Consider the following 57,671-nt stretch of genomic DNA (forward strand, 5'->3'; position numbering starts at 1 on the left):
TTGCTCAAGGTGAAACTTGGTATCCAAATGCTTCTCTAGCGCTGGGATATTAAAAGCATCGTCTTCGCTGACAAAGCTGATACTGATACCGGTTTGTCCGGCGCGTCCCGTACGCCCAATACGGTGCACGTAATCATCTGGCTGATCTGGTAAGGTATAATTAATCACATGGCTGACATCATCCACATGGATGCCGCGTCCTGCCACATCAGTTGCGACCAACACAAAAGCATGACCATCTTTAAAGCGTTGCAGATATTTTTCACGCTTTTGCTGAATCACATCGCCTGATAACATGACGATTTTATGCGCTTGACGCAGCTTATGATACAAACGCTTCACTTGGTCTTTACGGTTGGCAAAAATTATCACCTTCTCTGCTGTCTCATCAGTGATGAAACGCTCGACCGCGGCGAGCTTTTGATCTTCGGTTAATAAGTAAAAATGTTGATCGACCAACTCACTGGTTTTATGCTCAGGCTCAATCTCTACAAATTCTGGCTCATGTAACCAGCGATAGGCAAGATTCATCACATCTTGGTTAAAGGTGGCAGAAAACAGCAAACTTTGACGATCGGTATTGGGCGGCATACGACCAACCAAGCGTTTGATATCTGGGATAAAACCCATATCGAGCATACGATCTGCTTCATCTAATACCAACACTTCAACGCGATCGAGATAAACCATGCCCTTGTGCATCAAGTCAATCAAACGCCCTGGAGTGGCAATTAAGATATCGACATATTGGCGCTCAAGCTCATGCTGCTGAGTTTCATAATTGGTACCACCCATGATACAAACGCTGTGAAGCGAGGTATATTTGGTCAGAGCAATACAGTCATCAAATATCTGCTGGGCAAGCTCACGCGTTGGCGCCATAACCACGGCTCTTGGCTCGCCCAAATAGCGTTTTTCATCGGCAGCAAAGGGACGCTTAAGCAGTGCTTCCATAATAGTCAATAAAAACGTTGCCGTCTTGCCAGTACCGGTTTGCGCCTGTCCGATAGCGTCTTGATTTGCCAATGTATGCGGTAATATCTGTGCTTGAATGGGCGTCAATTCAGTGAAGCCTAAATCATTTACAGCTCGCAAAGTGGCATTTGATAACGGCAAATCGGTAAACGTCTTAAAAGTACTCAAAAAAAATATCCTTTTGTATAATTTGCTTGCCATTAATAGCATATCCGCGCTAAGCAGACAAACAATAAAACAAGCATGCATAAAAAAGCCAAGCCTAACATCTAAACTTACCAAATATGCTGCGTTTTATTCAACATAGGCAAGACAGACGGGCTTGACTTAGTAGTATATCAGTAGTTTGTAACGACATTATAGCCAAACGGCATTAATGTCGGTAGCGATTACTCTTCTACTTTTCTGACTTCTTCAGCTTGCAGGCCTTTTTCGCCTTCAACCACACTGAACTCAACTTTTTCGCCATCTTTTAAAGAGCGATAACCATCACCTTGGATCGCGCGGAAATGGACAAAAATATCTTCGCCGCTATCGCGTTGAATGAAACCAAAGCCTTTTGAGTCATTAAACCACTTAACGATACCTTGCTCACGAGCTGACATAATATTACTTCCTAAAAAGTCACTTAACCCCAAATTCCTTTGCGACATTGCATATAAACGGGGTTGAAGATTATGAAATCAAAATGTAAGAGTACTACTCTACATACCATCATCGCCTCATAAAGCCTGTTATTACTCTCTTTATGAATCAGCGTATAGTAAATTCGTCCTCACCAACATAAGCAGCTATCAAAATACTCTAAGCATTATATTAATTGCTTATATCAGCGCTAGCAACAAACAAGTAATATTTGTTGCGTAAAAAATATCATAGCATGGGTTTTTGGCAACATAAAGACTTTTCACATGATTTTTAGCCCTTATAGCAGTTTTTGCGGTTATTTTTATAACCATGCTGACAAACTGTTATGATAAAGGACTAAAACATCGTATATTTAATGTATTTTCTTTCTCAAAATTCCAAAAAAGCACCGTCATAAAAGTACGGCGCCGCTTATTTTTAATAATAGCAACCCACTTACCTTAATAATTGTAGAGCCAACTATAACTATGACAACCACTTCTCAGCCAATAAAAGCAAATAGCAATCTACAACAAAATGATAAGACGTTGACGCATAAATTATTGCTGATCAATGGCGTTAATCTTAACTTGCTCGGTAAACGTGAGCCGAAAATCTATGGCCATACGACCCTTGCTGATATTGAGAAAAATTTGATCGAGCGTGCCGCCAAATACGACATCGAGCTGATTTGTATCCAATCAAACCATGAGGGCAAGCTGGTCGATGAGATTCAATATTATGGTCTTTTAGCAGAAACCGCTGCACAAGTAGATGCGATTATTATCAATCCTGCTGCTTTTACCCATACCTCAGTGGCGATACGCGACGCGCTATTGGCAACACAAAAACCCTTTATAGAGGTGCATTTATCCAATGTTCATGCTCGTGAGCCGTTTCGGCAGCATTCGTATTTAAGCGATATAGCCGTCGGCGTGATTTGCGGACTCGGGCATTTGGGTTATCAGATGGCATTGGATTATTGGCTAACCCATACTTATGCTTTAAAATTAGACGGTTAACGTAGAGATTATGACTTTATTTATATCAATAAAACGTCAAATAAGCACAAGACTATTAGCATTGAAGTTGCGATCAAGTTGCTTTTGGCACATTAGTCAAACAGCAATGATATGATGAAAGTAATAATATTAGCGCATGAAAAACAACCCACGATATGGTGATATGAATGGCAAAATCGTCCGGAAAACGCTTTATGAAACTCGCTGGCATGACCGCAAGTATCGCCGGTAAAGCTGCTAAAAACTCATTAAAGCACCTCTCAAGTGACGAAGAAAAACGTCTAGAAGCGCGCTCAGCGCTGATGCAAGACGTCGGTGTGCAAATCGCTGAAACGCTTGGTGAAATGAAAGGCGCGGTGATGAAAGTGGGACAAATCGCCTCCCAATATAAAGACGTGTTTCCACCTGAAGTGGCGACCGCTTTAGAAAAACTCCAAAAAGACGCGCCGCCGATGCCTTATGGACAAATACGCGCGCAAGTTGAGCGTGAATTAAAAGCGCCTATTGCTGAGTTATTTACCCAATTTGAAGAAGCGCCATTTGCCGCGGCGTCAATCGGACAAGTGCACAGAGCGGTTTTGCCGTCTGGACAAAGGGTGGTGGTAAAGGTGCAGTATCCTGATGTCGATGAAAACTGCGATAGCGATCTAAAACAAGTACGCATGGCGCTAAAAATAGCTGGCGTACTCAATATGAGTAAGCAGTTACAAGAGCAGCTGTTTAATGAGATTCGCCAAAGTTTGCATGACGAGCTCGACTACGTTAAAGAGGCGCACAATCTACAGGTATTTGGCGCCTTTCATGCCGATGATGAAGGGCTAATTATCCCCAAAGTGATCAGTAGCCATTCATCCAAGCGCATTTTGACCTTGACTGAAGAGATGGGTGAGCCGCTTGCTGTTGCTGCGACATGGGATAACGACATTAAGCAAAAAATCGCTAAGCGCCTGTTTCATTTTAGCGCTGGACAGCTATTTGGTTTATACCGTATGCACTGCGACCCCCACCCTGGCAACTTTGCTTTTCGCACCGATGGTAGCGTTGTGGCTTATGATTTTGGTGGTATCCGCAGTTATAGTGACAGCGAAGTACAATTATTTCGCCGCTTTGCTAAGCATGCCTTAAAAGGTGATGTGACCGCGCTTGAGCAAGACTTGATTGCCCTTGATATCCGCCGCGATGATGATAAAGTTGTGCCGGGTGAATTTTATAAAGAGTGGTTAGAGATTGGACTTAAACCCTTATCCATAGAACCTTATCAGCAAGGCCCTTTTGATTTTGGCAGCAGCCAAACCCATCATGAAGCCATTGCCCAAATGCGCACCTCGTTAAAGTATTTTGGTCAGTTTCAGCCATCAGCAACGACGATGATGCTTGACCGTACCATTTCAGGTCAGTATTGGAATTTGGTCAATCTAGGCGTGGTTATCGATTTATCGCCGCTGGTTGCAGAATATATAGACTACTAAACATGCAGCGCATGACCGCAGCGATCGCAGAAATCCGCTCCTACGGCGTGACCGAATTTGCCGCAGTTTGGACAGGCAATCGGGTTTAGCTGCGGGCGCATGTTACGTGCCAGCTCGGCGGTAAAAATACCTGTCGGCACGGCAATAATCGCATAACCGGTGATCATCACCATCGATGCAATCGCTTGCCCGATTGGCGTTTTTGGTGACATATCACCATAGCCCGTGGTCGTAACCGTCACCACTGCCCAATAAATAGAGATAGGAATACTGGTAAAACCATTTTCTGGCCCTTCTACCACGTAAACAACCGAACCAAAAATAGTCACTAGCAAAACGAGTGATAAGAAAAATACCGTGATTTTCTGTTGGCTGGTTTTAAGTGCTGAGGCAAGAAAGCCCGCTTGCTGCATGTAGGTATTGAGCTTGAGTACCCGAAATACCCGTAAGATACGCAGGATGCGAATGACGAGCAGATACTGGACGCCGCCAAATACAAGGCTTAAATAGCTGGGTAATACCGACAATAAATCTACGATGCCAAAGAAACTAAACGCATAACGAAAGCGATTGGGCGCCGAAAACCACCTTAAAATATACTCAATGGTAAATAAAATGGTAAAAAACCATTCTGCATAACGAAATAGCGTACCATATTGCAAACGCATATATAGCACACTATCGAGCATTACCACGGCAACACTGGCCAAAATCGCAATCAATAATACAATATCAAACAGCTTACCCAAACGGGTATCCGTGCCTTCGATAATGATATGAATGCGGTTACGCAAATGGGTAATGGCTTCGGCGGTTGGTTGCTTCATAAAGTCGGTATAGTCACAAAATCAATGGTTATAAAAAACCGAACGCTTTAAGCTGATATGGGCAAGCTAAGGTTGGTCAAAATGCGCTAAAGTGGTTTATAATACTGCCAATATTTTACTAGCGGTTTTCATCGCCTTAGGCAATAGTCGCTCAAGACAAAGAAGATAGCAGTGTAGCAAAAAAGCGCGCCAAACGACATACATATCGTTAACTTGCCGATAGGTCTATTACACTGTATTAACCGCACAATCATATAATAACAATACCTTATCAAGTATGAAAAGTTGTTAACAAGGCATAGCCTACTAACTTTTTATACGCACTATAAACAACCCGTAAAACGTAAGGACGTCATATGGCAGGCCATTCAAAATGGGCAAATATCAAACACCGTAAAGCCCGTCAGGATGCGGTAAAAGGTAAAATATTTACCAAGATTATTCGTGAAATTGTTTCTGCTGCCAAGCAAGGTGACCCCGACCCTGATAAAAACCCACGCTTGCGGGCGGTTATCGAAAAGGCTTTATCAGTCAATATGACTCGAGATACCATCAACCGCGCGGTTGCTCGTGGTACAGGCGGCGATGATAATGACAATATGGATGAAGTCAGCTACGAAGGCTATGGCGTCGGCGGCGTCGCGGTACTGGTAGAAACCATGACTGACAATCTGAACCGTACGGTCAGTGAAGTGCGCCATGCCTTTACCAAAAATGAAGGCAACCTTGGCACCTCAGGCTCGGTCGCTTATTTGTTTACCAAACGCGGTGAAATCGTTTTTAACGATGTCAGCTTAGAAGAAGAAGTCATGCTCGCGGCTTTGGACGCTGGCGCGCTGGACATCGAAAACGATGGTGAAAGCTTGCTGGTTATTACTGAATGGGAAAATTTCGGTCGAGTAAAAGATGCGCTCAATGCAGCAGGGCTTGTCTCTGATAATGCCGAAGTCACTATGGCACCTGCCACCAGCGCTGAGATTGATAATATCGACGACGCGCTAAAAGTGATGAAAATGATCGATATGCTAGAAGATATTGACGATGTGCAAGAAGTCTATAGTAATGTGAGCTTTACCGATGCAGTCATGGCGCAGCTTGAACAGTAGCCTAATGTGTCTGAGCTTAGTCTAAGATTTACTAGCAAAAAACCTTGGCAAATTTAACTAGCATACGTCAAAAACCATATTATCCGTAGCAAAAAATAAAAACCAGACAGTGTCATACTCTCTGGTTTTTTTTGTTATTTGCATCATCCTTTATAGGTATTGTATCGTCAATAAGTGAGGCATATAATTCGATTTTAACAGTAATAATTATCATTAACATATAAGAATGGATAAGGATTCTTTATGCGCACCTCCCTTCTGCCCTCTTATCCAGCCGCCACTGCCGTCAATATTCATACGCTTAACTCTAAAGCTACCCATCTGTGCTCGTTACTCGATTTGGCTAAGCATCAGCCTGCTATTATTGATGATATCATCGCCAATGAGCGCTTTGGTGAAATGGATAACATTATCAGTCAACGACTCAAAGATTTAGGTTTTCTGCCTAATACCACTATTCAAATCGTTGCCAAAGGTCTGTTTGGCAAGCCGCCTTATGCGGTGCAACTGAGTACCGGTGCGCAGTTTAGCTTACGCGCCGATGAGCTCATAAAAATCAGTTGTATCGCTATAGATTCAAGGTAAGTATTCGGTCTAATTTACTAACTTGCTCCTGACTTACTGTATTAAGGCTGTTGTAGGTTGTAGCACCTTAATGACTGATAACTTAATAAATAAGCGATGTCTGACTAAATGCCAAGTACGCAAACACAAGCCAAAACCCGCCCTATCAATCTTGCTTTAGTTGGCGCCCCTAATTGTGGTAAAACCGCTACTTTTAATGTGCTGACAGGCTCTAAAGCAAAGGTGGCCAATTATTCTGGCGTCACTGTCGATAAACGCAGTGCCACACTGCTGGGCATGCTACGGTCAATATTATAGATTTGCCGGGTACTTATAGCCTAAAGACCACCAGCCTTGATGAAGAAGTTACGCGTCAAGTGCTCTTTGGCCAGATGGCGGGCGAGCCGATACCAGATGGGATAATTTTTGTGGCTGATGCGACCAACCTGCGGATGTCATTACGGATGTTGCTGGAACTCAAAAGCTTAAATTTGCCAATCATAGTCGCGCTCAATCTGAGCGATGTAGCAGAAAGCCGAGGACTGATAGTTGACCAAGCCATACTATCAAAGGAGCTGGGCGTTGCTGTCGTCAAGACGGTGGCAATCAAGCGTCAAGGCTGTGAGCAGTTGCTGGTTTTGGCAGATGAGTTTATTGAGCATATAAAGCATAAAGCTCAGCCCGTGCGTTTTTTCAAAGCTGATAGCAGTGGTAATCATATTGATAATGGCTTTAATAACATTAACCCTGATACGCAAGCGATGTATAAGAGTGCTGATGATATTTTGAGCCGAGCGGTGATAAGCGCACAACGTTTGCCAAAGTGGCATGAGCGCATAGATTATTTGGCATTGCATCCCGTCATTGGGGTCATTATTCTATTAACGATTCTTTTTGTTATCTTTCAAGCTGTCTACGCGTGGGCAGAGCCGCTGATGCAAGGCATTGAATGGCTGGTAGCAAGTCTTGGAGCGCTGTTAGTCGACTGGCTACCAGATGGGATATTACAAAGCCTGCTCGTCAATGGCGTCGTTGCTGGCGTGGGTAGCGTCGTGGTGTTCTTACCACAAATCACCCTGCTATTTTTATTCTTATTAATACTAGAGGACTCAGGTTATTTACCGCGCGCCGCTTTTTTACTGGACAACTTATTGTCTAAAGTAGGCTTATCTGGCCGCTCATTTATCCCTTTGTTGTCAGGTTTCGCTTGTACGGTGCCAGCGGTTATGTCGACCCGTACTATACCCAATCATAAAGAACGTTTTGTGGCGATTGCGGTATTGCCCATGCTGACGTGTTCGGCGCGTTTGCCGATTTATGCGCTGATTATTGCAGCGGTGATTCCCAATCAAACCGTCCTAGGTGTTTTCAACTTACAAGGTATGACCTTATTTGTATTGTATATCGCCGGTATTTTTTCAGCGGCGTTTATATCGTGGCTATTCAAACGCTTTCATAGCTCGACGACAAAAGCGGCAGCCTTTCCCTTATTGATAGAGCTCCCTACTTATCGCCTGCCAAATATCAAACATATTGCCAGTGAGCTTTGGGATAAGGTAAGTGCTTTTTTAATGCGAGCCGGTACAGTCATTTTTGCGCTGACGGTAATATTGTGGGTATTGGTGACTTTTCCCGCAGCCCCGATTGGCGCGACGAACCCAGCGATTGATTATAGTTTTGCGGGCATGCTTGGGCATATGATTGAGCCAATTTTTGCGCCCATTGGTTTTACTTGGCAGATGTGTATTGCTTTAATCCCAGGGCTTGCCGCACGAGGTCGTCATTGCCGCGCTTGGCACGGTATATGCGGTCGGTAGCATCGGCGATGAAGCGGTCAATCAGACGCTTATTCCTATTATTCATACGCAGTGGGGATTGGCTACTGCGTTTTCATTTTTGGCATTTTATGTTTACGCGCCGATGTGCTTGGCCACGCTAGCCGTTATTCGCCGCGAAACCAATTCTTTGAAACAAACCATCGCCATCGCCAGCTATTTATTTATATTGGCTTATTTAATGGCGTGGCTAACCTATCGGGTGACAGGACAAATTTTCGGATTTTAGAGAGCTAATGATGAGTACATGGGTCGAGTATTTATTGGTGTTTATGATGGTGGTTTTATCTATTTATTACGTATGGACCAAGGTGATATTTAAAAAGTCGAAGGATTGCAATGGCTGCGGCAAATGTTTTAAATAGCCAAAAAACTTATAGTCAGAATTTTTGGCTTAGTAAAGAAAAACCTTAGCGTTTAACCTCAACCCCTTCGAGCGTCAGCAAGTATGTTTTTTTATCCAAGCCGCCGGTATAACCACCCAATTTACCATCGCTCGCAATAACGCGGTGACAAGGAATGATGATACTAAAGGGGTTTTTGCCATTGGCATTGGCGACGGCGCGAAAGCCTTTGGGATTACCGACTCGCTGCGCCAGTGTGGCATAACTAATCGTTTCACCATGCGGTATCTGTTGCAGCTGTTGCCAGACGCATTGCTGAAAATCAGTGCCTAAGCTTATGTCTAATGGCAAGTCGAATGCTTGACGCTTACCTTTAAAATACGCTGCTAATTGCTCAAGCGCTTCTAGAAGTAACGCCTCAGCAGGCTCGCTTTTGCTCAGGTTATTTTGAGCGATAAAGGTGAAATCCTCATCGACAAGCCCATAATGCTTTTTAAGCTTGGGAATAGATTTTGAGCTGTGCCAAGAATCACCCACCTGCAGCCAATTGACTTCGACCAGCTTAGGGCTGCTATGCTCATGCGTACTGGCAATCAACGCCAACTGGTGCGACTCAACCGCTGCGATGGTGACTATCATTATTCCTTCCTCTAAACACTCATAATTTTGACACTTACTTATTGTAAAAAACCTATAGAGCGCTACTCTTTATCGTCAGTCTCAAATAAAGCGGCGACAAACTGTTTTGGACTAAAGGCGCGCAAATCATCAATCGACTCACCGACCCCAATATAACGAATCGGCACATCCGTGGTTTCAGCGATATTGAACACCACACCACCTTTCGCCGTACCGTCTAGTTTGGTAATGGTAATACCGGTTAATGGCACGACTTCATTAAATAACTCGACCTGATTGATGGCGTTTTGACCCGTGCCAGCGTCGAGGACAATCATGCCTTCATGCGGCGCGCTTGGATCAGCTTTACGCATCACGCGCACGACTTTTTCAAGCTCGGCCATCAAGTGGGTTTTATTTTGCAAGCGCCCTGCCGTATCAGCGATTAACACGTCGATATTTTTTGCTTTGGCAGATTGCATCGCATCAAAGATAACAGAGGCGCTATCAGAACCATGACCTTGAGCAACGACAGGAATGTGATTGCGCTCACCCCAAATTTGTAGCTGTTCAGTCGCCGCGGCACGGAACGTATCACCAGCCGCTAACATGACGGATTTTCCTTCACCTTGCAGGCGCTTAGCAAGTTTACCAATAGTCGTCGTTTTACCAACACCATTGACCCCCACTACCAAGATAACAAAGGGCTTTTTACTGGTATCGATGACTAATGGCGCAACTTTTGGCGTTAAGATATCGACCAGCTCAGTTTGCAGTGCTTTATATAATGAATGGGCATAAATCAAATCGCCACGGGCAGTTTGTTCAGTCAGGCTCTTAATAATACGATTGGTTGCATTGACACCGATATCAGCCACCAACAGCTGGTCTTCCACTTCTTCTAAGAGCTCATCGTCAATCTCTTTACCACCGATAAGGATACTAACCATCCCTTCGGCAAGATTTTTACGTGACTTACTCAGCCCCGTCTTCATGCGATTAAACCAGCTGCCTTTTTTCTTATTTTCCTCAGTCTGTTCTGACTGTTGCGACTCTTCTGGCGCTGTTGTCGGCTGCTGTAACTCAGTTTTTGCTTTATCAATAGCGCTGCTATCATTATTTTTAGAGGTGACGCTCGCACTATCGCCCAGATGATCTTGCAGAGGCATCGTAGGAATTGAAGTTGTAGACTGCGACGCAGCAGTATTTGTAGCACTTTTTGCCGTTGTTTCTACAGTACCCTCTATAATATTTGCAGCAGGGCTTTGTTTTTCTGTCTCAATAATCGGCGTCGCTAGTGGTAGGTCTGCCGCTATATCAGTAAGTGAAGTATCTTCAGACTCATCGATGATAGGCACCGATTGCGCTGGCAGACTGGGTAAGGTAATATCATCGTCATCCAAATCATCAAGACCGCCGTCGAGGTTGATGACCACACGATTGCTATTATTGGGATTATTCATAAGCTTGCCCTAAAAGTTATCATTATCAGTAGTTTTTAAAATGATGTGCCGCCCGCCTTTAGTGTTTAACGGACGATTATTTTTAGCCTATTTTAGCATAATTCAAGCGACGCTTAGCCTTTAGCATCGCAGAGCATGGTTAAATTATAAAAACTCATAAATTCATAGTAAAAACGTTTAGTAATTAAGAATAACCTTCCTAATGAGAGGTTTATAAATCCTATAACTAGCTAAGCAAGTTTCGCTTAAGGTTTGGACACAAAAATCTGACCCTTGATAGGGCAAACTTCGCCTACCCTTAGCATGATTATACCACCCTATTTCATTTGCTTTTTTTGTCCACTTATATTGGAAATGACCTATGTTATCACTATCGAACGATTATAAAACAATGACCCAAATGGGCGCCGCCTTGCTTGTTGCTACTATCGCGTTGTCTTCAACTGGCTGTAGCACTACACAAGAATTCAAACCGACTGCTACCGTCATGGTGGGAGCACACAAGTCTTTATAATAGCGTTATGTTTGCATAAATAGGCATATTCATCTAAGCATAAACATGCACCATTCTCATTTTATCACTCAGTCACTTATCAGCTACCTTTTATATAAGTAGAACCTATCATGCCCTCATCTTTACCTACTATCTCTTTACGCTTTGCCTGCGCTTTAGCGATGGCGACCACCCTTGCGGCTTGCCAAACCAGCGCAATTTCTTCGACAAATGAAGTTGCTACGACTAAAAATGCCGCAACAACACAGGTAGTGAATAAAAATCAAACGCTAGAAAATACCGAACAATCTTCAGCATTGACCATGGATATGTCTGGTCGCCATGAATACCAGCTTGAAAATGGCTTAAAGATAGTGGTCAAAGAAGACCACCGCGCGCCTGTGGTCATGACCCAAATTTGGTATCGCGTCGGCTCAGCAGATGAACCTCTCGATAAAGGCGGCATATCACATGTGCTTGAGCATATGATGTTCAAAGGTACCGCTGATGTATCAAGCGACGATTATGAGCGTTTGATTGCCAAATTTGGCGGCGTCAATAATGCCTTTACCAGTTACGATTTTACCGGTTATTACGAGCTATTCCCTGCCAATCGCTTGCCGTTAGCCTTAGAGCTAGAAGCAGATCGCATGACCAATTTGGTCTTTGATGATAAAGCGTTTGCCAAAGAGCATCAAGTGGTCATGGAAGAGCGTCGGCAGCGTACGGATGACAATCCGATTGCCAAAGCTTATGAGTCATTTCGCTTGCTGGCAATGCCAAACAGTCCAAAAGGCGAATCGGTCATTGGCCCTATGAATGAGCTAGCATCAATCACCCTTAGCGATTTAAAAGACTGGTACAAAACATGGTACGCACCTAATAATGCGACGTTGGTTATCGTCGGCGATGTCGAACCAACCGACGTATTAGCGCAGGTCAAACGCTATTTTGGTGAGCTAAAACCGACCGCGCTACCTAAGCGTCCTGTGGTCACACAAAAGGGTTTTCGCGGTTATCAGCAGGTAGAGTCTGAGCAAGCGGTACAAGTGCCGGTTTTATTGATGGGTTATAACGTACCCAGTCTGGTAACAGCGGGCGCTAACAATGAGAAGCAAGCGTATGCGCTGTCGCTTGCGCAAGATGTATTAGATGGTGGTTTATCAGCACGCCTTGAGAGCAGGCTGGTACGCGAGCAAGGACTGCTGACCACAGTTGGTACGTCTTACGATTTGCTCGATCGCGGCGATGGGCTGTTTTTGATACAAGCAACCCCGCGCGAAGGCGTCAGTTTAGCGCAGGCACAACAAGCCATTATCAATGAGATTAATAAGCTATCAACCGACCCAATTTCTGCCGATGAAATCGAGCGCGCCAAAACCAATACTGTCACCGGCTTGATATACGCACAGGATAGCATGGAAGGTCAGGCGCGTATGATTGGCTCGCTGCAATCTATCGGACTTGATGACAGGCTACTGGCCAAATTGCCAACCAAGCTTGATAGCGTAACCATTGCGGATATCCAAGCGGCAAGTAAAAAGTATTTGGTCAAAGATAATTTAACGGTCATGCATATCATTCCGCCTAAAGAGACTGCTGCTAAAGATAACTTTAGCCAAAATAAGATGAGCAAAGATACCGTTAGTAAAAATGATGCTACTGATACCGCTACTAAAGAAACGGCTAGCAAAGCTAAATAACATCAATGTGCTACCCAATTAACTTGGCAAAAACTCAATACTGATGACCTTATGAATAAGAAGAAAGACATGACGCAAATACATTTTTTCAAAAAAAATAATTTATCATCATATTTTAAGCAGCTGCCTTATGTAAGTGCTTGCGCCTTCTTTGGCATAATGAGCTTGACCACTGTAGCGCAGGCAGATATGGCAGGTGGCGAAGATGCTCGTACGCCAGCTGCTGCAGTCGATACCAGTGCGCCAATTGCCGCTCTGTCTAAGCTGAGTAGTCTTGAAAATGCCAAACCTTTAGAAGTCACGGTTCCAGACATACAGACCTTCAAGACCAAAGCCGGTATTCCTGTGCTTTTCGTGCCGACCACCACCTTACCCATTGTCGATATTGATTTGCGCTTTAATGCCGGTAGCGCGCGTGATGGCAGTATCAGTGAATCAGGCTTTGGTATCGCCAATATGACCGCGACGATGCTTGAACAAGGCTCCAAACGCTTAGATGAAAACGCGTTCACGCGGGCGGTCGAAACCTTGGGTATCAGCTTAGGTAGTAGCGCCTATAAAGACATGTTTATTGTCTCGTTGCGCAGCTTATCTGATGACAAGCATTTGCTGCCTGCGGTTGATTTAATGACGCAAATGCTTACTGAACCGAGCTTTGATGAGCAAATCTTAGCCCGTAATAAAGCACGCTTATTGGTCGGTTTACAACAGCAAAAGCAAGACCCTGGCAGTCTTGCCAGTATCGCCTTTAGTAAGGCATTGTATGACGACCACCCTTATGCGCATCCATCGGTTGGCACGCTTGAAAGCGTTCCTAATATTGATAGAAAACAGCTAATTGATTTTAAAAATCGCTATCTAGTCGCTGCCAATGCGTCGCTTGCCATGACGGGTAATTTGACTTTGGCACAAGCGAAAAATTTGGCGGAAGAAATAACGGCAGACTTGCCAGCGGGTCAAGCGGCGGCGGCCCTGCCCGAACCAAAGCCACTAACCCAGCCTCAACATATTCATATTCCGTTTCCTAGCACCCAAACTACGGTATTGATGGGACAACTGGGCGAAAAGCGTGCCACCGACCCGCAAGCGCAGCAAAAGCAAACCAACTTTGCCGTCGGTAATGAAGTGCTAGCAGGGGGCGATTTTAACGCGCGTCTGATGACCGAAGTCAGGCAAAACCTCGGCTATACTTATGGCATATCAGGTTCTATGAACCCGATGTTGGCGCGCGGTCCTTATCAAATTGGATTTTCAACCCGTAATGACAAAGCACGCGCAGCAATTGATGCTAGCTTAGCCGTGATTAATGAGACATTAGATAAAGGTATTACCAGCGATGAGATGAAATTGACCACGGATAATTTAAAAAACAGCTTTCCGATGGGATTTGCCAGTAATGCTGGAATCAACAGCTTAATTGGTATGATGAATTTTTATCAGCTACCTAACAGCTACCTGACCAATTATGTCAATCGCATCGAACAGGTTAAACTCTCAGAAGTCAACCAAACCCTGCGCGACACTCTAAAGCCTGATAACTTTTTGATTGTGACTGTTGGTGAGGTCAATCCATGGGATGAGAAGAAAGCTAAGAAAGAGTCGTAGAATCCATCGCTTATTTTTACAGACGCTTAAAAAATAGCTCAATAAAAAAGCTCAATCAGTAATCACTGGCTGAGCTTTTTTAATTGAAGAGACTGCTTTTAATAGCGGCAAGCGGAGCTGCTACTGGCATGATTAAAGCCCCATTTGCGATAACCATCGGTATCAAGATGAATAGCACCAGTAGAATAGAGCCCTAAACCAAAGTTATGCGACTGCCCTTGATATTGCCAAAACTCGCAGAGACTATCTTGCATGCGACTGAGCTGCCATAAATTGCCTTCATATTCAGGCACCCAGATATCCATCGCGCCTGCGGTCATGTGCTTACTCGCACTCGCCCCGCCCGCGCAATTATTTAACCCCGGACTGCGATATACTGAACGTATCTCGGTACTGGCAGGTAAAATACCTTGGCGTTTTAGCTGACTATAAAGCTGCAAGGTCGGCACAATATTTGCCCATAACTCCTGCGGCGGTAGCTGATAAGGCTCATAACCACATTTATCCCAACTACGAGCGGTCGTCAACAGCTGAGATAAGGGCGGTACATTTCTTGCGCCGACGCGTGAGCTTAAATAGCGTTGATAATTGGCCACTTGGCTTGCGCGGTAACTATTACTATTTAACCATACATTAAAATCCATACTGGTAAAATCGTTATAATTACTATTTCCAAAGTTATTATTACCGCTGCTATAGCGCGGCGTCCCTCTGTTGGTAATGACGCGTTTGTTTTCTTCTATCGATACTGCGCTATCGAAGTTAAACTCGCGCTGTTTTTGTTGAATCAGCCCTTGCATACTGTCGCCGCTAATACCATTTGACCGACGAGCGCCTTCACTCAAGATGGTTGCGCCGCCGCTATAGCTATTGCTTTGACTGCCATAACTGCTAGCGGGCGTGATATAAGCATTGCCACTATTATTGGTCGCACTACTGCCATGACGGATTTGGATGCGGCGCTCACTATTATCACTTATAATAGCCGCCTGCACAGAAATACTGCTGGCACAAATACCTAGGACGATAATAGGCTTATAAATGTGCCTATAAATAGATTTTTTTGTCTTTATCATTACCAGAAACTACCGCTAAAAACGTTTTATCGATACTATCAAATTTTAAGCAAGCAAGCTAAACTATCGCAGCGAATTGATGGTCACTGATTCGTTATTAACACTTATCCTTATAATGTTTATATTGTCGTTACTTTATTACGGGTAAATTATGGGTTTTGCTACCAAATTCTTAATTAAGCTGCCCGATAAACATTTTGCCCTCGCTGATTGTTTACTTATCGTTTGTCAAAGCAGACTTTTCTTTCACGCCAATTGTCAGTCACATATCACCTATGCCTTCTAACCTCCAGTACCGTTTTTCTCGTCAAAGCCATCACTTTGGTCAAGGTCGTGCGCCGACGCTTTGGCAACGTATCCATATTGATCCGTGGCTGACCTTATTGCTATTGACCGTTTGTTGCATTGGCTTGACGATTTTATATAGCGCAGCAAGCCAAGACACTGATATGGTCATCCGCCAAGTCATCAGTTATGGCGTGGCATTTACGGTGATGTTTACTATGGCGCAGATACCGCCTAACCTTTATCGTACCTTTACGCCCATATTTTATGTATTGGGGCTGATATTGTTGGTGTTGGTCGATATCATTGGCGAGGTGCGTATGGGTGCGCAGCGCTGGATTAACTTACCTGGTTTTGGTAGCGTTCAACCTTCAGAGTTTATGAAGCTTGGTATGCCAATGATGTGTGCGTGGTTTTTATCCAAACGTGACTTACCGCCTTCATTATCAAGTATTGCCATCACCTTAGCGTTAATTGTGGTGCCGGTATTATTAATCGCCAAAGAGCCTGACCTTGGTACTTCCCTGCTGGTCGCCGCCAGTGGCATTTTTGTATTGTTTTTAGCGGGTCTATCATGGCGCTTGATTGCTAGTGCAGCAGCATTAGCCGTACCATTGGTGGCATTTGCTTGGAATTTTTTATTACACGACTACCAACGTACGCGCGTCTTAACGCTATTCAACCCTGAAGCTGACGTCCAAGGGGCCGGGTGGAATATTATTCAGTCCAAAACCGCCATTGGCGCGGGCGGTCTGACCGGTAAAGGGTATTTAGAAGGCACACAGTCGCATCTACATTTTTTACCAGAAGGTCACACCGACTTTATTATTGCTGCCTTTTCCGAAGAGTTTGGTCTGCTTGGCGTGATATTGTTGATGTTTATTTATGCTTGCGTGCTTATGCGTGCTTTATATATCGCATTTTCGCACCCTGATGTTTATAGTCGACTGCTGGCAGGTGCAATTGCGATGTCTTTTTTCGTGTATGTTTTTGTCAATGTCGGCATGGTTGGCGGCATCTTACCCGTCGTTGGGGTGCCTTTACCTTTTATCAGTTATGGCGGTACTGCTATTGTGACATTAATGGCAGGTTTTGGCTTACTGATGTCAATTCATACCCACAAATCTGGCTAAGTCATAGTTTTATTTTTTACAATCTATTCACCTATAAAGTTCATTTTTAATAACCAATATTACATTCGATAATCACGATAAACTTGGGTTGAAATGTCTATATAACTCCCTTATATAGACAGGGTTAAAATGATACGTTAACAAATCAGCCTAGAAACTGAAGCAAAATGTGCTGGGCTAAGTAATCGAATGTAACAACGAAATTGCTCAAATTAAATGAATATCTACTTTTTTAAGCCTTTCTTATTTGTCATTAATTCTACATAAATTACTATTAAAACCTTAACTTTCTTGCTTCAAAAATAACCATAAGTTGTTGTTATCTATAGCTATTACCCTCTTAATTTTTCATCAAAACACTGGTAAAGCTCTATTAGTGACCGATTAGTACTGTTAGGTTTTATTCCTTGTTTTTTACAAATAATTGCGTTACCCTCGTTTTATTGTAGTTTGATACACAACGCGTACATAGCTACTAAGAAAGATATCATTTAATTATATTGCAGTTATAGCTCGTCCGTATAGTTAGCAAATTGTAGATTTTGGGCTTGCAAAGTCAGTACTTAATTAACGGTTTAATAACAAAGTAATACGCAACATACTTTAAACCCTTTATTAACTTAGCAATGCAAAAAAGTCCTTTATCGATTGGTGCAACCTTACTTTAGTTGTTTGATTACTATTGTTAACTATCATTTGAGCGTGTCATAAGTGGGTTTTGCGAGTCGTATATAACGATAATTCCCGAGCCACTTATGATGATATAAATGAAAATTACCATATGTTAGAGCTTATAAAAGCCCATCTTTACTATCATCGTGATAAAACAGATAGATGATAGAGCGGCTTTCGAGTTTGCGGCACTGTTAGAGTGGTCTAATATTGTCTCGCTCCCTCTAAGAGGTTTTAGAGTTAGGTTCTAATGTATACGCTATAGAGGTATTTATGAATAAGCGTTTATCTGGTTTACTTACAATGTCAGCCGTTTTATTTGCTGGCTCTGCAATCGCTACTAATGCAAATGCTGTAGAATCAAAAACCTCCCTTGCAACGATTTCGCAAGATAACGCCTCCCGTATTGACCGTGTGCTCGGTGAACTTAGTCGTCAACATGACGGCGCATCAAGCTTAGTTAAGTCTGCTCGTCAGCCCACTTCATTAGCGCTTAGCAGCCCATTGCTCGCCAGCGACACTGCCCAAGTATCCAATGATGAAGATGTTTTAGAGCGCTTAACGGCAGTCGCTTCTAATTCTGTAAGCAAATTTAAACAAACTGGTTTGGCTTCTTGGTACGGTCGTCAGTTTCATGGCCGCAAAACTGCCAGTGGCGAAACCTTTGACATGAATGGTTTAACCGCTGCTCACCGCTCGTTACCCTTGAACTGCTACGTTAAAGTTACCAATAAAACTAATGGCAAAAGCGTCGTCGTTAAAGTAAACGATCGTGGTCCATTCCATGGTAACCGTGTGATGGATTTATCTTACGGTGCTGCCAAGCAACTTGGTATTACCAATAAAGGTGTGGGTAACGTCTCTATTGAGCGTGTTTCAGGCCCCTCTTCTTAAACCATTAACGTTTTAGACCATTCGCGGTTTAAACCTTTAACGGTTTTTTATCGAAAAAACTGCTTAACGTTAGTTGTAAAAAAAGCGCCTAACTCATTTAAAGTTAGGCGCTTTTTCGTTTTTAACGTTTGACGCTAAATAGTTAACATGGGATAGCTTTTAAAACTATAAATCAAATGCGCTTTCAATCGCATCATCGAGACGCTCAACCGCGATGACATTGATACCCTTAAACTGCGGCGCATCTTTGGCAGGCGCATTGGCTTTAGGAATAATTGCGTGTTTAAAGCCGTGTTTCATCGCCTCCTTTAGGCGCTCTTGTCCGTTAGGAACCGGTCGAATCTCCCCTGATAAGCCAACTTCACCAAAAACGGCAAGTGATGAGGGTAAAGGCTTTTCTTTGATACTAGAAGCACAAGCCAATAGTACGGCCAAATCAGACCCGGTTTCAATCACCTTAACGCCGCCAACGACGTTTACATACACATCTTGTCCGCTGGTATGGATACCGCCGTGACGATGCATGACCGCAAGCAGCATTGATAGGCGCTGAAAATCGAGCCCTAAAGCCATACGTCTTGGTGAACCTTGTGAGTCATCAACCAAGGCTTGCACTTCAACCAGCAGGGGTCTAGTACCTTCACGGCTTACCATCACCACAGAACCCGCTACGGGCTTATCATAACGGCTTAAGAATATCGCTGAGGGATTGGCGACTTCTTTGAGTCCCATATCGGTCATGCCAAAAATGCCCAGCTCATTAACTGCACCAAAACGGTTTTTTACCGCGCGAATCATACGAAAGCGTGAATCGGACTGACCTTCAAAATATAAAACCGTATCAACCATGTGTTCGAGGACACGTGGCCCTGCCAGCGTGCCTTCTTTGGTCACATGCCCGACTAAAAATAGTGCCGTGCCAGTTTGCTTCGCATAACGGGTCAAAATAGCTGCCGACTCACGAATTTGACTGACGCCGCCTGGAGCAGAATTAATGGCATCGGTATAAATAGTCTGAATCGAGTCAATAATAGCAATCGCCGGCTGCTCTTGGGTTAAAGCCGCACAAATGGTTTCAACATTGGTCTCCGCGAGCACACGTAATCTATCCGCTGGCAAATCTAAACGCTTGGCGCGCATCGCTACTTGGGCGAGCGACTCTTCACCCGTCACATACAGCGCGCTACCTGCCAATGAATCAGCCTTTGCCATATTGGTCGCAGTTTGCAGCAAAATCGTAGATTTACCGATTCCTGGGTCACCGCCGATCAAAACGACCGAACCGGCCACCAGTCCGCCGCCCAACACTCGATCAAACTCACTAATGCCAGTGGGCAGGCGTGTATCTAGTGTCACGCTTACCGCATTGAGTGGCATGACCGCACTGTGCGTACCCGAATAATTGCCAGCAGGTGCACCCGCACTACGAGAAACCGCTCGGCTAGCATTCGCTTTTGCGCTACTCTTATTATGGTGCGGCATACTGACATTTGGTGCTTCTACCAAACTGTTCCATTCACCGCAGTCTGTACACTGCCCCGCCCATTTGCCAAAATGCGCCCCGCACTGTTGACAGACATAACTGCTTTTATTTTTTGCCATAACGTATGAACCTTATTGAACTGGTCAATCGAAAGTAATAAATCGCGAATAATAAATAGAATTCTAGAATGCTCTATACGAGCTTAAGTGTAAGACTAAGAGAAAGAATGAACGTGCCTTTTTTAATAACCAGGCATTAGATTATGAGAGATAGATAGCAATTTATAGTGGGCATGGATGTTAAGAGAAAATAGACAAATATTCGTTATACCCTACAATGATAAGATATTTGGCTAATGATTCAAACAAGGCTTTATACAGGCTCACCTCTACTAAATAGCGAAGTGCTTATACGCGAAAGTCTTTACCAAGATAGACAGATTTTACTAAATCATTCTCTAACACTTCACATGACGTCCCTTCCGCAATGATGGCGCCTTCTGAAACGATATAGGCTTTTTCGCAAATGGCGAGGGTATCGCGCACGTTATGGTCGGTGATGAGTACACCAATACCGCGATTTTTTAGGGTTAAAATAACATCTTTAATATCACTAACAGAGATAGGGTCAACACCAGCAAACGGTTCATCTAATAGGATAAATTTTGGATTGGCCGCCAAAGCACGCGCAATCTCGCAGCGGCGGCGCTCACCGCCTGAGACACTCATACCCAATGATTTGCGTACATGTTCTAAATGGAACTCGCCGATCAACTTTTCAAGCTCTTGACGCTGCTCAGCGGCACTTAACTCTTTACGAGTTTGCAGAATGGCTAAGATATTATCTTCAATGGATAATTTACGAAAAATAGAAGCTTCTTGCGGCAAATAGCCAATACCAGCACGCGCGCGCTCATGCATGGCATATTTTGATAAATCCATTTTTCCTAAGGTAACGCGGCCCTTATCCATATTGACCAGTCCGACCACCATATAAAAGCTAGTAGTTTTGCCCGCGCCATTTGGTCCTAATAATCCAACAACTTGCCCTTGCTCAACAGAAAATGATACATCCTTTACCACCCAGCGTTTGCCGTAGCGTTTGCCCAAATTTTGCATTGTTAAACGGGCGACAGGCTCGGAGCTATTGGTTGCCGCTACAGAACCATTATTAAGCTCGTTGCTATGAATTTCATTAGTCTTAACAACATTGTTTTTAATATCGCTCATCACTTACCTGTCAATTACTGTTAAAGTTGCAAAGTTTTTAGTATTACTATCGCTTACTTTTATATTAAAAATACTGTGCTTAGCGTATGCTGCTTCGGTTACTACCGCTATTAGGCGGGAAGACCAATTCTACGCGCTGACTGCCACCAGCAGTTGCTTCTACATCGCCAGCTTTTAAGCTATAACGAATGACATTACCGGCAAAACTGGCGCCATTTTGTACCAATTTTGCATTACCCGTGAGCGTCACGATACCCGTGACCGCATTATAATCAATCTTATTGGCCTGCCCTTTTGCCAAGCCCTTTTCTTGTGTCACTACCTGCTGCATAGTGGCTGGACGGCCGGTGGCGACTGCCGAGTTGATACTACGGCCTTGCGAGAGGTTGACCGTAATATCATCGGCGGTCATTTTGAACGTACCCTGCGTAATCACGACAGTGCCTGAATAGCTGGTGATACCTGTACGTTCACTATAAGTAGCCTTATCCGCCAACAGCTTAATAGGCTGATTGGCATCTGATGGCAAGGCATGGCTGTATAACGGCAATGCTAACAACATTAGCATCGGTAGCGTTCGTAAACCGTGTGTTACTTGGATAGAGCGTGTCGATAGCAAGCGTAAAGTAGGCAAAAAAGTAGATTTCATAAAAGTTACTCGTATCATTATGGGTAGTGGCGTTTGCAAACTTCCTGCTAGGTGCTGCTGTTAAAATAAAGCTTTATCTTGGCGTTTCGCGGGCGTAAATGCAACCGCGACTTGACCAAATTCATAGTCCCCAGTTTCAAGGTTGGCTTTCATGCTTGACGCCTCGAAGCGGTTCATCCCTTGTTCGACTTTTACTGGCGCATCACTATAGACTTGACCTGTTTTGGTATTGCCTTTTAAGGTAGTGCCCATGACTTTAATCGGCTCAATATCAGACTCGCCCGCTTTGCCTTCGCTAACTAAAGTAAAACCACCTGATAAGCTCATCTCACCTGTCTGTTGACTGATGGCAGCGCTGCCCGCTTCAACGCGGTAACGCTGCTCGTCTGATGGCTCCCAATTCATGGTGATGCCTTTCATCTCATCTTTATTGGTCACAGGATTATGGGTCAAGGATTCTGCACTTAGTTCGTACTCGGTCTCACCTTTTTCATTGGTCTGTACCGCCTTAATGTCAGTAGCTTCATAATCCACATCCGTCGGTTCCACACTAACGGGCGGCGTGATCTCCCCTTGCTGCTTAAAGAACCAGCCAGCAATTACAGCAATAATTAATGCTAGAACGATTAAAACACGAGTATTCACGATAAGTTATCCTCAGGTTTCGCTGCATCAAGCGTATAGTGCGCGATAAAATCTTGATAGTGACCATGACCTTTTAAAATAAGATCACATATTTCCCGTACTGCGCCGGTACCACCTGTGCGGGTGGTCACCATATCACTGCGCTTTATCACCTCTTGATGGGCATTTGGGACAGTGGCCGCAAAACCTACCGTTTGCATCGCTTTAATATCTGGTAAGTCATCGCCCATATAAGCACAATCAGCAGCGGTGATATTAAGCTCAGCATCAAGCGTCGCTAATAGCTCATTCAACGCAATCAGCTTATCATCACGACCTTGGACGATATAATTGACACCCATTTCAGCAGCACGCTTGTCCACCATAGGACTGCTACGACCAGTAATAATAGCGGTCAAAATACCATAGCGCGCCAACGATTTGACACCGACACCGTCCTGTACCGAAAAGGCTTTGGTTTCAGTACCGTTGGCATCATAAATAATTTGACCGTTTGACAAGATACCATCAACATCCATGACCAATAACTTTACTTGTCCGGCCTTTTTTATTAAGTCTTGCATCAATTTTCTCTTATTAATGATTTTATTATGAGACGTATTCTTATTAAATACTCTTTTATTAAGGCTTTTTTAATATGTTACTTCTTAATTGTGCCAATTATTAATACAGCGTTTATTAAAATAGGGCTACTTAACACCGGCTTGTAATAAATCATGTACCGTAATAATGGCCTCCAAACGCTGTTCCTCATCGATAATCAGCAGCTGGCTAATGCCATTTTCATTCATCACACTTAAAGCATCGGAAGCGCGCATATCCTTACTGACGCGGCGTGGATTGCTGACCATCAACTCACACATCGGGGTTTGCAAATCAATGCCTTTTTCTAAGCCGCGGCGCAAATCACCATCGGTAAATACGCCGACGACTTTTTGCTCGTCATCAGTTACCACTGTCATACCTAAACGCCCAGAAGACATGGTAAATAAAGCGTCTTGTAACGGTGCTTGTTGATTAATAAGCGGTAAATTTTCTGAATTGGTATGCATTAAATCTTCGACCCGCGTCAGCAGCTGGCGCCCTAAGGCGCCTGCAGGATGCGATAATGCAAAGTCTTCTGAAGTAAAATTACGCGCATGCACCAAGGCCACAGCCAATGCATCGCCCAATGCTAAGGTCGCTGTGGTACTAGAAGTCGGGGCAAGGTTGAGCGGGCAAGCTTCTTGTGATTTACCAAGCGTCAAAATGATATCCGCCGCTCGTGGTAGCATACCGCGTTTGTCTCGGCTAATACTAATCAGGGGAATATTTAGACGCTTAACCACGGGCAGTAGCATTCTAATTTCATCTGACTCGCCCGAGTTTGAGATAGCCAGTAGGACATCGCCCTGTACCAACATCCCCAGATCACCATGCCCCGCTTCCCCAGGATGCATAAAAAATGCTGGCGTGCCCGTAGAAGCAAAAGTCGCGGCTATCTTACGACCAATCAGACCCGATTTGCCCATCCCGGTCACCACCACACGTCCTTTGCAGGCTAGGATAATATCGCAGGCTTGAGCAAATCTATCATCGATTTGTTCCGTTAACAATTCTAGTGCCGCCATCTCCGTATGAATTGCTTCGATAGCAGTGCTAATAAATTGTTGATGGGTCAGGTTGCGGTGCGGATTACTCATACGTTAGCTCTATATTTTCGGTGAATCAATGAAACATTTTACTATACTATGGCTGATATTAATAATATAGGGCAAGACGTCGCTTTCATCATTGCCTACTTACTAAGCAGTGTAAATAGTCGCTTGCGCAGCCATGATTATACGTCTATTTATACAAAAAAAACCCACTATAATTAATAGTAGGTCTTAATCAGCTATACAACATTTTAATAACATACTTTCAATCAAATAGACATCAGATAGCGTTATTTATTGATTGCTATCGTCTATATCATCGTTTGATTTGTTTTCAAACATAGCATTGTCTGAAGAATTGTCGAAGCCACGATCTTGACCAAAGCCGCCGCGCTCAAAGCCGCGCTCTTGACTTTGTCCAAAGCTGCCTCGCTCAAAACCACGATCTTGGCCTTGACCAAAACCGCCACGATTAAAACCACTACGATTGGCAAAGCCGCGCTCTTCAAAACCGCCACCACCAGCAAGGTTACTACCACGCTCAAAACCACTACTCATGCCACCTTGGTAACCAGTAGGTGCACCCGTTGAGGTTTGCGCACCCGTACCAGTCGTCGTGCTGCTTCTAGGATTACGGGCGGGCACGACTGTTGAAATGGCATGCTTATAAACCATTTGACTCACTGTGTTTTTTAACAGCACCACGTATTGATCAAATGATTCAATTTGACCTTGCAGCTTAATACCATTAACTAAAAAAATAGAAACAGGAATGCGATCTTTGCGCAACGAGTTCAAAAACGGGTCTTGTAAAGTTTGTCCTTTTGACATGACATCTCTCCTAAATATTATATAATTATTTTTAGTGCCAATTATTATAAGTATTGCTTTAATTATAATGGCTAAGGGCAGATACAATAATAAGTTTTATTTATAAAACGTATCTAAATAAGCACTAATTCTTGTTAAATAATTTCACTTTACCGTGAATACGTTATTATTGTAAATAATTAAGTAACCGCTTATTTTTTAAGATTTCTTACCAACAAAAGTTAATTAACGACCGTTAAAAAAGCAATGATACCGATATAATTCACACTATTTTACTATGATTTAAATTATAGCAGTTATCCAACCTTTATTTTGAAACTAATTGTCATTATTTTTTACGGGGCTAATTAACGCGCTTTATATGATTTGGTTTTAGTATAAATACTCTCTTACTTGGGTCATAGTAGCGAACGTTTTTATTTTGATATTACCGCGCATAAGCTTGTCATCGTTTTCATTTAGCTTTATTGCAATATTTGACGCATTATCAGGCAAATTGGGCAACTGAGTAAGTTTGCGCAGCCAAGTATATTGACGCTTCGCCAGCTGTCTGGTCGCATATAATGCCTTATTTTGCATTTGCTGACAAGCAAGTGCCTCGGTTTGAGCGCTGAGCGTCAATGGCTGATCGAGCGCTTGAGTAGTGGTGTCTTGTGGTCGTTTACTTGCACTCGCCGCTTCTACTTCTAAAAAGGCGTCATAAAATTGCGCTTTATCCAAGTGCGGCTGTTTAAATATTGGATGCTTAATATGGACTAGGTATTCTAATACTTGCCGATAACCGACGCAGCGCATAGAGGGTAAGTTTGGTGTCAAAGGGTACTGCTCAAGCAATCCGATCACTTCCGCCACTAGCCCATCATGCCACATTATATCCAAACGTTGCTCGATACGCTGATGTAGCCATGAACGTTCTGGCATCACCGCCAGCGCATGCCATTGCTGATTGGGATTATGCGCCAAGGCATGTTTGGGCTTTTGCTGCCAGTCACTGATGGGTATATTGGTTTGCAGATAAACTTCAACCGCGCGCGTGATACGCTGAGTATCGGTCGCATTAAGACGCTCGTGGCTTATCGGATCTATTTTTCCTAGATAATTATATAGTGCACCAAGACCTTTGTCTTGCCGCCACTGCTCCACACGCGCGCGCACGTCATCATCACTGTCAGGCACGGGCGATAACCCATCAATAAGCGCCATGTAATACATCATAGTACCGCCAACGAGCAAAGGTATTTTACCTTTCTTATGACAGCTATCAATTAAATGAGCAACATCATTAACGAATTCAGCGACACTATAGCTTTGCATCGGGTCAATGATATCAACCAAATAATGCGGATAACGTGCCAACTCTGCAGCGGTTGGTTTGGCTGTACCGATATTCATATCACGATATATCAATGCTGAATCGACCGAAATCAGCTCATAACGCCCAGTATCGTATAGCTCATACGCTAGAGCTGTCTTGCCACTCGCTGTCGGTGCCATCAAGCACACCACGCTATTATCTGCCAAATTGGGATTGAGGCGATAAGATGAGCTAGCAGACGAGATTTGCATAGGATTACCTTTATTTTTTATAGGACTACTAAAACGTGTCCTCACTCTAATCAATGGACATCTAAATGGCTGTAGATGATAGCATCAACGCGATTAAACGCTGGTTATTTATAGACTTAAAAGCATGTTTAGCAAGTAAGTCTTCGATATCTGCGTTAAATGCCCATAAATCTTCTGTAGACATTTTTGCTGCTAAATCAGTAAGCTGCTGATTGACAGCATTCGCATCATTAAATGAAACCTGCTCTCTAAATACATCTGACTCAAACAATAAGCTTAATTGCGCCTGCCATATTTCAGCGCCAATCAGAAAAAATTGGCTGCAACTATAAAACAGCAACCATGGTAGTGTTTTCTCACTGACACTTTTAATTGCATCTAAATCATGACCCGTATTTAAAATAACCTCCAAACAATATGGTAAAGGAGCATTTTTTACCGATAGATTTTGTGACGTATTGGCCGTGCTTATTAATGTGCTGCCTGGATTTATATTTTCAGTAAAAGTTGCCTGTTCTGATTGAGCATTATCGGTATTTTCTGACAACTGATATGGCTGTTTGGGCGCTTGTACTTGCTGACTTTTCGCTGAATAAATGGCTGATGACGTCTGTTGCCTTACAGTAGCAAAGGCGTTATTGATAGATAGATGATTATCTAATACCTGACTACTTTCATCAGCGGAATTGATGGTCTGATTGATGTTCTGTTTGGTAGCAAACGTTTTAAGCTTTGCTTGAATCGCATGACTAAGATGCGCCATGATGTTATTTAGCGGGCTGATTTTGATACGCTGTTTGGACGGATGGACATTGATATTGAGCCAATCAGTTGGCAGATCAAAATACAGCGCGTAGCCAATACCTGCTAACTGCGCACTTTGGGCAAGTTGACGCAGCTGATTGCTAATCAACGCTTCTTTTACCAACCGTCCATTCACATAAATTAATTTTGGAAAAGTACTTTGAGAGTCATTGCTAAGCCATAACCAACCGTTGATGTTCGCTTGACCAGCAAAGTTATTATTCACATAGTCTTTAGGCAATTGCATCAAACTGGTAAGGTCGATGGATATTTCTAAGGCGTTGTCCGTTAATGGTAACCCAGTCGCTTGCTCAAGACGTGATAAAGGCAAACGATGAGCGTTATTGTTGCTGCTATTGGTATTATCGTTATCATTTGCAGACATTGCTCTTGAAGACAGCGATAACCGCTTTTTATTGTCATGAAACAAGGTTAGCGTCACATCTGCACGCACCAAAGCCACTTCGCGGACAATGGTTTCGATATGACCGAACTCGGTCGCAATAGATTTTAAGTTGCCGCGGCGTGCGGGCACATTAAAATATAAATCTTTAACCGTGATGGTCGTGCCGCGTTGATGCACGACTGGCACCAATTTTGGCACCTCGTCCAATACACCGGCAACTTGCAACTGGCGACCAATCCCACTGTCGTCATGACTACTGGTTAAAGTCAAACGAGAAACTGCCGCCGTCGCTGCCAACGCTTCACCGCGAAAGCCCAGTGTGGTAATACCATGCAAATTAGCCACATCGGCCACTTTACTGGTTGCATGGCGAGTAATGGCCATGACCATATCATCAGGATGAATACCCATGCCGTTATCCAGCACTTCAATCATACCCATGCCGCCTTGGGTAATACGTATCTCAATATTGTTCGCGCCAGCGTCTATCGCGTTTTCAAGCAGCTCTTTGACCACAGCGGCAGGACGCGTCACCACCTCACCTGCTGCTAATTGGTTGATGAGCAGCGGCGATAGTTTTTTGATGCGGCTATTGAAGGGATTATCTGGCATTAATGAGCGTCATACTTTTATAAAACCTCAGAGGCTGTGATGCGGTTTAACCTAAAGGTTAAGAGAGGATAAATCTAAGCCCTGCGCTTGACCCGCCTTCGATAGTCGCAGCTCGACTTGGCGTGCCTCTTTATCATTATCATTGCGATCGGCTTGCGTCATATCAATAAACAAACTCGGTGGTGGTAAATAGCTGTCCGCACGACTCGCCCATTCGATAATAACCAGCGCATTCGGCTCATCTAGATATTCATCAAAGCCAATAAAAGATAGCTCTTCTGGGTCTTGCAGACGATATAAATCTGCATGATAAACAGGTTTAATTGAACCATCATTTTGCTCAATACTATAAGGCTCGACCAAGGTATAAGTTGGGCTTTTGACCGCACCTGTATGACCGAGCGCCTGCAACCAATAACGCGTCAAGGTGGTTTTACCAGCGCCTAAATTACCCGACAGCCACACGCTACCCGATAAGGGCAACGCTGCCAATTGCACCGCCAAGCGCTGAGTATCTGCTTCAGAATGCAGCGTCAAGGTTTTCACATGTTGGTCTTGTTTTATATTATTAGGCATCAAGCTTACCTTCCCTTACTTGCGTCTGTACTTGCATAGTCACGGCTGGATTGATAAAGCTTTCACCGCGAATCAGCTTGGCATATAGCTCGGGGTCATGCCATTCTGCCTTTACTTGCTCGCTGAACTCAAAGTCTTCTAGATGAAGCTCTCCCATTTGCGCGTTTGCCACATCTTCTGCAAAGCACTGTGCGTAACCGGTTGCGGTTTCGTGGGCAATCACCGAGTAGACGCTGACATCAGATTCACCGTTTTGCATTTGGGTTTGTTTGAGAATTTCTTGTGCCCAAAAGAAGATGACGCGTGAGAATTGCTCTGCTGACGGCGATACCGGCAAACTGATCCAACGCGCGCTGAATTTTTTACAGGCGGCGATATATTCAGAGTCGTCTTTATTCCAAAAGCAAATCGCATGATCAAAGCTGTCGATAATGTCTTTAATAGACGATTTTAATAGACCAAAATCATACACCATTTGCCCATGGTCTAATCGCTTAGCTTCAAGAATCAGCTCAATCTGATAGCTATGACCATGAATAGAATGTTTGCAGCGCTCAGAGCTACAATTACGCACGATATGCGCATTTTCAAATTTGAACAGTTTACGAATACGCATAATAATTGACCAAAACAGTAAGCTTTACTGTGTTAAACATGAATATTATAAGGGTTTACCGCGACGACACATCGGCGTGCGGCTCATTATAGCAAATCGTAATGACTGCGTAAGTAGTCACTTACTAATAGCAATATTGGCAAAACCCATTCACTAATGACGTGGTGCAAACATAATAATTGCCATGCCTAAGAGCGCGACAATAGAACCCAATATGTCCCACGTGGTTGGTCTGATGCCGTTCACCGTCCACAGCCAAATAATAGCCATCGAAATATAAACACCGCCGTAAGCAGCATAAACGCGACCAGCGGCGGTGGGATGTAAGGACAGCAGCCAAACAAAAGCGACCAAACTGAGCGCACCTGGAACCAGCAGCCAAATCGACTTACCTTCTCGCAACCATAAATAAGGCAAATAACAACCGATAATTTCAGCCAGTGCGGTCAGCGCAAACAGTCCAACGGTTTTTAATTCAGTCAAACCAACCACTCCTAAACCGTGATAAATCCTGTCATATACTGCACAGCATTACCAGAAATTAGCACCCTATCGCCTGCAACGACGCAGTTTAAAATACCGCCTCGTTTTGATGCTTGATAAGCTATTAATTCATCTTTACCCAAACGCTCTGCCCACAGTGGTGCAAGCCCCGTATGAACCGAACCCGTCACTGGGTCTTCATCGCCACCATTGGCAGGCCAAAAATAACGTGAAATAAAATCGTAATCCTTATAGTCAGCGGAGGTGGCCTGACAGGTGACCACCACATTTAACGGCGCGAGTTGTTTTAATTGCTCGTTATCACGCGTTACGTTTAAGACATCGGCTTCAGCATTATAAATCACAAAATAGGCTTGAGTGTTTTTATAAACTTCGACTGGTGCAACAGACAATCCTGCCAACAAGCTATCGGGAATATCTTTAACCTTTTCCGGCTTAGTATTAGGAAAGTCCATTTGTATTTTGCCATCGTCTGTTTGCACGATGGTCAATATACCAACGGCTTTGGCGTAAAATTTAATGGTTTCTACATCAGGATTTTTGTTAAATAACACAAAGGCTGACGCCAAGGTTGCATGCCCGCAAAATGCAATCTCAGTCAAAGGAGAAAACCAGCGAATATGATAAATGCCGTCATCATCACGTACAATAAAAGCTGTCTCCGACAAATTATTTTCAAAAGCAATAGACTGCATTAACTTATCGGCAAGGCAATTATCTGTGATAATAACGGCTGCTGAATTGCCTTTAAAAACGGTATCCGTAAAAGCGTCGACGACATTGATTTCTAGTTGCATATTATGCTCTTCTTTTTTATTAACATTAATTTTGGCTATTTTTTATCCCGCTGTTTATACCCAACGTCTGACTTTTGCCTTGTAAGTCTGATAAGCTTTGCCAAATTTCTGAGCCAAAATCCGCTCTTCTGGTTGGATTTGAAAACGGGTCATATGAAGTATAAATAGAGGCAACAACACGAAGGCAAGAAAGTGCGACAGATACAATGCCCAGCTAAATAATATAAGCACCAAGCCTACATACATCGGATTTCGGCTATATTGATACACACCACTAGTCACTAATCTTGAAACTTTTTCAAGCGCTTGCGGATTGGGTGTGGTCTGCGCTTTTTTAAATTGAGTAACACCTAAAATGGCGCTACCCAGTCCTATAGCGCCCAAACCTACTGCCAATGCCGCAGAGCCTTTCAAAGAAAATTTCAAAGCAGGTGCGACTTTAGAGACACCAGCCATGGCCGCTGCGGTGACGATAACTTGCGCGACTGGCGGTACTTTTAGCTCTAGAGAATTCATCTTGACTCCTTATAAATGCAATTTTATAAATAAGACCTTATATAGAATTAAATAATGAATGAGCGCTTAATTACTTATTATAGTATTCAGTGTTTATTCAGCTTTTCGCCTTTTATTCTTCATTAGTTAAACACTTTACGCCGTTGTTGTCCCTACTCTACAAGTTTTAAGTGATGATTGATATTAGAATGAGCGGCTTTATTATCCATATAAAGTTATAATTGCCATTTGTTTCATTTTTACCCTTTACTCTAGTGAAGGTGTTGTTTCTAAGATGTAGTTGAACTTAAATGAGGAAGTTAGCGTCATGATGCGTATCGGATTGTTCTTATTAACCAACTTAGCGGTGATTGTGGTTTTTAGCATCGTGTTTGGTATTTTATCCAGATTTTTTGGGATTGGCGGCGTCCATGGCGCAGGCGGGCTAAATTATACTAGCCTTGCCATTATGTGCGGTATATATGGCATGGTTGGTTCGATGGTCTCGCTGTTTATCTCAAAATGGATGGCAAAAAAATCAACGGGCACAGTAGTCATTGAAACGCCAAGAAATGCTACGGAAAAATGGCTGGTTGATACTGTCGCCAAACACGCACAGGTGGTAAATATTGGTATGCCGGAAGTAGGAATTTTTAATAATTCTCAGCCAAACGCCTTTGCAACCGGTTGGAACAAAAACCAAGCATTGGTCGCGGTCTCCTCAGGGCTACTACAAAGCATGACACCCGATGAAATAGAAGCGGTGCTCGCGCATGAGATTGGTCATGTGGCCAATGGCGATATGGTGACCCTTGCGCTCATTCAAGGGGTGGTAAACGCCTTTGTCATGTTCTTTGCGCGTATTATTGGTAGCTTCGTCGACCGTACTGTCTTTAAAAATGAAGGGGACGGCCCGGGTATCGGTTATTTCATCACCAGTATCGTGATGGATATTTTGCTGGGTTTTTTGGCGTCTGCCATCGTCATGTGGTTCTCGCGCCTACGTGAATTCCGTGCTGATGAGATGGGGGCAAAGCTTGCCAGCCGTGAAAAAATGATTAGCGCACTGGATGCCTTGCGTCCTTCTGAGCAGCGTCCAGACCAGATGCCTGAGAGCATGAAAGCGTTTGCAATCTCGTCTGGGCAGTCTACGGGCTTTAGTATCGCTAACCTTTTCCGCTCACATCCAACGCTTGATGAACGTATCGCGGCGTTGAGAAAGTATAATCCTAGCAAGGCTTAAGCCACAGCCCTAACATACATGACAGATGATAGCGGATGGCTAGAACAGCGCCGCTATTATCTGCATCGTTTGACCGTTATAAACAATCAACCTTTACCTGTAATTCCTACTGCCGCGGTGGCTGTGTTCACATCTGTCGCTGGCGGACTGGTAATAAAAGTCAGATACGCTTCATATTGTTCAAGCACATCATCAATCACTTGCTGCTTGGTCAAGCCCATCAAATCATAACCGCCGGAGCCGGTTTGCGTCGTTACTTCTAAACGATAATAAACATCGCTAACTGGTGACATCTTGCCACTAAAGGTCGGTGACGGCGTCTCGACCATAGACACTTGATAGTAAAAGTCGTTTTGCGCGTCAGTAGATACCTTTAATAATGGCCCACCAACATCAATATCGCCCGCTATATGAGGAATATTATCACGATCAATCTTATAACCTTGGCGCTCAAACTCATTGGCGACATCGTTTAGCGCCGGACGAACGACACGCTCAAGAAATTGCTCTGTTTCTCGTTTGCTCGGATAAGCCAGCATTTGTCCCAAGCGCTGCTTCCAAGAACGCTCCGGTATATGCCCGCCACTTGGCGTAACAGAAGGACGACGCAGCACCGTACCTTCGCGCTCAGCCCGTTCTATTTTTAACGCTTTAGAAAAAGAGAACATCACCAGATAAACAATAATCGTCACAGGAAGAGCAAAGATAAGCGTGGCATATTCCATGGTAATGACGCCGCCTGCAATCAACATAGAGATGGTCAATACTGCCGTCAACACCGCCCAAAAAATACGTAGCCACTTTGGGCCATCTTCGCTTGGATCAGGGATAGAGGTTGAAAAGTTCGACATCACCATCGCCCCTGAGTTAGCACTGGTGATATAAAACAGCAATCCTGAAAGCGTCGCTAACGCTATCAAAATAGTCGCCCCCGGAAACAACTCAAGTAGCGCGTACCATCCGCGCTCTGGGCTTTGAACCGCAAGCTCGGCAAAGGCGGTATTTCCTTGTAATACCTCATAAAGGGCGGAATTACCAAAGAAAGAAACGATGATAAAGTCACATAATACCGGCACTGTAATCGCGGCAATGACAAACTCACGTAATGTGCGTCCACGCGAAATACGCGCTAAAAACACCCCAACAAACGGCCCCCATGCGAGCCAAAACGCCCAAAAGAATAGCGTCCAACTGCCCATCCAATCGCTACTACCGGGAACATAGGCAAAGGTTTTAAACATCCGAGCAGGTAGCGTGACAAAGAACTGACCCAAATTTTCAACTAAGGCATTTAACAAAAACGCCGTCTCGCCAGCGATTAGGATAAACGCCATCATTGCCACCGCGCTCCATAGATTGAGCTCGGAGATCCAGCGGATACCGCGATCAACCCCCGAAGTGGTGACCAAAATGGTCAAAACAACCGCACCAACCACGAGGGCAATCTGTAACGTTAAGCCTTCTTCAAAACCAAATAACTTTGAGAAACCAACGTTTAAGAGTACCACGCCGATACCCATGGTCGTCGCCACGCCGAACACTGTGCCGACCAAGGCAAGAATACTAATACCATGGCCGATAGGACCTTTTACCCGCTTACCGAGCAGCGGATAAAGCGCCGCCCGAATGGATAAAGGCATGCCCCAACGGTAGGCAAAATAACCCATTGCCATACCAAGCAGTGCATAAATAGACCAGCCGGCAATGCCGTAATGGAACATTGTCCAAACCACAGCGTCTTGCATAGCAGCAGCACTTGCTCCTTCACCAGACGGCGGGGTCAAATACTGTACGACGGGGCCAGTGACTGAAAAAAACAGCATGTCAATGCCTACCCCAGCGGCAAATAACATCGCTGCCCACGTTCCCAGTTTATACTGTGGCCGCGAATCATCAGGCCCAAGGCGTATGCTACCTGCTTTAGACAGTGCTACCCACAGCACAAAACCGATGACCATCACCATGGTAATCACGTAATACCAGCCAAGATTGGTCGCAATCCAATCAACGACTGTTTTCATCGTTGTACTGGCATTGATAGGCATCAAAATTGCCCATATCGAAAACGCCACAATCACAACTGATGAGACAATCAGTACGCTCCAATTAATATGAGCCACACTGTTTTCTGACAGCTCCTGCGCTCCTTTTTTCAGATCGCTGCGGGAGATTGGCACATCTTCATCAAACGGTTTTGATTGGCGTTCTGTACCGCCAAACTGCCTGCGCTCAAACGGCGGGCGCGAGCTTTCGCTAGGCTCATTTACTAATGGGTTATTTGACTCGTCAGCCTCCCTTAAGCCATCGTCATTCGGTTTGTCGCTCATTTATATTCCTTATTTTTATATGACTGTCCGTATTAGGTTCACTATATTCTACCCCTAGTTTAATGTCATTATGCTGAATGTGTTTATCCAATGATGATATAGGCTTAGCGTCAGTAGTAAAGCATCGTGAGAGAAAATCATACGTATGAAACTATTTAAAGCTAAAGTAATGAAAAAGGTTAAAGCCAAAGTAATGAAAAAGGGCACTTGCATTCACTATAAAGTTTCTTGCATAAAAAAGCCCACCTAACGCTCTTATCGAGAAATTAGACGGGCTTTTTTATGGCTTAATATATATTACATATCAAACTCAAGCGCTCTATCACCGTTGGCGTCTTGGATACGCGTTGGCAAACCAATCTCATTTAGCAAGTTGATAAATGGCTTTGCATCAAGTTCTTCAACGTTGACCATTTTGCCCGCATCCCACTCGCCCGTCGCGACCAACATTGCAGCAGCAACGGGTGGCACGCCTGCAGTATAAGAGATGCCTTGGCTACCGACTTCGTTATAAGCGTCTTTATGATCGGAGATATTGTAGATAAATACCTCGCTATCAACGCCGTTAATTTTGCCTTTAACCTTGTCGCCGATGCAGGTTTTGCCCGTATAATTTGGCGCAAGCGAACTTGGATCCGGCAGTACGGCTTTCACCACCTTAAGCGGAATCACTTCTTGCCCTTCAGCAGTCATCACCGGCTGCTCAGACAATAGACCTAGGTTTTGGAGCACAGTAAACACATTAATATAATGCTCACCAAAGCCCATCCAAAAGCGGATATTTGGCACATCTAGGTTAGCCGATAAAGAATGAATCTCGTCATGACCACTTAGGTAACTGTTTTGCTCGCCAACGACTGGCAAATCATCGGTACGTTTGACTTCAAACATCTTATTCGACTGCCACTTACTGTCTTGCCAAGAATAAACCGTACCAGTGAACTCACGGAAATTAATCTCAGGGTCAAAGTTGGTGGCAAAATACTTACCGTGGCTGCCAGCGTTGATATCGATAATATCGATATCCGTCACCGAGCCTGCATCCATCATGTCATAGCCAAGTCGCGCATAGGCATTGACCACACCAGGATCAAATCCAGCACCCAAAATCGCCGTGATGTTCTTGTCGGCACAGCGCTGTTTACGCTGCCATTCATAGTTGTCATACCATGGCGGCGTCTCGCAAATCTTGCGCGGATCTTCATGAATGGCGGTATCAATATAAGCCGAGCCTGTTTCAATACAAGCCTCTAAAACGGTCATATTGACAAATGCCGAACCGACATTGATAACGATTTGAATACCCGTCTCTTCAATCAGCTGTATCAGCGCTTGCGTATCCATCGCATCGACTTGATGGGTATGTAATACCGCAGGCAGCTTAAAGCTATTCTTCTCTTTGACACTTTGGGCGATGGCATCACATTTATCTTGCGTGCGTGAGGCAATATGAATCTCGCCAAGGACGTCATTATGCATCGCACATTTATGCGCGACCACTTGCGCCACACCGCCTGCACCGATGATGAGCACGTCTTTTTTGCTAGGGTTAGTTTGATTTGTGTTCAATGAACAATCCTCCTTTGTGTCCCTGTCGATACCATCGATGGTGGCGAGTCAAAACAGAAACGAGTGAATGATATGCGTGAATTAAAAAGGAAGACCGAGGAAAACCCACGCACCCGTCGGGCAAAGCAGTATTTGGCTACTTGCTTTTACCCGCGGCGATTATAACAATTTTTACCCACCTTTCGGCAATAATTAATCGATAAGATGACATGCAATTTTATTATTCAAATCTTACCAGCTTATTATTAATAGCAAAATTAAGACAAGCTGGCCTTATAATCTTGATAATCAAACTCACGCTGCACATCTATCGACCCATCTAAACGGCGGATAACGATTGCAGGCATGCCCACACCATTGAACCAGTTTTTCTTGACCATGGTATAACCGGCAGCATTGCCAAACGCAATGGTATCGCCAATTTTCAAATTACTCGGTAAGGCGTACTCACCAAAGATATCGCCTGCCAAACAAGAACGACCGTAAATAATAGTATTGTCTGCCGCGCCCTCTTTTTGATCTTTATTTACCGGCATCATATCTATTGATTCTTCATTAATGGACACAATGGGAGCAGACTCGCGATAAATCAGTAAATCAAGCATATGTGCTTCGATAGAGGCATCGACGACGGCGAGATTTTTTTCATTGTGCATGGTATCTAAGACGGTCGTGACTAATGAGCCAGCACCATGAATACTTGCTTCGCCCGGCTCAAGATAGACTTGTACGCCGTATCTCTCGCTAAAGCCTTTTAATCTATCAGCCAGTTTTTCGAGTGGATAATCAGGCGCGATAAAGTGAATACCACCGCCCAAGCTCACCCATTCAAGCTGCGCCAGCACCTCACCAAACCTGTTTTCGATATCGGCTAAGCTTGCGCTAAATGCCTCAAAGCTATCATTTTCACAGTTGTTATGAATCATGACGCCTGTGATATCAGCAAGTACGGCGGTAATCTTATCTTTATCATGCTCACCTAAGCGGCTAAAGGGACGCGCAGGATCAGCAATAATAAAGGACGAATTACTGGTCTTTGGATTTAAGCGTAGCCCTACTGGTATATTTTGTGCTTTGGCTTGGTCTTTAAAAGCATTCAGCTGCGAGATGGAATTAAAGATTATTTTATCGGCATAGCTCAATACTTCGTCGATTTCATCGGCGCTATAAGCAACGCTATAAGCATGGGTTTCTTTTTTATTATCACCGCCTTTACCTTTACCAAAGGTCTCATAGCCCAACCGCACTTCATTCAATGAAGACGAGGTTGTACCATGCAAATAAGGCTGCATGACATCAAACACGCCCCAAGTGGCAAAACATTTGAGCGCGAGCAAGGCTTTGGCGCCAGATAGCTCGCACAGACGCGCGATAATCTGCATATTGGCAACGATTGCCGCTTCATCAAGTAGATAATAGGGCGTTGCAGGCAAAGATGAAGGGCTGGTTTGTAACGGTAAATTTGTATTCATAAGAGGTTACCTAATAGCTGCGGTCGGTATCATGACAGACCTAAATAATTGCGCTATAGTAGACTAAATTCATCATAATTAGAATATCTTATGGCACTCTCGACCGATTATTCTACGGCTAAAAACCCAGCCAACCTATCCCAGCTAGACCCACAAAACATCAGCTTAGAACATCTTGCTGCGGATGCGCGTGCGGTATTGGATTTTTGGTTCGATAAAGACAATGAGCAGTATTGGTTTGCGCAAAATGATGCTTTTGATAAAAAGATAAAAGACAAGTTTTATGATATTTGGCAGGCAGCAAAACAGGGTGAATGCGTGTCGTGGCGTATCGCAGATGCAGCGACTGATAGCAATAGCTCAGTCACAGCGCTAGCAGGACGCTTGGCAGAAATTATCGTGTTAGATCAGTTTTCGCGTAATTTATGCCGTGAGCAAGCGTGCGCTTTTGCCCAAGATGGCATGGCGCTAGCATTGGCACAAGAAGCCATTGGACAACCATATTTTGATACGCTGCCAGCGCAGTGGCGCAAATTTATTATCATGCCATTTATGCATTCTGAATCGGCCATGATTCATGAGCGCTATCTGCCGCTGTTTAAGCAATTAAATGATGCAACAACCTTAGAGTTTGAAGAGCGTCATAAAGAGATTATCGATAAATTTGGACGCTATCCACATCGTAACGACACGTTGGATCGTGAAACGACTGACGAAGAAGAAGCGTTTTTAAAGCAGCCCAACTCATCGTTCTAAGTATTTTTGGGACTTTGAAGATTTCTGTTGTTAAAGGTTTAAATAAAAAAACCTCAAACGTGAACTGACCCCCGAAACTTGGACGGTTTAGTTTATATCAAGGACTGAGTTCTGTATTGCACAGGACTCAGTCCTTTTAGTTTGAGTTGAATTCTTTCATGATTATAGTAGTGAATATACTCATGAATCTGTTTCTCTAAACCTTCAATCGAATTAGGCTTTTCAATATAAATCGTCTCACACTTTAGGGTACCAAAGAACCCCTCCATGAGCGCATTATCCAAACAGTTGCCTTTTCTGCTCATACTTTGCTGAATACCATGCTGTTTCAGCACCGCTCCAAACGGTCTCATTTGATAATGCCAGCCTTGATCAGAGTGCAGCATGAGTGTCTTATCACGACACGCTTTCGTCTTTGCCAAAGCACCATCTAGCATCTTGCTCACTAAGTCATAAGTCGGGCGCCTTGAGAGCGTATAGCTGACGATCTCATTGTTATAACAATCAAGTATGGGCGACAGATACAGCTTATCATCACCTACCTTAAACTCGGTAATGTCAGTGAGCCAGCGCTTATTTGGTTTATCTGCGTTAAACTGGCGCTTTAAATAATTCTTCGAAATCTTACCTTGTCGTCCTTTATAGGAGCGGTATTTCTGACGTCTTATCTTTGCGCTAAGCTTCATGCCATGCATAAGCTTAGCGATGAGCTTATGGTTATGATGCACCCCTAACTGCTTTAGTGCAGCCGTGACTCTACGATAACCGTACCTGCCTTTGTGCTTGTGGTAAAGGGTGGTGATACGCTGTTTTAAATCTGCATATTTGTCTTTAACGTCAAACTGGCACCGATGATAGTAAAAGACACTCTTAGCCATGGTAGCGATGTCTAGCAAATCAGATAAAGGGTGCTCTTGTCTTAGCGCTTCGATGAGCCTTGCTTTTTGCCTGCTTGTTCCTCCGCTTTGAGCAAGGCATCGAGCTTTTTTAGGTAGGCAACCTCTGCACGTAGATATTCATTCTCACGCTTCAATTCTGCTAAGCTCTTTTCATCATTTAGTTTGTCTGTGATAAAGGGTTTGCTCATGACGGTTCTACCTTTAGGTTTGGAGATGAGTCCAGATATGCCTTCTAGTCGATACGCTTTGTGCCAGTGACTGATTAGGGCCGGTGAGCTGATATCAAACATCAAAGCGACCTTAGATTGACTTAATCCTTGCGTCAGCATGGTCGTAATCACATGATGTTTAAACTCACTGCTGTATTTTGCCTTACTTGTCTTTGGCTTGATGGCATCTATGCCACCGCTTTGATATTGTTTGACCTATTTTTGTACAAGTTTCGAATCTACTTTAAACTGCTCACTTGTGGCAAGTCCGGTATGTCCTTCTCCGTAGTATGCGATGACTTGCATCTTAAAGCCTAGATCGTAACGCATAAAAATACCCCCGTAAGTTGTGTCCAACTTATGGGGGTCGGTTCAGTTCTTAATAAACAGAGGGTTTTTTTATGACTAAAAGCATTTTCTTATTTAAATTTATTTGCTTAGGCTATTTTATTAAGCAGTCTCATTCTGCTAGCTAATGATCATTTTTAGGTCAGGCAATATTAACTTTCAAGCACTTTTCTTACCGGTGCAAAGCTACGTCTATGCGCGGCTAATACGCCATGAGCTGCAATCGCTTCCATATGGGCGCGCGTTGGATAGCCTTTATGCTTGGCGATGCCATATTCAGGATGTTCGGCATCAAGCGCATACATAGTCTTATCACGGCTGACTTTTGCTAAAATACTGGCCGCCGCGATACTGGTATGTCGGCCATCGCCTTTTACCCACGCTTGACAGTCAATCGCTGGCTCTTGAATACCATATTTAGCAATGCTTACATAATCTAAATCCGGGCAACGATTGCCATCAATCAATATCTCAAAACGTGCTTTCTGTTCTTCATCAAGGTATTTAGCAACTACTTCCAATAAAATCTCAGTACATAAGCGCATACCAAGCATGGTTGCTTGCAAGATATTGACTTGGTCGATGACCGCTGGCGGTATATCAGCGACGATGTGCGCGACTGCATGCTGCTGAACCAACGGATAAAGAATATCGCGCTTTTTTTCACTCAGCTGTTTCGAGTCCGTCAGTATAGACAATGGCGTATTTTTTAGTGGCTCATTTTCAATTAAACCTGACCACGCCGCAGGTAATATTGCCGCAGCGACAGTAACGCTACCTAGCAGCGGGCCACGCCCTGCTTCATCCACGCCAATTTGTAAGGTTGCTGGTTGCAAGTTTTCTAAACTTAATGAGTATTGCGCAATCAGTTCTGCGATATTGATTTGCCCTGATAACTGTATGGGAGCCGCCAGTTGTATGTATTGTCCTTTAATATCAACTTGCTCAATAACTCTTTCAGTCTGAACGGTATGCTTAGGCATAGCTGGGCTTTTTATAGGGTTATTTTCTGTAGAAGACATAGTACTCATAACTTTATTATTTCTTAACTTTACGGTTTAATGAATTTTTTGCGTGCCTAACATAATTAGCGCTTGATTACTGAGCTTAGTTATTAATCTTGATTACTGAGCTTGATAATTGTCTTGGCTGTCGTAATTTTCTTGACTGACATGACCGTCTTGTCCATTAAAATCATGACTTTGATAACTGTCGCGGTTTTGAACAAACCACTGTTCGATGACGCTATGCGCAGGGTCATGATTGCTTTGTTGTTGCAATGTATACTTGGTATCAATCAGCGCTTTTAATTGTTCAGCGTACGCGCGCGGCTGCAACAAACGCATCACGGTACGACAGATATTATCACCACTTGCCTGCTCTTGGATAAGCTCGGGCACGATTGCGCTGTCTGCCAAAATATTGGGCAAACCGACATAAGGGACTTTCACCAAACGTTTTGCTATCTGATAAGTCAGCTGATTTAATTGATAAATCACCACCATTGGACGCTCAAGCAGCATGGCTTCCAAGGTTGCAGTACCCGACGCTAACATAACCATGTCTGATGCCGCCATCGCCAGCTGACTAAAGGCTGGCTGACTTTCATCATAGACCACCGCAATCGCCGCCCGCAGTTGCTCTGAGCGCTTATCGATCACATCTTGCACGATATATTGATGGTTTTGATCGACAGTTGGAATGATAAAGCATAGCTTAGGATCTAACAGCAAAAGTCTTTGGATACCATCGAGCATAAGCGGCAAAATAGCCGTTATCTCACCACGCCTAGAGCCGGGCATGACGCAAATAAGCTGACTGACCTCATCAAAGCGGTCGATGAAAAACTGCTGCAAGCCATCATTATGCCAGACCAATTCGCTACGGCGCTGATTGATGGGCGTCTCAAGTAAGGTCTGATCAATGGTTCGTAGTAGCGGATGACCGACGCAAATCGCGGGATGATTATAACGCTCGTAGACCGGCAGCTCAAATGGGAATAGGCAAAGTACCAGATTGGTCGCTGCCATAATGTTATGAATACGCGACTCACGCCACGCCCAAATAGAAGGGCTGACATACTGCACGCAAAACACACCCTGCGGCTTTAATTTCTTTGCCACTCTAAGGTTAAAGTCGGGTGCATCAATGCCGATAAACCAATCAATACTTGCCGTTTTAAATGCCGTCAGCAGCTCTTGACGCGCTTTAAGCAAGTCCGGTAACTGCGCCACTACTTCGACCAAGCCCATCACAGCTAAGCGCGATAACGGAAAAATACTTTGTAGCCCTTGCGCTTGCATCTTTGCGCCGCCAACCCCAACCCAAATAATATCATCACGCAGATTATTCATCTGCTGCATAAAATCTGCACCCAAACTGTCGCCTGACACTTCCCCGGCGACAATCCCTATCACCAGTGGCGAGCTTGTAACCTCAGGCAATTTATCAAAAGCACCATAAGCATCCGGTGCTGGCGTTGTATCAGCAGGTTGGTGAGGCGTAGCAGGATCTGTCATGATAAGCTCTCAATATTAAAGTGGTACAATTTAATTGGTGCCATTTGAGTAGCACAGTTAAATGAAACAAAAGATAAAATGCGTCTATCATAAAAATGATTATATAAAATATAACATAGCTTAACCGTAATAAGATGCCCATTAAAAGGCATCTTGATAGCATTCTATAATGCTCGAACTTAGTCGTTTATATTGCCATCATACGTGACAGTGCTGGAAATAGCTAAAAATAGCGAAATTAGTGCACAAAATCCAGTCAGTATCACTCATTTATATCTGCCTATAAACGTTCTGTTTAATGCAAATTTGGACTTAGGTTAGCGATAAAGCGTCATTTCACCTATGCTTTACACTGCCTTATCATTCTTATACACCTATGAGTGACAGCATGTTAAGACGGCATGCAGCCATCAGCCATAACAAAGTTTTGGTCGCCACATTCCAGTTAGCAGTCAATTAACTGTACGACTGCCCTTGTCAACCAGCGCTTTTGTCCGCATAATGAATATCCCTATAAATCAGCTAGACGATATATAATCATGACAACACCAGCTACTCATAATGCAGATATTGACGACGTGAATATTGAAAAATTCATTCCTTTAATCACACCCGCTGAGCTAAAGTCTGAGCTACCTTTGTCGAATGACGCCTATAACACGGTTCTAAAAGGTCGCAATACCATCCAAGATATCCTCGATGGTAAAGACAAGCGTCTATTTGTGGTTATTGGCCCCTGCTCTATTCACGATATTAAAGCCGCCCACGAATATGCCGATCGCTTAGCGGTATTGGCAAAAGAGATTGAAGACAGCATCTTCGTTGTGATGCGCGTTTATTTTGAAAAGCCGCGTACTACGGTTGGCTGGAAAGGCATGATCAATGACCCTGATATGAACGACAGCTTTGATATCGAAAAAGGTCTGCGCACTGCTCGTAAGCTACTGCTTGATTTGAATGAAAAAGGTCTGCCGTGCGCGACCGAAGCCTTAGACCCAAATACGCCGCAGTACATTCAGGATTTGATTAGTTGGTCAGCGATTGGTGCGCGTACCACCGAAAGCCAAACGCATCGTGAAATGAGCTCAGGCTTATCGTGCCCAGTTGGCTTTAAAAACGGCACCGATGGCGGCATGACCGTTGCGGTTAATGCCATGCAAGCGGTAAAAGAAGGTCACAGCTTCCTCGGCTTATCAGCAGATGGCAAAGTTTCTATCATCAAATCTAAAGGCAACCCCTACGCGCACGTAGTACTACGCGGTGGTAATGGCAAGCCAAACTATGATGAAACCGCTGTTGCACAAGTTGAAAATGAGCTGGCAAAAGGCAAAACCAATAGCAAAATTATGATTGACTCAAGTCACGCCAACTCAGGTAAAGACCCGTATCTGCAACCAATGGTCATTCAAAACGTTGCCGAGCAGATTAAAAATGGTAATAAATCTATCATCGGTTTGATGATTGAGAGTCATTTAAAAGGTGGCAATCAAAAGCTAACGACTGACTTAAGCCAGCTTGAATACGGTAAATCTATCACCGATGGTTGCCTAGATTGGGAAAGCACCGTTAGCGCTCTACACAATCTACGCGATATGGTTAAAGACGTTTTGCCGAATCGTTAATAGTGACTGCTCAGAATTAGTCGTTATCGACCATTCATAAAAAAGCCCGTTTGATATCAGATATCAGACGGGCCTTTTTTATATCTTTTAACTGATTAATCTTGTTTTATAATTATTAACTTATAAAGTACTGCTCTTTACGCAGTTGCAGAACCTTCATTTGCAGCACCTAATACACTGTTTAAGCTTTCAATTACATGCTTAGAAGTCGCTTGCTTTTGTAGTTCATGCAACTGCTCATGCGCCATTTGACGCCGCGGTTCCGCCAAAGTATTCCAACGTGCCAGCACTTGCAATAAGCGCGATGCTAACACCGGATTGGCATCATCCAGCTTTTTAATCACAGCGATATAAATATCTAAACCCTCTGGTGTCCACAACACCGTAGGCTGCGAGGTAAAGGCGCTGATGACCGAACGTACACGATTGGGCGTATTCCAATCAAAGTCTGCATGCTTCAGCAAAGATTTAATAGTATCAGGCGTAACCGCATCAGCAGAGGCTTGCACACTAAACCATAAATCAATGACCAAATCATTATTTTGGAAGCGCTGATAAAAATCCGCCAGATACTTATCAGCGTTTGCCAGTTGATGATTGACCATCGCCTTTAACGCGCCAAAACGCTCGGTCATACAGCGTGCATTATCATACTGCTGCTCTGCCCATTCAGTAGCGCCATCGACGTTAGCGGTCAGTGCCATATCAAGCACCACATTACGTAAAGCGCGATTGCCACGAGCTTCCGCACTGTCTTCATAAGCCTGCATCGGTAGCTGTTTATAAAGCTCAGACCATTGATCTTTTAAGGCTAAAGCCAGCTGTTGATATAAGCCTTCACGCTGTGCTTTTACCAACTCTGGATCGTAGTCTTGATGAATAGCAGCTGCCAGCTCTTGTGCTGACGGAATATCCAGCAAACGCGCCGCCAACATCGCATCATTAGCAGCCAATTCAGGTAAGGTCTGCGCCACCGCTTGTAGATACACCTCAGGACTGCTTTTCGCGCCGTGACCTTGCAGTAAAATGCGATTGACCAGCATTTGCGTCACTTGCCAGCGGTTAAAACCATTGGTTTCATATTTGAGCAAAAACGCCAAGTCTTCATCTTGATAGTCATAATTAAGCTGTACAGGCGCGCTAAAATCACGTAACAACGACACGACTGGCTCACTTACTACATTTTCAAAGGTAAAGGTTTGCGTGGCTTGATTCAGTAGCAACAGACGCTCAGCGATGATATGACCAGAATTTTTATCAAATAGCGCCGTCGCTACAGGAATCGGCAATGGCTTTGGTGCATCAAAACCTGCAACCTGACGGGTTTGCTGACTCAAAGTAATGGTCAATGTCTGCGTCGCGTTGTCATAATCTTGGTGACCAGAGACCACTGGCGTACCGGGCTGACGATACCAGTCGATAAAGTCTTCAATTTTGCTATCGCTAATACTAAGCGCCGATAAAAAGTCTTCAACCGTCACCGCTTGCCCATCATAACGACGGAAGTACTCGTCCGTACCTTTACGGAAGTTATCAGTCCCTAGCGTATTAGCAATCATACGCACGATTTCAGCACCTTTTTCATAGACGGTGGTGGTATAAAAGTTATTAATCTCAACGAAACTCTCAGGGCGTACAGGGTGCGCTAGTGGTCCGGCATCTTCAGCAAATTGATGCGCGCGCAATGTTGCCACATCATCGATACGTTGGACAGCACTTGACTGCTGATCGGCCGAAAATGATTGATCGCGATAAACGGTAAAGCCTTCTTTTAGGCAAAGCTGAAACCAATCACGGCAGGTGATACGATTGCCTGTCCAGTTATGAAAATACTCATGAGCAATGATAGATTTGACACTAAAACTGCGTGAATCGGTCGTCGTCTCAGGACTAGATAGCACACAAGCGGTGTTAAAAATATTCAAACCCTTATTTTCCATCGCGCCCATATTAAACTGACTGACGGCAACAATCATATAACGGTCTAAATCATACGCGCGGCCATAATTGACCTCATCCCACTGCATCGAGTCTTTTAAAGCTTGCATACCGACAACACATTTATCGATATCTTCAGATTTTGCATAGAGCTCAAGCTTCACCTCGCGTCCTTCGCTCGTCGTATAGCTGTCAGTCAATACATCTAAGTCGGCGATGACACAAGCAAACAGATAACTTGGTTTATTGGTCGGGTCTTGCCATATCGCGTAATGACGCTCAGGCGCATCCGACACTTCACCCGCTTCGAGCAAATTACCATTACTCAATAGCGTCGGGAAACGCTTATCGGCTTCAAGGCGCGTGGTAAATCTCGCCAGCACATCAGGACGGTCCGGATAAAAGGTAATCTTGCGAAAGCCCTCAGGCTCACATTGGGTGACGAACATCGTATCGTCACCACTACCGGCGATATATAAGCCTTCAAGCGCGGTATTGGTATGCGGATGGATACGTACTTGTAGTTGTAATTTGCTATACTCCGGCGCATCGGTAATGGTCAATTTACCATCCGTTTGCGTATAGCACTCACTGGCAAGCAGCTCATCATTAAGCTTAATAGACATCAGCTCAAGCGCTTCGCCATACAGCACCAAATCGCCGTCAGTCTGACGCTGCATCACCAAAGTACTATCTACAATGGCATGATCATCAAATAGCTTAATATCCAAATCGACGGTTTCGACCGCAAAGCTTGGCGGTTGATAGTCTTTCAAATGTATTTTACTTGGCGCATGTGGCGGCACATCTGGCATGTCAGGATTGATAATTTGTGCGTCAGTTTCAGTAGTGGACATGGAAATTCCTATTATTATTCACGTTTTAAACAGTCAATTGATTATTTTACAGTGCCCTATTAATTAGCACGGTGTTCGTTATAAACAAAGTTTTTAAGATAGTTACATTGACCTAAACTATGAAATTTCAAGTACGATGAGTAATTAAATTGGTTAAGGTAGAAATCAATTCAAAGGTTTTAATCAGAATGCTACATATCTTTAGGTAAACTCTCGAACTATTTACAGTAATACTACTTACATAAAGTAACATTTAGTATATGATAGATAGTAATTGCCTAAGTTTTACCGTAAGTAGTTTAAAAACAACAAATGCCATTAAAATCAATGTTATTAAAATTTTAGGAGCTTATATGTCTATCAGTATTGCAAAAGTTGCTGTCCTCGCAGTATTATCAAGCGCTGTCGTATTTGCGTCAGGTTGTGCTAACAAACCTAAGACGGAAGTAGTCGTTGCCCCACTAGGTATCCCAGGTGGTCAAGTTGGTTATAACGGTGCGGTTATCGTTGATAATTCAAATGCCGTTATCACTGGTGCAGAAAATCTACAAGCCGTGGTTTACTTTGCTTTTGATAGCAGTGAAATCACCTCAGAAGCTGCCAGTGTATTAAACCAACATGCTAGCCTCCTAAGCTCAAATCCAAACGCTGGTGTCGTTATCGCAGGTCATACCGATGAGCGTGGTAGCCGCGAGTACAACATGGCACTAGGCGAGCGCCGTGCCCAAGCGGCTCGTAATTATCTTGCCACTCAAGGTGTTGCTGTAAACAACGTCCGTATCATCAGCTATGGTGAAGAGCGCCCTGCTGTTGCCGGTACAACAGAAGATGCTTATGCCCAAAACCGCCGTGCTGAGTTGTCTTACTAATAGTATTTAATAAGAGTTAATCAGCCGTAATTTAAAGAAGCCCAGCAATCTATTGTTGGGCTTTTCTTATTCTATTCACATTCTACAGATAAATTATGTCATCTTTAAAATTACGTGATACTCACTACCAACAACTTGACGCTACCACCTGGTATGCGGCAGCTCAGATTATCATGCCTTCTTTTTTAAATTATCCCGTTTTACTCGGCGATTTACCGCTGTTATTTAATCCCAATCTATTTTTAAATACGAGCGTGGAAAAATTGCGCCACATGCAATGGCGTCACATGCAATGGCAATATCGCATTCCTACCGTGTCTCTATCCACACGCGAGATAGCTCATCTTCAGCGCCAACAGCAGCGCACTGGCGTACGATTATTATTACAATCACTACTTAATAAGCTAGAGATGATTGATATCTTGGATGATGCAAGTTTTCCATATCGACTTGCCAATAGTCAATACTACGTCTGCTTTAGCCATACTGGCGCCCATAACAAAGTTATTTCTAATCAGCATAAAAAAAATAAACCTTTCGATTATTTAGACAATAAAGTCGCGGTGGTCATAAGTGCTCATCGTCCTGTAGGTATTGATATAGAAATAAATCCCGTTAAATGGCTGGTTGCGCAGCGCTTTTTCCATGCCAATGAGATGGCTATCTTGCAGACCTTACCACCTATTCAAAGAGACATAATCGCCAAGCTACTATGGCAAATAAAAGAGAGTTTTATAAAAATATACCAATATAAGCTGGCGCACGGATTAGGAAAGGACTACTCTTACCTCATTGCTGATTTAATAAAAGGTGCTACAAGAAAATCACCCTTACTGGCCATTAACGACAATGAAAGCAATTACCGTATCGCTCTTCTATACTTTCAGCAAATCGTAATTGTTTATTGATGCTACTTTAATTTAATCAAAGTAGCGCTACCTTATTTTAGACGAAAAAAAACGACCCTAAAAAGGATCGTTTTTTATTGCTACTTATCTTCTAATAACAGTCGTTAAACTGTAATTAGCTTAGAAGCGGTAAGTTGCACCAACTTTAACAATTGGCATCCACTCTAACCAGCTTTTATCTTCTAGATCTTTTTCTGCGCGATCAGCAACAATATTTGCAGCAGAGTTTGGATTATCATCAGTGCGATTGATTGTAGCGTCTACTTTACCCATATACGCTGCACCAAGTTCGCCGAATACACCAAAGTTATTGGTGATGTTAGGACGGAAACCTACAGTTAAGTAAGGGGCTAGTTTGTTACGATGTTCGATACTACCTTCTAGGTTACCAACGTACTCACCAGCAACATCTGGAGCATCTACAGGAGCTTGACCTGTATAATATCTATCACCATCAATACTGTAATAACCATCACCTTCAGCATTTGCACGAACGTCGATATCGTTGTCAGGAACGATGATACCAGCACCTACTGTGAACCAGTTGGCAGCAGGACGTAATTGTACACCTAGGTACGGGTTGCTAAAATCTGTATCTACGTCATAGTTGATGTCATTTGCATCGAAGTCACCGCCGAATAGGTCAGCAACGTCGCCACCTGCCCAACCAGCCTGTAGTTCAGTTGTCTCATTAAGACCCCAACCGATATTAGCACCATAACCTAGCGTACCCACTTCAGCGCTGATAGCTGCTGGATGAGTCACAGTTTGGAAAAAAGTTCTGTCGCTATATGAGTTTGCTGGTTGTACAACAGCAACTGGCTCAGCTTGATAAGCTACGGCAACTGGCTCAGCTTCGTATACAACCGCATCGTTGTTATCAACAACGATAACTGGTTCAGCTGCTAGTGCAGCAGTAGATGCTAATACAGCAGCAGAAATTGCTGTTAATTTAATAAGTTTCATAAATACTCTCCTAAAGTGTGAAATAACTCGCCCGTAAAAAAATGATAATTTAACTTTTTTATAAACAACCATTTTGTTGAGCAGATTAAAACAATTTTGGCTTAAAAAGTCACCCCCATGAATGCGCTTTTTATTTGCCGTTATGTAAAGATTGCATAGATATTGTAATATTTGCTACACCAACCTGCAAAACTTCGGTTTCCTGTTACACAATACTCTCAAAGCAACTGAATAGTCAGAACATGAATATTGAATCGCTTAACGCTCATGTAAAGGTATTACAAAACATGTCAGTATAATGACCTACCTCCCCCTTTAACTCAATTACAGTTATAGAGTTTATTACTACAGTTTGTTGTGGTTTGTGAGTTAACGTATCCAATGCTACCCAAAAGACAAAGTAAGACAAAAATGTGAGAAATTAGTCTGAATTATAAAAACGTAAATATATCGTTTATATCTAATAAGATAGCTTGTTTGAGTGCGTTATTATGCTAAATTAGAGCTACTAATAGATGTCTTTTTAGTATTTGCATTTTTGAAATTTTCAATAGCGTATTAATGAATTTTTCTACTTTTCGCTTTACCCTTATCATTTTTATTGAGCCATTTTTATGCCAAAAGTTTCGTCGATTACCCGTGTGTTAGAGATTATCGAAGCGGTGTCTTATGCGTCAAAACCCCTCTCACCACTTGAGCTGTCGCAAGAGCTTGATATCCCAAAACCTACTATCCATCGCTTGATTCAAAACTTAGTCGATGAAGGGTTTGTGACCGTCGATATTGGCGGCGGTATTATTCCTGGCAAGCGGGTGCGTAATTTGAGCGTTGAGCTTTGGCAGCAGCGTCAATTTTTTAATGAGCGGCAAATTATTTTGCAAAAATTGGTTGATGAGATTAAGGAGACTTGCGGTATCGCCATTCCTTATCAGATGGACATGATGTATACCAATCGCGCTAACACCTCGCTGCCTTTGCAAATATATCTGCCTGTCGGCGCGAAATCACCGATGTGGTGTACGGCTACGGGTAAGTTATATCTAAGCCAGTTGTCTGCCACCAGCCGCGCTAAAATACTACAAGGCCTACCGTTAGATAAATTTACCAAAAATACGATTACCGATATTGATACGTTAAATGCCGAGCTTGATCGTATCGCAGAGACAGGCATTGGTATCGATAATGAGGAATTTATCTCAGAGATGGTAGCGGTGTCGGTGCCTGTGCTAGACAAAAAATCTCGCTATCTAGCGTCGCTATATATCCACGCACCAACCATTCGCGTGTCATTAGATGAGCTGATGGAGCATGTACCGCGCTTGCAAAAAGCAGCGCATGATATTCAAGCATTGGTGTATGAGCTACAAAACTAGAGTGTGTGACATTAAGAAAAAATATGACTCAATAAAAAAGTCTGCGTTATAAAACTAGCGCAGACCTTTTTTGTGCTTTGTTAATAACATGATGGCAATTAGAAAAACACTCTATGCAAAATTGATTAAGGATTTTAAGCGTTGCGTGCTTTAAGACAATACCGAACTGTCATGTCGCGCCATGATGCTAGAAAAATCTTTATCGCCATTTTCTACTGTGTGAGATTCATAAAGCTCAGTAGCTTTGGCTCCCATCGGCGTTTCAACATCGGTATCCTTAGCCGTTTGCATCGCAAGGTTAAGGTCTTTTTGCATGAGTTTACTCATAAAGCCGCCTTTATAACCATTGCTAGATGGCACGTTCTCCATTACTTGCGGATAAGGGTTATAGACTTCTAATGTCCAATTACGGCCTGAGCTTTGGAGCATGATATCTGAGAGTACTTTTGGGTCTAGGCCGTTTTTTACGCCTAAATTAATCGCTTCTGCCGTTCCTGCCATGAGAATGCCTAACAGCATATTATTGCAGATTTTCGCGACTTGTCCGGCACCATGCTCGCCTGCATGAAAGATGTTTTTGCCCATAACGGCGAGTATTGGTTCGGCTTTGGCAAATGCATCGTCACTCCCACCGACAATAAAAGTTAAAGTACCAGCAATGGCGCCGCCTGTACCGCCGGAGACTGGCGCGTCTAAGAAGTCGATACCAACCTTACTTGCTGCTTCTGCCACCAATCTTGCATCAGCTGCTGCGATGGTGCTGCTATCGATGACCAACGTACCCTTAGGTAATTCTGCTAGTAGGCCATTAACGCCATTCTCACCTAGATAGACAGAATGGACGTGCTTGCCCGCAGGCAACATGCTAATGACAACTTGTGCATTGCTCGCAGCATCTTTAGGACTATCAGCCACACTGGCACCTGCGTGTTGTAAGCGCGCGGTCGCCTCCGCAGATAAATCATAAATCGATAGCGTATAACCTGCCTTTAACAAGTTCTCTGCCATCGGTGCACCCATATTGCCAAGCCCAATAAAGGCGATATTTGGCTTAGTAGTATCGTTTGATGCCTTATTACTTAAATCTGTATCCTTTGTACCCATCTCATCGCTCCTTGATGATTGCTTATTATTTATACATATATGTAGACAATGCTTTATAGAATCTTACATTTTTTAATTTTTACCTGATTTGTTTCATTGAACTATAAGTTTTTAGCGCACAAGTTGGTTACCGAATGCGCCTTCGCCCAACCAGTCGCTTAAAGGGTGCTGGCCTTTAGCATAAGGGTTTAAAAAATGGCTATGAATATATGCTTGCCCTTCGCTACTGAGACACTCTGCTAATGAGCGTGACCATTGTGGATTGCGATCCTTATCAATCAGTAGCGCACGCACGCCTTCTTTAAAATCAGGATTGGCGGCACAATGTACGGCGACATTGGCCTCTAAATACAAGACTTGCTCTAACGATAAGTCGGTGACTTTGTGGTAAAGCGCATAGGTCAAAGCGGCAGTTACAGGGCAGCCGTGACGATAAGTAGCTACTGCTCGCTGCGTCCAACTATCGGCTGCAAAGTTTGTATCTAGTTTTGCAAGCGCTTCGTCCCTTTGTAGAAGTGCATCAATATCTCCTAAGCCGCCGCTGTTCATCAATTGCTGAATAGGTTTCCAATATATCGCAAGCTTACTTGCAGGCAACTCAGCAACAGGATGTGCTGCTAATGCGCGACTGACGATACTATGAGCGCTATCGTTATGACATTTATCGCTGCTACCAGCTGCCGCTTGCCAATCACTCTGTTTTAAACTTTGTAGAACGGCATCATAATCACTACTGGCAACGGCATACTCTGCAAGATTGGCTAATAAAGCATCTTTGCCGTTACACATCGCACCTGTTAGCCCTAAGAACAAACCTGTTTTAGCTGGCATGCGCTGTAGGAACCAACTACCAGAAGCATCTGGGAACAGTCCAATAGTCACTTCTGGCATCGCAAAGCGGGTACGCTCGGTGACCAAACGATGACTACAACCTGCCATCAAGCCCATACCGCCACCCATAATAATACCGTCACCCCAGAGGATTAATGGCTTTGGATAAAAATGCATCTGCCGATACAGACGGTATTCATGACCGAAAAACTCTGTCGCATAAGGATTCGGTAGCGGAGCACTGCTGGACATGCTGTCGTACAGCTTACGAATATCACCGCCAGCACAAAACGCCTTATCGCCTGCGCCTTTTAATACCAGTGCCACTACCTGATCGTCATTTTGCCACTGCTCTAGCTGCTTGGCTAACAATTGACACATCTCAACACTAAGCGCATTGAGAGACTTTGGCGTATTTAACGTCATTATGCCAATCAGATGACCGCACTCTGTCGGCTCAGTATTGAACAGGACTGGCGCTTCTTGTTCTGTGTTTTCTGTTACTGCTGTCATAAAAGAGACCTACCAAAATTAAAATGAGTAAAGCAAATATTAAGACATCCCTACAGGCTATTTATTTTGCCAATTGGGTTTGCGCTTCTCTAAGAATGCTTGTACGCCTTCGCGCTGATCGTTGGTGTCGAATAACTTAACAAAAGCTTCACGCTCATGGACAAGGTTTTGGGCAGGCGGGGTATTTCTTGCTGCTTGGATAAGCTGTTTCGAATAACTGACCGCCACAGGTGATTGCTTAGCGACTTTTTGCGCTAAGGCTTGCGCCGCTAATAAGCCGCCACCTTTTGCCGTGACTTCTTCGACTAAGCCAATGCGTAATGCGGTCTCGGCATCGACGCGCTCACCGCACAATATCATCCGTTTTGCCCAACCTTCACCAACCAGTAAATGTAGGTTTTGCGTACCGCCTGCACAGGGCAGTAAGCCCACGCCGGCCTCTGGTAAGGCCATCTGTGCATGCGCTTCTGCGATACGGATATCACAGGCTAGCGCGCACTCAAGTCCACCGCCCATCGCATAACCGTTGATAACCGCGATACTGACGCCGCGATACGCTGATAGCGCTTCGAACGCTTCACCAAACGCGATAGCCATACTTATCGCGCGTCCTTTATCGCCGTCTGAGAAATTGTTTAAATCGGCACCTGCTGAAAAGAACTTTTCCCCATCGCCATGGATAATTAACGCATAAACATCATCATTGGCATTGAGGTCAGTGACCAGTTGCTTGAGCGCTGGCAGACTGTCCATCGTCCAAGTATGGGCAGGTGGGTTATTCAGTGTGACGGTAGCAATATGGCCGTCGATTGAGAGCTTTAAGTTGGTATAATCGGTCATGGAACATCCTTGTTATTACCTTTCTATAAAATGGCTTTATTCAAAACGCTTAATAAAGCAGTTTTATAATATTGTTGGGCTAGCGTAATTGACTCAACGCATCATCCTGCATAAGCTGGCGCGAGACAATCACCCGCATAATCTCATTGGTGCCTTCTAAAATCTGATGGACACGCAAGTCTCGCACATGGCGCTCAAGCGGATACTCATTGAGATAGCCATAACCACCATGTAGCTGTAAGGCTTCATTGGCAACATCGAAACAAAGATCCGTAGACAGACGCTTTGCCATGGCACAGTAGATAGAGGCTTGCGCATCATTATTATCGATTTTGCTAGCCGCTAAATACAGCATTTGCCTTGCAGTAATGGTTTGGGTGAGCATATCAGCAAGTTTAAACTGTACTGACTGTAAGCTGGCAATCGGGCTGCCAAACTGGCTACGCTCTTGCACGTAATTGGTCGCGGTCTCTAGCGCCGACTGCGCCGTACCAACTGCACAGATACCGATATTAATACGACCCCCATCTAAGCCTTTCATCGCAATACGAAAACCTTGGCCTTCCTCGCCGATGAGGTTTTCAGCGGGTACTTTGACATTTTTAAAACTAATTGTTCGCGTTGGTTGCGCTTTCCAGCCCATTTTATGCTCGTTTTTGCCATACTCAATACCATCGCTATGGGCATCTACGACAAATGCCGAGATCCCTTTTGGCCCTGCAGCGCCTGTACGTGCCATAACTACTAACACATCGGTTGAACCTGCCCCTGATATAAAAGTTTTCTCGCCATTAAGTACATAATAGTCGCCTTGCTTATCGGCTTTGGTACGTAATGAGGCGGCATCAGAACCAGCATTCGGCTCAGTTAAGCAGTAACTGCCAAGCCATTCACCGCTGACCATATGGGGCAAATACTTTTTACACAAAGCGTCGCTACCGTACTCACCAATCATCCATCCCGCCATATTATGGATACTCATATAGGCGGCAACGGCGGTATCACCCCAAGCCAGCTCCTCAAACACCATGGCAGAGTCTAAGCGTGGTAACCCTAAGCCGTTATATTCTGGGTTGGTATACAGCCCTAAAAAGCCAAGCTCGCCGGTTTTTTTGATGACATCGACTGGAAAGTGCGAAGTACGATCCCATTCAGCCGCGTTGGGCTTTAGCTCTTTTTGCGCAAACTGTCTGGCAGTTTGGCGAAAGGCGATTTGGTCTTCGGTCAATGAAAAATCCATAGGGTCATCCTTGTGCATGTATAGCAAATATGGGAAAAAAGATTATAAGCCGTCAGTCTACTGTGGTTTAAACCGTGCTGGTTATATAGTATAGCAGCGCTATAACGACAATCATAAATCATACTTTTGCTAAAAAATACTGAGCAAGAGTGTCGCTATATTGCTTGGACGCTGCAAATATAGTCGATTGACGATTACATTGAAATAGTAGTATTGACGCTGCGGCTTGCCTCGTCATCAAACCAGCGGGCAGTGACCGTTTTGGTTTGGGTATAGAACTGTACCGCTTGCTTACCATAAGGACCCAAATCGCCAAGCTTACTAGCACGTGAGCCTGAGAATGAGAACATCGGTAGTGGCACAGGAATTGGCAAGTTAATACCGATTTGACCAACCATAATATCCTGTTGGAACTTATGCGCAGCAGCGCCTGACTGAGTGAAGATAGCGGTACCATTACCATGTGGATTGGCATTGAGTAGCTCAATCGCTTCATCAAGGTCAGCTGCACGCATGATACACAGTACTGGGCCAAAAATTTCTTCTTTATAAATTTGCATATCCGCAGTGACGTTATCAAAGATAGTCGGGCCTACAAAGTTGCCTTTCTCAAAGCCTTCAACCGTGATGCCGCGACCATCAAGAAGTAGACTAGCACCCTCTTCTACCCCCGTACCAATTAAGTGCTCGACACGCGCTTTTGCAGCAGGTGAAATGAGTGGACCTAAATCCTTGTCATTTTTACCTGCTGAAACCACTAAGCCTTCTGCTTTGGCTTTGATATCATCAATCCATTCACCTGCTTCACCGACGAGCACCACAACTGACAGCGCCATACAACGTTGACCGGCGGCACCAAAGGCAGCACCCGCTAGCTGATTGAGTGTTTGTTCTTTATTGGCATCAGGCAATATAACGCCATGGTTTTTCGCACCCATCATACACTGGGCGCGCTTACCTGATTTACTGGCGCGCTCATAGACATGCTTGCCGACATTGGTTGAGCCAACGAATGAAACTGCTTTGATATCTGGGTGATCACAAATGGCATCAACCGTAGCCTTGCCACCATGCACTACGTTGAGTACGCCTTCAGGGACGCCAGCTTCAACGGCCAACTCAACCAAACGCATGGTTACCATCGGATCTTGTTCAGAAGGCTTAAGAATGAATGTATTACCCGTAGCAATCGCCATTGGGAACATCCATAGTGGAATCATCGCGGGAAAGTTAAATGGGGTGATACCAGCGCAAACGCCAAGTGGCTGCCAGATACTATAGGTGTCGACGCCTGTTGCGACGTTTTCAACGAAGTCGCCGATTTGCAAGTTAGCAATGCCCGCCGCATGCTCAACCACTTCTAAACCACGAAATACATCACCGCGCGCATCAGCAATGGTTTTTCCCTGCTCTGCGGTTAAGATTTCTGCCAGCTCATCCATATGCTCGCGAATCAATTCTTGATACTTTAAAAAAATACGCGCACGAGTAGTGATTGGTGTTTTACGCCATGTCTGAAACGCTTTTTGGGCGGCAGCGACGGCTTGATTGATTTCATCGTCAGTCGTTTGCGGAACTTTGGCGATGACTTCTTGGGTGGCGGGATCAGTGATGTCAATCCATTCGCTGGTATTAGAATCAACAAATTGACCATCAATAAGCTGCTGAACGTGATGCATAAGATATCCTTATCTTGTTTGTTTGCTC

The 57,671-nt window shown here is 43.9% G+C and carries 48 protein-coding genes and 2 pseudogenes (1 of these 50 running past the window's edge); 16 read left to right on the forward strand and 34 right to left on the reverse strand.

Annotation, left to right across the window (positions count from 1 at the left end; genetic code table 11):
* A protein-coding gene (locus tag JFC07_RS00670; protein ID WP_406947857.1) for a DEAD/DEAH box helicase crosses the window boundary here: on the reverse strand, nucleotides 1–1,143 show its 5' portion. The gene continues 12 nt to the left of window position 1, outside the view; 1,143 of the gene's 1,155 nt are visible here — the first part of the coding sequence; it begins with the start codon at nucleotides 1,141–1,143; its stop codon lies beyond the left edge, outside the window.
* A gap of 221 nt (nucleotides 1,144–1,364) precedes the next feature.
* Nucleotides 1,365–1,580, reverse strand: coding sequence for a cold-shock protein (locus JFC07_RS00675; protein ID WP_068405185.1), 216 nt, complete (start codon nucleotides 1,578–1,580; stop codon nucleotides 1,365–1,367).
* 510 nt (nucleotides 1,581–2,090) lie between these two features.
* Between JFC07_RS00675 and aroQ the strand changes: the two genes are divergently transcribed.
* Together aroQ and JFC07_RS00685 are read left to right on the forward strand one after the other, a co-directional pair.
* On the forward strand, nucleotides 2,091–2,624 hold the full coding sequence (aroQ, locus tag JFC07_RS00680) for a type II 3-dehydroquinate dehydratase (protein ID WP_102077562.1): 534 nt from the start codon (nucleotides 2,091–2,093) through the stop codon (nucleotides 2,622–2,624).
* 167 nt (nucleotides 2,625–2,791) lie between these two features.
* The gene (locus JFC07_RS00685; RefSeq protein ID WP_198327830.1) at nucleotides 2,792–4,093 is read left to right on the forward strand and encodes an ABC1 kinase family protein; all 1,302 of its coding nucleotides are present in this window, start codon (nucleotides 2,792–2,794) and stop codon (nucleotides 4,091–4,093) included.
* On the opposite strand, the gene JFC07_RS00690 is transcribed toward JFC07_RS00685, so the two are convergent.
* Complete coding sequence (locus tag JFC07_RS00690) at nucleotides 4,090–4,920, reverse strand: ion transporter (protein WP_068405178.1); 831 nt, start codon at nucleotides 4,918–4,920, stop codon at nucleotides 4,090–4,092. The two genes, JFC07_RS00685 and JFC07_RS00690, sit on opposite strands and share 4 nt — an antisense overlap.
* Nucleotides 4,921–5,276: 356 nt before the next feature.
* Between JFC07_RS00690 and JFC07_RS00695 the strand changes: the two genes are divergently transcribed.
* From JFC07_RS00695 to feoB, 3 genes and pseudogenes are all read left to right on the forward strand, one after another.
* Nucleotides 5,277–6,026, forward strand: coding sequence for a YebC/PmpR family DNA-binding transcriptional regulator (locus tag JFC07_RS00695; RefSeq protein WP_102077564.1), 750 nt, complete (start codon nucleotides 5,277–5,279; stop codon nucleotides 6,024–6,026).
* A 243-nt stretch (nucleotides 6,027–6,269) separates the two neighbouring features.
* Nucleotides 6,270–6,611 (forward strand): FeoA family protein, encoded by a 342-nt coding sequence (locus JFC07_RS00700; protein ID WP_198327831.1) that lies wholly within the window; start codon nucleotides 6,270–6,272, stop codon nucleotides 6,609–6,611.
* Between the two features lie 108 nt (nucleotides 6,612–6,719).
* Nucleotides 6,720–8,654 (forward strand): annotated as a pseudogene (feoB, locus tag JFC07_RS00705) (ferrous iron transporter B).
* 181 nt (nucleotides 8,655–8,835) lie between these two features.
* On the opposite strand, the gene JFC07_RS00710 reads toward feoB, so the two are convergent.
* A complete protein-coding gene (locus JFC07_RS00710) occupies nucleotides 8,836–9,408 on the reverse strand; it encodes a methylated-DNA--[protein]-cysteine S-methyltransferase (RefSeq protein WP_198327832.1) in 573 nt (190 codons plus the stop codon).
* Nucleotides 9,409–9,470: 62 nt separating this feature from the next.
* Entirely contained in the window at nucleotides 9,471–10,382 is a 912-nt protein-coding gene (gene ftsY, locus JFC07_RS00715) for a signal recognition particle-docking protein FtsY (protein WP_223808455.1), read from the reverse strand.
* A gap of 829 nt (nucleotides 10,383–11,211) precedes the next feature.
* On the opposite strand from ftsY, the gene JFC07_RS00720 reads away from it, so the two are divergent.
* From JFC07_RS00720 to JFC07_RS00730, 3 genes are all read left to right on the forward strand, one after another.
* Complete coding sequence (locus JFC07_RS00720; protein ID WP_198327833.1) at nucleotides 11,212–11,364, forward strand: hypothetical protein; 153 nt, start codon at nucleotides 11,212–11,214, stop codon at nucleotides 11,362–11,364.
* Between the two features lie 110 nt (nucleotides 11,365–11,474).
* The gene (locus JFC07_RS00725) at nucleotides 11,475–13,046 is read left to right on the forward strand and encodes a M16 family metallopeptidase (RefSeq protein WP_198327834.1); all 1,572 of its coding nucleotides are present in this window, start codon (nucleotides 11,475–11,477) and stop codon (nucleotides 13,044–13,046) included.
* A gap of 159 nt (nucleotides 13,047–13,205) precedes the next feature.
* Entirely contained in the window at nucleotides 13,206–14,651 is a 1,446-nt protein-coding gene (locus tag JFC07_RS00730) for a M16 family metallopeptidase (RefSeq protein ID WP_227678147.1), read from the forward strand.
* A 98-nt stretch (nucleotides 14,652–14,749) separates the two neighbouring features.
* Here JFC07_RS00730 and JFC07_RS00735 read toward each other — a convergent pair whose 3' ends face one another.
* Nucleotides 14,750–15,727, reverse strand: a complete 978-nt coding sequence (locus JFC07_RS00735) for a D-Ala-D-Ala carboxypeptidase family metallohydrolase (protein ID WP_198327836.1) — start codon at nucleotides 15,725–15,727, stop codon at nucleotides 14,750–14,752.
* A gap of 275 nt (nucleotides 15,728–16,002) precedes the next feature.
* Here JFC07_RS00735 and rodA point away from each other — a divergent pair, with 275 nt between their 5' ends.
* Nucleotides 16,003–17,145, forward strand: a complete 1,143-nt coding sequence (rodA, locus tag JFC07_RS00740) for a rod shape-determining protein RodA (RefSeq protein WP_198327837.1) — start codon at nucleotides 16,003–16,005, stop codon at nucleotides 17,143–17,145.
* A gap of 1,218 nt (nucleotides 17,146–18,363) precedes the next feature.
* Nucleotides 18,364–18,711: pseudogene (locus JFC07_RS13355) on the forward strand (septal ring lytic transglycosylase RlpA family protein); the annotation flags it as partial.
* Nucleotides 18,712–18,876: 165 nt separating this feature from the next.
* Here JFC07_RS13355 and radA read toward each other — a convergent pair.
* From radA to JFC07_RS00815, 14 genes are all read right to left on the reverse strand, one after another.
* On the reverse strand, nucleotides 18,877–20,313 hold the full coding sequence (gene radA, locus JFC07_RS00750) for a DNA repair protein RadA (protein ID WP_198327838.1): 1,437 nt from the start codon (nucleotides 20,311–20,313) through the stop codon (nucleotides 18,877–18,879).
* A gap of 288 nt (nucleotides 20,314–20,601) precedes the next feature.
* On the reverse strand, nucleotides 20,602–21,312 hold the full coding sequence (gene lptB / locus JFC07_RS00755) for an LPS export ABC transporter ATP-binding protein (RefSeq protein WP_190295467.1): 711 nt from the start codon (nucleotides 21,310–21,312) through the stop codon (nucleotides 20,602–20,604).
* A gap of 190 nt (nucleotides 21,313–21,502) precedes the next feature.
* Nucleotides 21,503–21,991 (reverse strand): lipopolysaccharide transport periplasmic protein LptA, encoded by a 489-nt coding sequence (lptA, locus tag JFC07_RS00760; protein WP_180952567.1) that lies wholly within the window; start codon nucleotides 21,989–21,991, stop codon nucleotides 21,503–21,505.
* A 141-nt stretch (nucleotides 21,992–22,132) separates the two neighbouring features.
* Nucleotides 22,133–22,717 carry an LPS export ABC transporter periplasmic protein LptC gene (gene lptC / locus JFC07_RS00765; protein WP_198327839.1) on the reverse strand — a complete coding sequence of 195 codons (585 nt, stop codon included), beginning with the start codon at nucleotides 22,715–22,717 and terminating at the stop codon, nucleotides 22,133–22,135.
* Nucleotides 22,714–23,280, reverse strand: a complete 567-nt coding sequence (locus JFC07_RS00770; protein WP_144296267.1) for a KdsC family phosphatase — start codon at nucleotides 23,278–23,280, stop codon at nucleotides 22,714–22,716. Before JFC07_RS00770 ends, lptC begins: the two co-directional genes overlap by 4 nt.
* Before the next feature lie 126 nt (nucleotides 23,281–23,406).
* Nucleotides 23,407–24,399, reverse strand: a complete 993-nt coding sequence (locus tag JFC07_RS00775; protein ID WP_198327840.1) for a KpsF/GutQ family sugar-phosphate isomerase — start codon at nucleotides 24,397–24,399, stop codon at nucleotides 23,407–23,409.
* Between the two features lie 249 nt (nucleotides 24,400–24,648).
* The gene (gene hfq / locus JFC07_RS00780; protein WP_191689997.1) at nucleotides 24,649–25,185 is read right to left on the reverse strand and encodes an RNA chaperone Hfq; all 537 of its coding nucleotides are present in this window, start codon (nucleotides 25,183–25,185) and stop codon (nucleotides 24,649–24,651) included.
* A 372-nt stretch (nucleotides 25,186–25,557) separates the two neighbouring features.
* Nucleotides 25,558–26,751 (reverse strand): tRNA (adenosine(37)-N6)-dimethylallyltransferase MiaA, encoded by a 1,194-nt coding sequence (miaA, locus tag JFC07_RS00785; RefSeq protein WP_198327841.1) that lies wholly within the window; start codon nucleotides 26,749–26,751, stop codon nucleotides 25,558–25,560.
* Nucleotides 26,752–26,812: 61 nt separating this feature from the next.
* Complete coding sequence (mutL, locus tag JFC07_RS00790; protein WP_198327842.1) at nucleotides 26,813–28,573, reverse strand: DNA mismatch repair endonuclease MutL; 1,761 nt, start codon at nucleotides 28,571–28,573, stop codon at nucleotides 26,813–26,815.
* A 51-nt stretch (nucleotides 28,574–28,624) separates the two neighbouring features.
* Nucleotides 28,625–29,149 (reverse strand): tRNA (adenosine(37)-N6)-threonylcarbamoyltransferase complex ATPase subunit type 1 TsaE, encoded by a 525-nt coding sequence (gene tsaE / locus JFC07_RS00795; protein ID WP_198327843.1) that lies wholly within the window; start codon nucleotides 29,147–29,149, stop codon nucleotides 28,625–28,627.
* A complete protein-coding gene (locus tag JFC07_RS00800) occupies nucleotides 29,142–29,765 on the reverse strand; it encodes a 6-pyruvoyl trahydropterin synthase family protein (RefSeq protein WP_198327844.1) in 624 nt (207 codons plus the stop codon). Before JFC07_RS00800 ends, tsaE begins: the two co-directional genes overlap by 8 nt.
* Nucleotides 29,766–29,918: 153 nt before the next feature.
* Nucleotides 29,919–30,248 (reverse strand): YnfA family protein, encoded by a 330-nt coding sequence (locus JFC07_RS00805; protein WP_102077361.1) that lies wholly within the window; start codon nucleotides 30,246–30,248, stop codon nucleotides 29,919–29,921.
* An 11-nt stretch (nucleotides 30,249–30,259) separates the two neighbouring features.
* Complete coding sequence (locus tag JFC07_RS00810) at nucleotides 30,260–31,066, reverse strand: PhzF family protein (protein ID WP_193031525.1); 807 nt, start codon at nucleotides 31,064–31,066, stop codon at nucleotides 30,260–30,262.
* Between the two features lie 54 nt (nucleotides 31,067–31,120).
* Nucleotides 31,121–31,582 carry a methyltransferase family protein gene (locus JFC07_RS00815; RefSeq protein ID WP_198327845.1) on the reverse strand — a complete coding sequence of 154 codons (462 nt, stop codon included), beginning with the start codon at nucleotides 31,580–31,582 and terminating at the stop codon, nucleotides 31,121–31,123.
* 307 nt (nucleotides 31,583–31,889) lie between these two features.
* Between JFC07_RS00815 and htpX the strand changes: the two genes are divergently transcribed.
* Nucleotides 31,890–32,804, forward strand: coding sequence for a protease HtpX (htpX, locus tag JFC07_RS00820; RefSeq protein ID WP_068404200.1), 915 nt, complete (start codon nucleotides 31,890–31,892; stop codon nucleotides 32,802–32,804).
* Nucleotides 32,805–32,890: 86 nt separating this feature from the next.
* Here htpX and betT read toward each other — a convergent pair whose 3' ends face one another.
* The 3 genes from betT to nspC all read right to left on the reverse strand — a co-directional run bounded on the left by betT (nucleotide 32,891) and on the right by nspC (nucleotide 38,172).
* Nucleotides 32,891–35,131, reverse strand: coding sequence for a choline BCCT transporter BetT (gene betT / locus JFC07_RS00825; protein WP_198327846.1), 2,241 nt, complete (start codon nucleotides 35,129–35,131; stop codon nucleotides 32,891–32,893).
* Between the two features lie 297 nt (nucleotides 35,132–35,428).
* Nucleotides 35,429–36,700 carry a saccharopine dehydrogenase family protein gene (locus JFC07_RS00830; RefSeq protein WP_068404196.1) on the reverse strand — a complete coding sequence of 424 codons (1,272 nt, stop codon included), beginning with the start codon at nucleotides 36,698–36,700 and terminating at the stop codon, nucleotides 35,429–35,431.
* Between the two features lie 257 nt (nucleotides 36,701–36,957).
* Nucleotides 36,958–38,172: a carboxynorspermidine decarboxylase gene (nspC, locus tag JFC07_RS00835; RefSeq protein ID WP_068404194.1), complete on the reverse strand. Its 1,215-nt coding sequence runs from the start codon at nucleotides 38,170–38,172 to the stop codon at nucleotides 36,958–36,960.
* 90 nt (nucleotides 38,173–38,262) lie between these two features.
* Here nspC and JFC07_RS00840 point away from each other — a divergent pair, with 90 nt between their 5' ends.
* Nucleotides 38,263–38,928 carry a DUF924 family protein gene (locus tag JFC07_RS00840; protein ID WP_068404192.1) on the forward strand — a complete coding sequence of 222 codons (666 nt, stop codon included), beginning with the start codon at nucleotides 38,263–38,265 and terminating at the stop codon, nucleotides 38,926–38,928.
* A gap of 92 nt (nucleotides 38,929–39,020) precedes the next feature.
* Here the strand turns inward: JFC07_RS00840 and JFC07_RS00845 are convergent, their stop codons facing one another.
* From JFC07_RS00845 to lpxB, 4 genes are all read right to left on the reverse strand, one after another.
* On the reverse strand, nucleotides 39,021–39,944 hold the full coding sequence (locus JFC07_RS00845) for an IS3 family transposase (RefSeq protein WP_198327867.1): 924 nt from the start codon (nucleotides 39,942–39,944) through the stop codon (nucleotides 39,021–39,023).
* Nucleotides 39,848–40,156 carry a hypothetical protein gene (locus JFC07_RS13130; RefSeq protein ID WP_227697944.1) on the reverse strand — a complete coding sequence of 103 codons (309 nt, stop codon included), beginning with the start codon at nucleotides 40,154–40,156 and terminating at the stop codon, nucleotides 39,848–39,850. Before JFC07_RS13130 ends, JFC07_RS00845 begins: the two co-directional genes overlap by 97 nt.
* Nucleotides 40,157–40,536: 380 nt before the next feature.
* Nucleotides 40,537–41,415: a ribonuclease HII gene (locus JFC07_RS00855; protein WP_068404190.1), complete on the reverse strand. Its 879-nt coding sequence runs from the start codon at nucleotides 41,413–41,415 to the stop codon at nucleotides 40,537–40,539.
* A gap of 93 nt (nucleotides 41,416–41,508) precedes the next feature.
* Entirely contained in the window at nucleotides 41,509–42,903 is a 1,395-nt protein-coding gene (gene lpxB / locus JFC07_RS00860; RefSeq protein WP_227678133.1) for a lipid-A-disaccharide synthase, read from the reverse strand.
* A gap of 539 nt (nucleotides 42,904–43,442) precedes the next feature.
* On the opposite strand from lpxB, the gene JFC07_RS00865 reads away from it, so the two are divergent.
* Nucleotides 43,443–44,525 carry a 3-deoxy-7-phosphoheptulonate synthase gene (locus JFC07_RS00865; RefSeq protein ID WP_198327847.1) on the forward strand — a complete coding sequence of 361 codons (1,083 nt, stop codon included), beginning with the start codon at nucleotides 43,443–43,445 and terminating at the stop codon, nucleotides 44,523–44,525.
* A gap of 137 nt (nucleotides 44,526–44,662) precedes the next feature.
* Here JFC07_RS00865 and pepN read toward each other — a convergent pair whose 3' ends face one another.
* Nucleotides 44,663–47,278: an aminopeptidase N gene (gene pepN / locus JFC07_RS00870; RefSeq protein ID WP_265090549.1), complete on the reverse strand. Its 2,616-nt coding sequence runs from the start codon at nucleotides 47,276–47,278 to the stop codon at nucleotides 44,663–44,665.
* Between the two features lie 395 nt (nucleotides 47,279–47,673).
* Here pepN and pal point away from each other — a divergent pair, with 395 nt between their 5' ends.
* Together pal and JFC07_RS00880 are read left to right on the forward strand one after the other, a co-directional pair.
* On the forward strand, nucleotides 47,674–48,189 hold the full coding sequence (gene pal / locus JFC07_RS00875) for a peptidoglycan-associated lipoprotein Pal (protein WP_198327849.1): 516 nt from the start codon (nucleotides 47,674–47,676) through the stop codon (nucleotides 48,187–48,189).
* A gap of 95 nt (nucleotides 48,190–48,284) precedes the next feature.
* Entirely contained in the window at nucleotides 48,285–49,097 is an 813-nt protein-coding gene (locus tag JFC07_RS00880; RefSeq protein ID WP_198327850.1) for a 4'-phosphopantetheinyl transferase family protein, read from the forward strand.
* Between the two features lie 120 nt (nucleotides 49,098–49,217).
* Here JFC07_RS00880 and JFC07_RS00885 read toward each other — a convergent pair whose 3' ends face one another.
* Nucleotides 49,218–50,063 carry a hypothetical protein gene (locus tag JFC07_RS00885; RefSeq protein ID WP_198327851.1) on the reverse strand — a complete coding sequence of 282 codons (846 nt, stop codon included), beginning with the start codon at nucleotides 50,061–50,063 and terminating at the stop codon, nucleotides 49,218–49,220.
* 614 nt (nucleotides 50,064–50,677) lie between these two features.
* Between JFC07_RS00885 and JFC07_RS00890 the strand changes: the two genes are divergently transcribed.
* A complete protein-coding gene (locus JFC07_RS00890) occupies nucleotides 50,678–51,436 on the forward strand; it encodes an IclR family transcriptional regulator (protein ID WP_198327852.1) in 759 nt (252 codons plus the stop codon).
* A 150-nt stretch (nucleotides 51,437–51,586) separates the two neighbouring features.
* Here JFC07_RS00890 and mmsB read toward each other — a convergent pair whose 3' ends face one another.
* The 5 genes from mmsB to JFC07_RS00915 form a co-directional block, all read right to left on the reverse strand.
* Complete coding sequence (gene mmsB, locus JFC07_RS00895) at nucleotides 51,587–52,540, reverse strand: 3-hydroxyisobutyrate dehydrogenase (protein WP_198327853.1); 954 nt, start codon at nucleotides 52,538–52,540, stop codon at nucleotides 51,587–51,589.
* Nucleotides 52,541–52,651: 111 nt separating this feature from the next.
* Nucleotides 52,652–53,884 carry an enoyl-CoA hydratase/isomerase family protein gene (locus tag JFC07_RS00900; RefSeq protein ID WP_198327854.1) on the reverse strand — a complete coding sequence of 411 codons (1,233 nt, stop codon included), beginning with the start codon at nucleotides 53,882–53,884 and terminating at the stop codon, nucleotides 52,652–52,654.
* Nucleotides 53,885–53,941: 57 nt separating this feature from the next.
* Nucleotides 53,942–54,724: an enoyl-CoA hydratase gene (locus tag JFC07_RS00905; RefSeq protein WP_198327855.1), complete on the reverse strand. Its 783-nt coding sequence runs from the start codon at nucleotides 54,722–54,724 to the stop codon at nucleotides 53,942–53,944.
* A 79-nt stretch (nucleotides 54,725–54,803) separates the two neighbouring features.
* Nucleotides 54,804–55,964, reverse strand: a complete 1,161-nt coding sequence (locus JFC07_RS00910; protein WP_198327856.1) for an acyl-CoA dehydrogenase family protein — start codon at nucleotides 55,962–55,964, stop codon at nucleotides 54,804–54,806.
* A 194-nt stretch (nucleotides 55,965–56,158) separates the two neighbouring features.
* Entirely contained in the window at nucleotides 56,159–57,643 is a 1,485-nt protein-coding gene (locus JFC07_RS00915; RefSeq protein WP_198327857.1) for a CoA-acylating methylmalonate-semialdehyde dehydrogenase, read from the reverse strand.
* Nucleotides 57,644–57,671 lie beyond the last annotated feature (28 nt).

It is taken from the genome of Psychrobacter faecalis, from assembly GCF_016107575.1.
Classification (GTDB): Bacteria; Pseudomonadota; Gammaproteobacteria; order Pseudomonadales; family Moraxellaceae; genus Psychrobacter; species Psychrobacter faecalis.

What these genes read in the sequence shown, in the direction of transcription:
- JFC07_RS00675 (WP_068405185.1), bottom strand. Translation starts at nt 1,580, where the DNA reads ATGTCAGCTCGTGAGCAAGGTATCGTTAAGTGGTTTAATGACTCAAAA.
- aroQ (WP_102077562.1), top strand. Translation starts at nt 2,091, where the DNA reads ATGACAACCACTTCTCAGCCAATAAAAGCAAATAGCAATCTACAACAA.
- JFC07_RS00685 (WP_198327830.1), top strand. Translation starts at nt 2,792, where the DNA reads ATGGCAAAATCGTCCGGAAAACGCTTTATGAAACTCGCTGGCATGACC.
- JFC07_RS00690 (WP_068405178.1), bottom strand. Translation starts at nt 4,920, where the DNA reads ATGAAGCAACCAACCGCCGAAGCCATTACCCATTTGCGTAACCGCATT.
- JFC07_RS00695 (WP_102077564.1), top strand. Translation starts at nt 5,277, where the DNA reads ATGGCAGGCCATTCAAAATGGGCAAATATCAAACACCGTAAAGCCCGT.
- JFC07_RS00700 (WP_198327831.1), top strand. Translation starts at nt 6,270, where the DNA reads ATGCGCACCTCCCTTCTGCCCTCTTATCCAGCCGCCACTGCCGTCAAT.
- JFC07_RS00710 (WP_198327832.1), bottom strand. Translation starts at nt 9,408, where the DNA reads ATGATAGTCACCATCGCAGCGGTTGAGTCGCACCAGTTGGCGTTGATT.
- ftsY (WP_223808455.1), bottom strand. Translation starts at nt 10,382, where the DNA reads ATGAAGACGGGGCTGAGTAAGTCACGTAAAAATCTTGCCGAAGGGATG.
- JFC07_RS00720 (WP_198327833.1), top strand. Translation starts at nt 11,212, where the DNA reads ATGTTATCACTATCGAACGATTATAAAACAATGACCCAAATGGGCGCC.
- JFC07_RS00725 (WP_198327834.1), top strand. Translation starts at nt 11,475, where the DNA reads ATGCCCTCATCTTTACCTACTATCTCTTTACGCTTTGCCTGCGCTTTA.
- JFC07_RS00730 (WP_227678147.1), top strand. Translation starts at nt 13,206, where the DNA reads ATGAGCTTGACCACTGTAGCGCAGGCAGATATGGCAGGTGGCGAAGAT.
- JFC07_RS00735 (WP_198327836.1), bottom strand. Translation starts at nt 15,727, where the DNA reads ATGATAAAGACAAAAAAATCTATTTATAGGCACATTTATAAGCCTATT.
- rodA (WP_198327837.1), top strand. Translation starts at nt 16,003, where the DNA reads ATGCCTTCTAACCTCCAGTACCGTTTTTCTCGTCAAAGCCATCACTTT.
- radA (WP_198327838.1), bottom strand. Translation starts at nt 20,313, where the DNA reads ATGGCAAAAAATAAAAGCAGTTATGTCTGTCAACAGTGCGGGGCGCAT.
- lptB (WP_190295467.1), bottom strand. Translation starts at nt 21,312, where the DNA reads ATGCAAAATTTGGGCAAACGCTACGGCAAACGCTGGGTGGTAAAGGAT.
- lptA (WP_180952567.1), bottom strand. Translation starts at nt 21,991, where the DNA reads ATGCTAATGTTGTTAGCATTGCCGTTATACAGCCATGCCTTGCCATCA.
- JFC07_RS00770 (WP_144296267.1), bottom strand. Translation starts at nt 23,280, where the DNA reads ATGCAAGACTTAATAAAAAAGGCCGGACAAGTAAAGTTATTGGTCATG.
- JFC07_RS00775 (WP_198327840.1), bottom strand. Translation starts at nt 24,399, where the DNA reads ATGAGTAATCCGCACCGCAACCTGACCCATCAACAATTTATTAGCACT.
- hfq (WP_191689997.1), bottom strand. Translation starts at nt 25,185, where the DNA reads ATGTCAAAAGGACAAACTTTACAAGACCCGTTTTTGAACTCGTTGCGC.
- miaA (WP_198327841.1), bottom strand. Translation starts at nt 26,751, where the DNA reads ATGCAAATCTCGTCTGCTAGCTCATCTTATCGCCTCAATCCCAATTTG.
- mutL (WP_198327842.1), bottom strand. Translation starts at nt 28,573, where the DNA reads ATGCCAGATAATCCCTTCAATAGCCGCATCAAAAAACTATCGCCGCTG.
- tsaE (WP_198327843.1), bottom strand. Translation starts at nt 29,149, where the DNA reads ATGCCTAATAATATAAAACAAGACCAACATGTGAAAACCTTGACGCTG.
- JFC07_RS00800 (WP_198327844.1), bottom strand. Translation starts at nt 29,765, where the DNA reads ATGCGTATTCGTAAACTGTTCAAATTTGAAAATGCGCATATCGTGCGT.
- JFC07_RS00810 (WP_193031525.1), bottom strand. Translation starts at nt 31,066, where the DNA reads ATGCAACTAGAAATCAATGTCGTCGACGCTTTTACGGATACCGTTTTT.
- JFC07_RS00815 (WP_198327845.1), bottom strand. Translation starts at nt 31,582, where the DNA reads ATGAATTCTCTAGAGCTAAAAGTACCGCCAGTCGCGCAAGTTATCGTC.
- htpX (WP_068404200.1), top strand. Translation starts at nt 31,890, where the DNA reads ATGATGCGTATCGGATTGTTCTTATTAACCAACTTAGCGGTGATTGTG.
- betT (WP_198327846.1), bottom strand. Translation starts at nt 35,131, where the DNA reads ATGAGCGACAAACCGAATGACGATGGCTTAAGGGAGGCTGACGAGTCA.
- nspC (WP_068404194.1), bottom strand. Translation starts at nt 38,172, where the DNA reads ATGAATACAAATTTACCGTTACAAACCAGCCCTTCATCTTTGCCTGCA.
- JFC07_RS00840 (WP_068404192.1), top strand. Translation starts at nt 38,263, where the DNA reads ATGGCACTCTCGACCGATTATTCTACGGCTAAAAACCCAGCCAACCTA.
- JFC07_RS13130 (WP_227697944.1), bottom strand. Translation starts at nt 40,156, where the DNA reads ATGCTGACGCAAGGATTAAGTCAATCTAAGGTCGCTTTGATGTTTGAT.
- JFC07_RS00855 (WP_068404190.1), bottom strand. Translation starts at nt 41,415, where the DNA reads ATGAGTACTATGTCTTCTACAGAAAATAACCCTATAAAAAGCCCAGCT.
- lpxB (WP_227678133.1), bottom strand. Translation starts at nt 42,903, where the DNA reads ATGACAGATCCTGCTACGCCTCACCAACCTGCTGATACAACGCCAGCA.
- JFC07_RS00865 (WP_198327847.1), top strand. Translation starts at nt 43,443, where the DNA reads ATGACAACACCAGCTACTCATAATGCAGATATTGACGACGTGAATATT.
- pepN (WP_265090549.1), bottom strand. Translation starts at nt 47,278, where the DNA reads ATGCCAGATGTGCCGCCACATGCGCCAAGTAAAATACATTTGAAAGAC.
- pal (WP_198327849.1), top strand. Translation starts at nt 47,674, where the DNA reads ATGTCTATCAGTATTGCAAAAGTTGCTGTCCTCGCAGTATTATCAAGC.
- JFC07_RS00880 (WP_198327850.1), top strand. Translation starts at nt 48,285, where the DNA reads ATGTCATCTTTAAAATTACGTGATACTCACTACCAACAACTTGACGCT.
- JFC07_RS00885 (WP_198327851.1), bottom strand. Translation starts at nt 50,063, where the DNA reads ATGAAACTTATTAAATTAACAGCAATTTCTGCTGCTGTATTAGCATCT.
- JFC07_RS00890 (WP_198327852.1), top strand. Translation starts at nt 50,678, where the DNA reads ATGCCAAAAGTTTCGTCGATTACCCGTGTGTTAGAGATTATCGAAGCG.
- mmsB (WP_198327853.1), bottom strand. Translation starts at nt 52,540, where the DNA reads ATGGGTACAAAGGATACAGATTTAAGTAATAAGGCATCAAACGATACT.
- JFC07_RS00900 (WP_198327854.1), bottom strand. Translation starts at nt 53,884, where the DNA reads ATGACAGCAGTAACAGAAAACACAGAACAAGAAGCGCCAGTCCTGTTC.
- JFC07_RS00905 (WP_198327855.1), bottom strand. Translation starts at nt 54,724, where the DNA reads ATGACCGATTATACCAACTTAAAGCTCTCAATCGACGGCCATATTGCT.
- JFC07_RS00910 (WP_198327856.1), bottom strand. Translation starts at nt 55,964, where the DNA reads ATGGATTTTTCATTGACCGAAGACCAAATCGCCTTTCGCCAAACTGCC.
- JFC07_RS00915 (WP_198327857.1), bottom strand. Translation starts at nt 57,643, where the DNA reads ATGCATCACGTTCAGCAGCTTATTGATGGTCAATTTGTTGATTCTAAT.